The organism is Stenotrophomonas sp. 96582_Sma (assembly GCF_056480905.1).
On the sequence record NZ_CM151122.1, the window covers coordinates 1,351,372 to 1,405,458 of the forward strand.

The 54,087-nt window shown below is 65.9% G+C and carries 62 protein-coding genes and 1 pseudogene (2 of these 63 cut by a window edge); 51 read left to right on the forward strand and 12 right to left on the reverse strand.

Annotation, left to right across the window (positions count from 1 at the left end):
* The 5 genes from creD to ACZK2R_RS06255 all read left to right on the forward strand — a co-directional run.
* On the forward strand, positions 1–109 hold the final stretch of the coding sequence (gene creD / locus ACZK2R_RS06235; protein ID WP_110711667.1) for a cell envelope integrity protein CreD. It extends 1,211 nt beyond the left edge of the window; only the last 109 of its 1,320 coding nucleotides appear in the window; its start codon lies beyond the left edge, outside the window; the stop codon is at positions 107–109.
* A gap of 10 nt (positions 110–119) precedes the next feature.
* Positions 120–530 carry a hypothetical protein gene (locus ACZK2R_RS06240; RefSeq protein ID WP_125895780.1) on the forward strand — a complete coding sequence of 137 codons (411 nt, stop codon included), beginning with the start codon at positions 120–122 and terminating at the stop codon, positions 528–530.
* Positions 531–672: 142 nt separating this feature from the next.
* Positions 673–2,250, forward strand: coding sequence for a M20/M25/M40 family metallo-hydrolase (locus tag ACZK2R_RS06245; protein ID WP_121503870.1), 1,578 nt, complete (start codon positions 673–675; stop codon positions 2,248–2,250).
* A 153-nt stretch (positions 2,251–2,403) separates the two neighbouring features.
* The gene (gltX, locus tag ACZK2R_RS06250; RefSeq protein ID WP_180837973.1) at positions 2,404–3,807 is read left to right on the forward strand and encodes a glutamate--tRNA ligase; all 1,404 of its coding nucleotides are present in this window, start codon (positions 2,404–2,406) and stop codon (positions 3,805–3,807) included.
* A gap of 34 nt (positions 3,808–3,841) precedes the next feature.
* Positions 3,842–4,333 (forward strand): Fur family transcriptional regulator, encoded by a 492-nt coding sequence (locus ACZK2R_RS06255; RefSeq protein ID WP_004150412.1) that lies wholly within the window; start codon positions 3,842–3,844, stop codon positions 4,331–4,333.
* Between the two features lie 32 nt (positions 4,334–4,365).
* On the opposite strand, the gene ACZK2R_RS06260 is transcribed toward ACZK2R_RS06255, so the two are convergent.
* The 5 genes from ACZK2R_RS06260 to ACZK2R_RS06280 all read right to left on the reverse strand — a co-directional run bounded on the left by ACZK2R_RS06260 (position 4,366) and on the right by ACZK2R_RS06280 (position 10,945).
* A complete protein-coding gene (locus ACZK2R_RS06260) occupies positions 4,366–5,019 on the reverse strand; it encodes a hypothetical protein (protein WP_180837974.1) in 654 nt (217 codons plus the stop codon).
* A 75-nt stretch (positions 5,020–5,094) separates the two neighbouring features.
* A complete protein-coding gene (locus tag ACZK2R_RS06265; RefSeq protein WP_180837975.1) occupies positions 5,095–6,255 on the reverse strand; it encodes an HlyD family secretion protein in 1,161 nt (386 codons plus the stop codon).
* Positions 6,256–6,265: 10 nt separating this feature from the next.
* Positions 6,266–7,939 carry an MFS transporter gene (locus tag ACZK2R_RS06270; RefSeq protein WP_180837976.1) on the reverse strand — a complete coding sequence of 558 codons (1,674 nt, stop codon included), beginning with the start codon at positions 7,937–7,939 and terminating at the stop codon, positions 6,266–6,268.
* Positions 7,939–8,505: a TetR/AcrR family transcriptional regulator gene (locus ACZK2R_RS06275; protein ID WP_010483118.1), complete on the reverse strand. Its 567-nt coding sequence runs from the start codon at positions 8,503–8,505 to the stop codon at positions 7,939–7,941. The genes ACZK2R_RS06270 and ACZK2R_RS06275 overlap by 1 nt, the downstream gene beginning before the upstream one ends.
* Before the next feature lie 229 nt (positions 8,506–8,734).
* On the reverse strand, positions 8,735–10,945 hold the full coding sequence (locus ACZK2R_RS06280; protein WP_180837977.1) for a TonB-dependent receptor: 2,211 nt from the start codon (positions 10,943–10,945) through the stop codon (positions 8,735–8,737).
* Positions 10,946–11,081: 136 nt separating this feature from the next.
* On the opposite strand from ACZK2R_RS06280, the gene ACZK2R_RS06285 reads away from it, so the two are divergent.
* Entirely contained in the window at positions 11,082–11,495 is a 414-nt protein-coding gene (locus ACZK2R_RS06285; RefSeq protein ID WP_008264835.1) for a MerC domain-containing protein, read from the forward strand.
* A 110-nt stretch (positions 11,496–11,605) separates the two neighbouring features.
* Positions 11,606–11,785: a 30S ribosomal protein THX gene (locus tag ACZK2R_RS06290; protein ID WP_004150462.1), complete on the forward strand. Its 180-nt coding sequence runs from the start codon at positions 11,606–11,608 to the stop codon at positions 11,783–11,785.
* Between the two features lie 98 nt (positions 11,786–11,883).
* Here the strand turns inward: ACZK2R_RS06290 and ACZK2R_RS06295 are convergent, their stop codons facing one another.
* From ACZK2R_RS06295 to ACZK2R_RS06305, 3 genes are all read right to left on the reverse strand, one after another.
* Entirely contained in the window at positions 11,884–13,134 is a 1,251-nt protein-coding gene (locus ACZK2R_RS06295) for an alkaline phosphatase family protein (RefSeq protein ID WP_180837978.1), read from the reverse strand.
* A 422-nt stretch (positions 13,135–13,556) separates the two neighbouring features.
* Positions 13,557–14,048, reverse strand: coding sequence for a methylated-DNA--[protein]-cysteine S-methyltransferase (locus tag ACZK2R_RS06300; protein WP_180837979.1), 492 nt, complete (start codon positions 14,046–14,048; stop codon positions 13,557–13,559).
* Positions 14,045–15,523 (reverse strand): AlkA N-terminal domain-containing protein, encoded by a 1,479-nt coding sequence (locus ACZK2R_RS06305; RefSeq protein WP_125895998.1) that lies wholly within the window; start codon positions 15,521–15,523, stop codon positions 14,045–14,047. Before ACZK2R_RS06305 ends, ACZK2R_RS06300 begins: the two co-directional genes overlap by 4 nt.
* 431 nt (positions 15,524–15,954) lie before the next feature.
* Between ACZK2R_RS06305 and ACZK2R_RS06310 the strand changes: the two genes are divergently transcribed.
* From ACZK2R_RS06310 to ubiM, 4 genes are all read left to right on the forward strand, one after another.
* The gene (locus ACZK2R_RS06310) at positions 15,955–17,118 is read left to right on the forward strand and encodes a COG3904 family protein (RefSeq protein WP_032128359.1); all 1,164 of its coding nucleotides are present in this window, start codon (positions 15,955–15,957) and stop codon (positions 17,116–17,118) included.
* 58 nt (positions 17,119–17,176) lie between these two features.
* Positions 17,177–17,722, forward strand: a complete 546-nt coding sequence (locus ACZK2R_RS06315) for a DUF4019 domain-containing protein (protein WP_032128358.1) — start codon at positions 17,177–17,179, stop codon at positions 17,720–17,722.
* A gap of 11 nt (positions 17,723–17,733) precedes the next feature.
* Complete coding sequence (locus tag ACZK2R_RS06320; protein ID WP_032128357.1) at positions 17,734–18,123, forward strand: MAPEG family protein; 390 nt, start codon at positions 17,734–17,736, stop codon at positions 18,121–18,123.
* 80 nt (positions 18,124–18,203) lie between these two features.
* Positions 18,204–19,382 carry a 5-demethoxyubiquinol-8 5-hydroxylase UbiM gene (ubiM, locus tag ACZK2R_RS06325; RefSeq protein WP_125893800.1) on the forward strand — a complete coding sequence of 393 codons (1,179 nt, stop codon included), beginning with the start codon at positions 18,204–18,206 and terminating at the stop codon, positions 19,380–19,382.
* Positions 19,383–19,407: 25 nt separating this feature from the next.
* On the opposite strand, the gene ACZK2R_RS06330 is transcribed toward ubiM, so the two are convergent.
* Positions 19,408–19,629 carry an RNA-binding S4 domain-containing protein gene (locus ACZK2R_RS06330; RefSeq protein ID WP_010486399.1) on the reverse strand — a complete coding sequence of 74 codons (222 nt, stop codon included), beginning with the start codon at positions 19,627–19,629 and terminating at the stop codon, positions 19,408–19,410.
* 266 nt (positions 19,630–19,895) lie between these two features.
* Here ACZK2R_RS06330 and ACZK2R_RS06335 point away from each other — a divergent pair, with 266 nt between their 5' ends.
* Entirely contained in the window at positions 19,896–21,842 is a 1,947-nt protein-coding gene (locus ACZK2R_RS06335) for a DEAD/DEAH box helicase (RefSeq protein WP_032128355.1), read from the forward strand.
* 227 nt (positions 21,843–22,069) lie between these two features.
* A pseudogene (locus ACZK2R_RS06340) lies at positions 22,070–23,845 on the forward strand (diguanylate cyclase domain-containing protein); the annotation flags it as partial.
* 218 nt (positions 23,846–24,063) lie between these two features.
* On the opposite strand, the gene ACZK2R_RS06345 reads toward ACZK2R_RS06340, so the two are convergent.
* The gene (locus ACZK2R_RS06345; RefSeq protein ID WP_159054949.1) at positions 24,064–24,288 is read right to left on the reverse strand and encodes a hypothetical protein; all 225 of its coding nucleotides are present in this window, start codon (positions 24,286–24,288) and stop codon (positions 24,064–24,066) included.
* Between the two features lie 73 nt (positions 24,289–24,361).
* Positions 24,362–24,898 (reverse strand): helix-turn-helix domain-containing protein, encoded by a 537-nt coding sequence (locus ACZK2R_RS06350; protein WP_478487879.1) that lies wholly within the window; start codon positions 24,896–24,898, stop codon positions 24,362–24,364.
* 160 nt (positions 24,899–25,058) lie between these two features.
* Here ACZK2R_RS06350 and ACZK2R_RS06355 point away from each other — a divergent pair, with 160 nt between their 5' ends.
* The 17 genes from ACZK2R_RS06355 to ACZK2R_RS06435 all read left to right on the forward strand — a co-directional run bounded on the left by ACZK2R_RS06355 (position 25,059) and on the right by ACZK2R_RS06435 (position 34,711).
* A complete protein-coding gene (locus ACZK2R_RS06355; protein ID WP_180837778.1) occupies positions 25,059–25,409 on the forward strand; it encodes a helix-turn-helix domain-containing protein in 351 nt (116 codons plus the stop codon).
* A 65-nt stretch (positions 25,410–25,474) separates the two neighbouring features.
* Positions 25,475–25,918, forward strand: coding sequence for a hypothetical protein (locus tag ACZK2R_RS06360; protein WP_049436648.1), 444 nt, complete (start codon positions 25,475–25,477; stop codon positions 25,916–25,918).
* A gap of 14 nt (positions 25,919–25,932) precedes the next feature.
* Positions 25,933–27,909, forward strand: coding sequence for a transposase domain-containing protein (locus tag ACZK2R_RS06365; protein ID WP_478487881.1), 1,977 nt, complete (start codon positions 25,933–25,935; stop codon positions 27,907–27,909).
* Positions 27,909–29,135, forward strand: coding sequence for an AAA family ATPase (locus ACZK2R_RS06370; RefSeq protein WP_100049994.1), 1,227 nt, complete (start codon positions 27,909–27,911; stop codon positions 29,133–29,135). Before ACZK2R_RS06365 ends, ACZK2R_RS06370 begins: the two co-directional genes overlap by 1 nt.
* Positions 29,132–29,365, forward strand: coding sequence for a hypothetical protein (locus tag ACZK2R_RS06375; protein ID WP_049436651.1), 234 nt, complete (start codon positions 29,132–29,134; stop codon positions 29,363–29,365). Before ACZK2R_RS06370 ends, ACZK2R_RS06375 begins: the two co-directional genes overlap by 4 nt.
* A complete protein-coding gene (locus ACZK2R_RS06380; RefSeq protein WP_049436652.1) occupies positions 29,362–29,652 on the forward strand; it encodes a hypothetical protein in 291 nt (96 codons plus the stop codon). The genes ACZK2R_RS06375 and ACZK2R_RS06380 overlap by 4 nt, the downstream gene beginning before the upstream one ends.
* Before the next feature lie 10 nt (positions 29,653–29,662).
* Entirely contained in the window at positions 29,663–30,115 is a 453-nt protein-coding gene (locus tag ACZK2R_RS06385; protein WP_180837781.1) for a hypothetical protein, read from the forward strand.
* Complete coding sequence (locus tag ACZK2R_RS06390; RefSeq protein ID WP_478488027.1) at positions 30,115–30,756, forward strand: DUF3164 family protein; 642 nt, start codon at positions 30,115–30,117, stop codon at positions 30,754–30,756. The genes ACZK2R_RS06385 and ACZK2R_RS06390 overlap by 1 nt, the downstream gene beginning before the upstream one ends.
* Entirely contained in the window at positions 30,753–31,046 is a 294-nt protein-coding gene (locus tag ACZK2R_RS06395) for a hypothetical protein (RefSeq protein WP_180837782.1), read from the forward strand. The genes ACZK2R_RS06390 and ACZK2R_RS06395 overlap by 4 nt, the downstream gene beginning before the upstream one ends.
* The gene (locus tag ACZK2R_RS06400; protein WP_478487883.1) at positions 31,033–31,485 is read left to right on the forward strand and encodes a hypothetical protein; all 453 of its coding nucleotides are present in this window, start codon (positions 31,033–31,035) and stop codon (positions 31,483–31,485) included. Before ACZK2R_RS06395 ends, ACZK2R_RS06400 begins: the two co-directional genes overlap by 14 nt.
* Entirely contained in the window at positions 31,482–31,898 is a 417-nt protein-coding gene (locus ACZK2R_RS06405; protein ID WP_197572984.1) for a gp16 family protein, read from the forward strand. Before ACZK2R_RS06400 ends, ACZK2R_RS06405 begins: the two co-directional genes overlap by 4 nt.
* A complete protein-coding gene (locus tag ACZK2R_RS06410) occupies positions 31,895–32,161 on the forward strand; it encodes a hypothetical protein (protein WP_478487884.1) in 267 nt (88 codons plus the stop codon). Before ACZK2R_RS06405 ends, ACZK2R_RS06410 begins: the two co-directional genes overlap by 4 nt.
* Entirely contained in the window at positions 32,158–32,748 is a 591-nt protein-coding gene (locus tag ACZK2R_RS06415) for a hypothetical protein (protein WP_128987852.1), read from the forward strand. The genes ACZK2R_RS06410 and ACZK2R_RS06415 overlap by 4 nt, the downstream gene beginning before the upstream one ends.
* On the forward strand, positions 32,748–33,164 hold the full coding sequence (locus ACZK2R_RS06420) for a Mor transcription activator family protein (protein WP_312392116.1): 417 nt from the start codon (positions 32,748–32,750) through the stop codon (positions 33,162–33,164). Before ACZK2R_RS06415 ends, ACZK2R_RS06420 begins: the two co-directional genes overlap by 1 nt.
* Before the next feature lie 11 nt (positions 33,165–33,175).
* Complete coding sequence (locus tag ACZK2R_RS06425) at positions 33,176–33,538, forward strand: hypothetical protein (protein ID WP_478487885.1); 363 nt, start codon at positions 33,176–33,178, stop codon at positions 33,536–33,538.
* Positions 33,539–33,704: 166 nt separating this feature from the next.
* The gene (locus ACZK2R_RS06430; protein ID WP_180837787.1) at positions 33,705–34,025 is read left to right on the forward strand and encodes a hypothetical protein; all 321 of its coding nucleotides are present in this window, start codon (positions 33,705–33,707) and stop codon (positions 34,023–34,025) included.
* Positions 34,022–34,711, forward strand: a complete 690-nt coding sequence (locus tag ACZK2R_RS06435) for a transglycosylase SLT domain-containing protein (protein WP_478487886.1) — start codon at positions 34,022–34,024, stop codon at positions 34,709–34,711. The genes ACZK2R_RS06430 and ACZK2R_RS06435 overlap by 4 nt, the downstream gene beginning before the upstream one ends.
* 113 nt (positions 34,712–34,824) lie before the next feature.
* Here ACZK2R_RS06435 and ACZK2R_RS06440 read toward each other — a convergent pair whose 3' ends face one another.
* Positions 34,825–35,157 (reverse strand): hypothetical protein, encoded by a 333-nt coding sequence (locus ACZK2R_RS06440; protein ID WP_478487888.1) that lies wholly within the window; start codon positions 35,155–35,157, stop codon positions 34,825–34,827.
* Between ACZK2R_RS06440 and ACZK2R_RS06445 the strand changes: the two genes are divergently transcribed.
* From ACZK2R_RS06445 to ACZK2R_RS06545, 21 genes are all read left to right on the forward strand, one after another.
* On the forward strand, positions 35,141–35,395 hold the full coding sequence (locus ACZK2R_RS06445) for a hypothetical protein (protein ID WP_478487889.1): 255 nt from the start codon (positions 35,141–35,143) through the stop codon (positions 35,393–35,395). The genes ACZK2R_RS06440 and ACZK2R_RS06445 overlap by 17 nt on opposite strands.
* Before the next feature lie 263 nt (positions 35,396–35,658).
* Positions 35,659–35,772, forward strand: coding sequence for a TraR/DksA C4-type zinc finger protein (locus ACZK2R_RS06450; RefSeq protein ID WP_425507543.1), 114 nt, complete (start codon positions 35,659–35,661; stop codon positions 35,770–35,772).
* Positions 35,769–36,047: a hypothetical protein gene (locus tag ACZK2R_RS06455; protein ID WP_219630898.1), complete on the forward strand. Its 279-nt coding sequence runs from the start codon at positions 35,769–35,771 to the stop codon at positions 36,045–36,047. Before ACZK2R_RS06450 ends, ACZK2R_RS06455 begins: the two co-directional genes overlap by 4 nt.
* Positions 36,047–36,352 (forward strand): VpaChn25_0724 family phage protein, encoded by a 306-nt coding sequence (locus ACZK2R_RS06460; RefSeq protein WP_049436663.1) that lies wholly within the window; start codon positions 36,047–36,049, stop codon positions 36,350–36,352. The genes ACZK2R_RS06455 and ACZK2R_RS06460 overlap by 1 nt, the downstream gene beginning before the upstream one ends.
* A gap of 5 nt (positions 36,353–36,357) precedes the next feature.
* Entirely contained in the window at positions 36,358–36,936 is a 579-nt protein-coding gene (locus tag ACZK2R_RS06465) for a phage protein Gp27 family protein (RefSeq protein WP_100552825.1), read from the forward strand.
* A complete protein-coding gene (locus ACZK2R_RS06470; protein WP_478487891.1) occupies positions 36,933–38,501 on the forward strand; it encodes a hypothetical protein in 1,569 nt (522 codons plus the stop codon). Before ACZK2R_RS06465 ends, ACZK2R_RS06470 begins: the two co-directional genes overlap by 4 nt.
* The gene (locus ACZK2R_RS06475; RefSeq protein WP_478487892.1) at positions 38,495–40,078 is read left to right on the forward strand and encodes a DUF935 domain-containing protein; all 1,584 of its coding nucleotides are present in this window, start codon (positions 38,495–38,497) and stop codon (positions 40,076–40,078) included. Before ACZK2R_RS06470 ends, ACZK2R_RS06475 begins: the two co-directional genes overlap by 7 nt.
* On the forward strand, positions 40,035–41,270 hold the full coding sequence (locus ACZK2R_RS06480) for a PBECR2 nuclease fold domain-containing protein (RefSeq protein ID WP_478488029.1): 1,236 nt from the start codon (positions 40,035–40,037) through the stop codon (positions 41,268–41,270). Before ACZK2R_RS06475 ends, ACZK2R_RS06480 begins: the two co-directional genes overlap by 44 nt.
* A gap of 138 nt (positions 41,271–41,408) precedes the next feature.
* Complete coding sequence (locus tag ACZK2R_RS06485; protein ID WP_478487893.1) at positions 41,409–41,960, forward strand: phage virion morphogenesis protein; 552 nt, start codon at positions 41,409–41,411, stop codon at positions 41,958–41,960.
* 258 nt (positions 41,961–42,218) lie between these two features.
* The gene (locus ACZK2R_RS06490) at positions 42,219–43,346 is read left to right on the forward strand and encodes a phage protease (RefSeq protein WP_478487895.1); all 1,128 of its coding nucleotides are present in this window, start codon (positions 42,219–42,221) and stop codon (positions 43,344–43,346) included.
* Positions 43,347–43,378: 32 nt separating this feature from the next.
* A complete protein-coding gene (locus ACZK2R_RS06495; protein WP_478487897.1) occupies positions 43,379–43,786 on the forward strand; it encodes a hypothetical protein in 408 nt (135 codons plus the stop codon).
* A gap of 37 nt (positions 43,787–43,823) precedes the next feature.
* Entirely contained in the window at positions 43,824–44,717 is an 894-nt protein-coding gene (locus ACZK2R_RS06500) for a Mu-like prophage major head subunit gpT family protein (protein WP_189719800.1), read from the forward strand.
* 68 nt (positions 44,718–44,785) lie between these two features.
* Positions 44,786–45,142, forward strand: coding sequence for a hypothetical protein (locus ACZK2R_RS06505; protein WP_478487898.1), 357 nt, complete (start codon positions 44,786–44,788; stop codon positions 45,140–45,142).
* Positions 45,142–45,648, forward strand: coding sequence for a DUF1320 domain-containing protein (locus tag ACZK2R_RS06510; RefSeq protein ID WP_180844229.1), 507 nt, complete (start codon positions 45,142–45,144; stop codon positions 45,646–45,648). Before ACZK2R_RS06505 ends, ACZK2R_RS06510 begins: the two co-directional genes overlap by 1 nt.
* Positions 45,645–46,097: a phage tail terminator protein gene (locus ACZK2R_RS06515; RefSeq protein ID WP_478487899.1), complete on the forward strand. Its 453-nt coding sequence runs from the start codon at positions 45,645–45,647 to the stop codon at positions 46,095–46,097. Before ACZK2R_RS06510 ends, ACZK2R_RS06515 begins: the two co-directional genes overlap by 4 nt.
* Positions 46,094–46,267 carry a hypothetical protein gene (locus tag ACZK2R_RS06520; RefSeq protein ID WP_478487901.1) on the forward strand — a complete coding sequence of 58 codons (174 nt, stop codon included), beginning with the start codon at positions 46,094–46,096 and terminating at the stop codon, positions 46,265–46,267. Before ACZK2R_RS06515 ends, ACZK2R_RS06520 begins: the two co-directional genes overlap by 4 nt.
* Positions 46,268–46,269: 2 nt before the next feature.
* Positions 46,270–47,250, forward strand: a complete 981-nt coding sequence (locus tag ACZK2R_RS06525) for a hypothetical protein (protein ID WP_478487902.1) — start codon at positions 46,270–46,272, stop codon at positions 47,248–47,250.
* Positions 47,251–47,406: 156 nt separating this feature from the next.
* The gene (locus tag ACZK2R_RS06530) at positions 47,407–47,766 is read left to right on the forward strand and encodes a hypothetical protein (RefSeq protein ID WP_180844233.1); all 360 of its coding nucleotides are present in this window, start codon (positions 47,407–47,409) and stop codon (positions 47,764–47,766) included.
* A gap of 185 nt (positions 47,767–47,951) precedes the next feature.
* Complete coding sequence (locus ACZK2R_RS06535; RefSeq protein WP_311069193.1) at positions 47,952–48,113, forward strand: hypothetical protein; 162 nt, start codon at positions 47,952–47,954, stop codon at positions 48,111–48,113.
* Entirely contained in the window at positions 48,110–53,083 is a 4,974-nt protein-coding gene (locus ACZK2R_RS06540) for a tape measure protein (protein WP_478487904.1), read from the forward strand. Before ACZK2R_RS06535 ends, ACZK2R_RS06540 begins: the two co-directional genes overlap by 4 nt.
* A protein-coding gene (locus ACZK2R_RS06545; RefSeq protein ID WP_478487905.1) for a hypothetical protein crosses the window boundary here: on the forward strand, positions 53,080–54,087 show its 5' end (the start). The gene runs 4,632 nt beyond the window's last position; 1,008 of the gene's 5,640 nt are visible here — the first part of the coding sequence; its start codon is at positions 53,080–53,082; its stop codon lies off the right edge, out of view. The genes ACZK2R_RS06540 and ACZK2R_RS06545 overlap by 4 nt, the downstream gene beginning before the upstream one ends.

Here is a 54,087-nt window from a genome sequence, read left to right on the forward strand (position 1 = left end):
GAACAACGCGCTGCTGATGGGTTCACTGCTGCTGTTCGTGATCCTGGCGCTGGCGATGTGGGTGACCCGCCGGGTGGACTGGTACGCGCTTGGCGCGGAACTGAAGTAAGGAGCACGCCATGAGCTGGCGCCAGGGATTGCGGCAACGGGCACGGCAGGGCATTCCGGCCCTGCTGGAAGTGGATGCGCTGCTGCAGGCACATGGCGTGCTGGCGGCCCTGCCGGGGGCACGGATCGCCCCCGGCCTGGTCCGCTTCCAGCTGGCGGCGGCGACCTGCGAGGGACTGCAGGGCCAGGGACTGGCCTGGCTGCAGGGCGCACGGCAGGGACGCGGTGCGCTGGCCGGCAGGGTGCCGCGCTACCGGCCATGGAAGGCCGGGGCGGAGGCGCTGGCCGAGATAGGTATCGGCGGCCTTCCGGATGGCTGGCCGGCACACGCGGCGGTGTACGGCTGCAGCAGCATCGACCGGCGGCACTGGTTGCTGCTGCTGCCGGAACGGGCGCAGTTGTGGCTGGGATGGAGTGGGTGATTCGGTTGTTCATCCACGCATGACCTGTATCTACTGTCGCTGTCCATGACCGATGGGACGGTATCGGCGCGCCCCTGCTGGCTAGACTCGATGGGTTGATGATCGAGCCGAAGGGCAGGGGTGCGATGTGTTGAAGTGGGGCATGCTTGCCGCAGCGCTGGCGATGGGTGGCAATGCAGGCGCGCAGCAGCGCGAGCCGGTGGACCTGGACATGGTCAGCCGCATCCGCCAGGAGGCCTTCCACCGTTCGCAGGTGATGGACACCTTCAGCTACCTCACCGAACGCATCGGCCCGCGACTGACCAACTCGCCGGCGATGGGCCGCGCCAATGCGTGGACCCGCGGCAAGTTCAACGAATGGAAGCTGGACAACGTCCACGACGAAGCCTTCGACGACTTCGGGCGCGGCTGGGAGTTCACCTCGGCCAGCGTGGAGATGCTGGGGGACCGCGTGCAGCCGCTGCATGCGCTGCCCAAGGCCTGGACCCCTGGTACCAAGGGACCGGTTGAAGGCGAGCTGGTGCAGGTCGAGATCAAGAAGCCCGAGGACATCGAGAAGTACCGCGGCAAGCTGCGCGGCAAGATCCTGCTGCTGGGCGAGGCGCGCGAGTACAAGCGCGGCACCGAGGCGGATTCGCACCGCCACGACGCCACCTCGCTGGAGGGCCTGCAGGAGTTCACCCTGCCCAAGGACAAGGACGCCACCGCCGAGCGTGCGAAGCGGGTCAAGGAATACCAGGAACGCCAGCAGCTGGCGACCAAGGTCAATGCGTTCTTCGTGGAAGAAGGCGCGCTGGCCTCGATCAGCATCAGCAGCTGGGACAACGGCATCATCCGCGTTGCCGGTGGCGGCTCGCGCAAGGCCGGTGAATCGGTGGGCATCCCCGAACTGGCGATGATCAGCGAACACTTCAATCCGCTGGTGCGCGCGCTGGAGGCCAAGCAGACCGTGCGCCTGCGCGTGGATGTGGCCGCGCGCTTCACCGACGAGGCCGACCAGCCGGGTTACAACACGCTGGCCGAGATCCGTGGCAGCAGCAGGCCCGATGAAGTGGTGATGATCGGCGCGCACCTGGATTCCTGGCACAGTGGTACCGGTGCGGCCGACAACGCGGCCGGCGTGGCGGTGATGATGGAAGCGATGCGCATCCTCAAGGCCACCGGCGCCAAGCCCAAGCGCACCATCCGGGTGGCGCTGTGGAGCGGCGAGGAGCAGGGCCTGATCGGCTCGCAGGCCTATGTGGCCAAGCACTTCGGCCGTTTCCCGGAACCCACCGACCCGGCGCAGAAGGCGCTGCCGGCCTCGCTGCGCGAGCCGACCGGCGCGCTGCAGAAGACCCGCGACTACGGCAAGTTCCAGGTCTACTTCAACATGGACAACGGCTCGGGCCGCTTCCGTGGCATCTATGCACAGGAAAACCTGGCGGCGATGCCGATCTTCGAAGCCTGGCTGGCCCCGTTCCATGACGTCGGCGCCACCACCGTGGCCACCCGCAACACCGGCAGCACCGACCACATCAGCTTCGACCGCATCGGCCTGCCGGGCTTCCAGTTCATCCAGGACCGGCTGGACTACTTCACCAACGTCCACCACAGCCACCTGGACACCTGGGACCACGCCGAACCGGAAGACCTGAAGCAGGCCGCAGCCATCGTCGCCTCGTTCGCCTACAACGCCGCAATGCGCGAGCAGTCCTTCCCACGCAAGGTAGAACCGTAAAAGGGGACGGAGGGGATTAAGTCGTTTCTCCCCTCCGTTTCCCGGTTGCAGGCCCAGCGGCTGGGCAATCGCGACTTAATCCCCTCCGTCCCCTTTTTCCGTCGGGGGCGGCGGGCTGGTAAAATCGGGGGATTCCCGTTCCTCGAGCCGTCCATGACCTGCCGCACCCGCTTCGCCCCCAGCCCCACCGGTTACCTGCACATCGGCGGTGCCCGCACCGCGCTGTACTGCTGGCTGGAGGCCCGCCACCGTGGCGGCGAGTTCGTGCTGCGCATCGAGGACACCGACCGTGAACGCAGCACCCAGGGCGCGATCGACGCGATCCTGGAGGCGATGGAGTGGCTGGGCCTGGACTATGACGAAGGCCCGATCTACCAGACCGACCGCGTCGCCCGTTACCTGGAAGTGGCCGAGCAGCTGGTGGCCGACGGCAAGGCGTACTACGCCTATGAGACCCGCGAAGAGCTGGACGCGATGCGCGAGGCCGCCATGGCCAAGCAGGAGAAGCCGCGCTACAACGGCGCTGCACGCGAACTGGGCCTGCCGCGCAAGGACGACCCGAACCGCGTCATCCGCTTCAAGAACCCGCTGGAAGGCACGGTGGTGTTCGACGACCTGATCAAGGGCCGCATCGAGATCGCCAACAGCGAGCTGGATGACATGGTCATCTTCCGCCCGGACGGCTACCCCACCTATAACTTCGCGGTGGTGGTGGACGACTGGGACATGGGCATCACCGAGGTCATCCGCGGCGACGACCACATCAACAACACCCCGCGCCAGATCAACCTGTACGAAAGCATCGGCGCGCCGGTGCCGAAGTTCGGCCACATGCCGATGATCCTCGACGAGCAGGGCGCCAAGCTGTCCAAGCGCACCGGCGCGGCCGACGTGATGCAGTACAAGGACGCCGGCTACCTGCCGGACGCGCTGCTGAGCTACCTGGCCCGCCTGGGCTGGTCGCACGGTGACCAGGAGCTGTTCAGCCGCCAGGAGCTGATCGACCTGTTCGACGTGAAGGACTGCAATTCCAAGGCCTCGCGTCTGGACATGGCCAAGCTGGGCTGGGTCAACCAGCACTTCCTGAAGACCGAGGACGTGGCCGCGATCGTGCCGCACCTGGTCTACCAGCTGCAGAAGCTGGGCCTGGACGTGGCCGCCGGCCCCGCCCCGGAGGATGTGGTGATCGCCCTGCGTGAACGCGTGCAGACCCTGAAGGAAATGGCCGAGAAGGCGGTGGTCTGGTACCAGCCGCTGACCGAGTACGACGAAGCGGCGGTGGCCAAGCACTTCAAGGCCGGTGCCGAAGTGGCGCTGGGCAAGGCCCGCGAGCTGCTGGCCGCCTTGCCGGAATGGACCGCCGAGTCGGTGGGCGTCGCCCTGCACGACGCGGCCGCAGCGTTGGAAATCGGCATGGGCAAGGTGGCCCAGCCGCTGCGCGTGGCCATCACCGGCACCCAAGTCAGTCCTGACATTTCCCATACCGTTTACCTGGCCGGCCGCGAGCAGGCCTTGAAACGCATTGATGTGGCCATCACCAAGGTAGCAACGGCCTGAGGCATCCTTGCCAGGCCCGAACCGGAGAACACGCATGCCCGCCAAGACCGCCACTGCCTGTACCGCCCCGCACCACCACGTCCACGACGCATCGGATTTCGTGGCGGTGGTCGAGCGTGTCTCGCGCGAACGCGGGCTGCGCCTGACCCCGATCCGCGCCAATGTGCTGAAGCTGATCGCCGAGGCCGGCAAGCCGGTCAAGGCCTACGAGCTGCTGGAATGGGTGCGCAACGGCAAGGGCGTGGGCGCTGACGCCCCGCCCACCGTCTACCGCGCGCTCGACTTCCTGATGGCCAATGGCTTCGTGCACAAGCTGGAATCGGTCAATGCCTTCGTGGCCTGCCACCATCCCAGCAGTGCCGCGCACTCGGTGCCGTTCCTGATCTGCAACAGCTGCCACAGTGCTGTGGAGCTGGAAGACCGCGAGATCGTCACCCAGCTGGAGAAGCGCGCCAAGGAGCTGGGCTTCCAGCCGCAGGCGCAGACCCTGGAAGTGCACGGCCTCTGCGCGCGCTGCGCGGGCTGAGTCGCGGCGCGTACCCGGACTGAGCTGCACGCTCAGTCCCGGGCGGCGTGCTCTTTCAGACGCTTCAGGACGCTGCGCTGTGCGTCGACCAGCACAGGGTCGTCCACCCGCAACTGCTCGACCCAGGCGAGCGCTGGTACCGGGTCGGCACGGCGCACGAAATACAGTGCCTGCGCCAGGAAATGCACATTGGGCACCCTGGCGTCCCAGATGAGCTTGGCGATACGCAGCATCGACGCCTGCATGCCGGGTGTAACCTCAACGCCGGTCTTCCCCGAAAGCGCAGTATTGAGGCAGTAAAGCGCCTGGCAGGGCAGATCACGCGATGTGCCCGCACGCGACCAGTCAGCGCGTTCGGCAAAGTCCAGCAGGACGGCAATGGCTGCGGGGCCACCCACATCGGCCAGTGTGCCGAGCGCGAACACTGCCAGCTGGGGGTCCCCCAGCATATCGCGCAGGCCTTCCACGCCCTGGCGTCCCCAGGCGGTGCAGGCCTTGGCCCAGCCGCCGAACGGTACGACCCGGCTACCATCGCCCAGCAGGCCATCATCCGGCCAACCGTGCAGTATCCGCAGCCGCTCAATCTCCTCGCCACCTTCGGCGCCGTGCTCCTGTACGAAGGCGATCAGATCTTCCGCTTCCAGCGTGTCCTTGGCCGCCCGCCTGGCCAGTGTCGTGAATTTCATCGTCTTCCAGCGATCCTGATCCAGATCCGCAACGGTAGCGGATCAATGGGGTGAAGGCAGCCAGCAGCCTGCACCCTAGTCCATCGGCTTGGACCGGGTATCCACCCGCACGATCACCGACATGCCGGGCCGCAGCTGCGCGGCCAGCGTCTGACCTTCATTGATCGATATCCGCACCGGCAGCCGCTGCACCACCTTGGTGAAGTTGCCGCTGGCGTTGTCCGGGCGCAGCACGCTGAACTCCGAACCTGTGGCGGGTGCGATCTCCTGCACGCGGCCGCGCAGCACCTGGCCCCGGAACGCGTCCACCGAGAACGTGGCCGGCTGACCGATCGCCATGCCCCAGGTCTGGCCTTCCTTGTAGTTGGCCACCACCCATAGCGTGTCAGGCACCAGGAACAGCAGCTGCGAACCGGCGGCGACGTACTGGCCCACGCGCACGCTGGCTTCGCTGATCTGGCCGTCGCGCGGTGCGTGGATCACCGTGTTGGCCAGGTCGATGCGCGCCAGTTCCAGTTGTGCCTGTGCACTTTCCACCTGGGCCTCCAGGCTCTTGCGCGCCACCTGGGTCGACACCAGCGTTTCCTCGGCGATGCGGATCTGCGCCTGCGACTGCTGCACGCTGGCCTGTGCCGAGGCCTGGGTGGTGCGGAACTTGTCGCGGTCGTTGACCGACACCAGTTGCTGCGCAGCCAGTTCCTCGTAGCGTTTCAATTCATTGCGCGAACGCTGCAGCTCAGCCTGGCCGGCCGACAGCGTGGCGTGCGCCGAAGCGATCTGCGCACGGTTCTGCGCCTGCGACTGGTCCGAGTTGGCCAGTGCCGCGCGTGCGCTGTCCAGCGTCGCCTGTGCCTGGGCCACACGCTGCGCGTAGATGCGGTCATCGATGCGCAGCAGTGGCTCGCCCTCCTTCACGTGCTGGAAATCCTTCACCAGCACTTCGGTCACGTAGCCGTTCACCTGTGGCGCCATCACTGTGATCTGCCCGCGCACATAGGCGTTGTCGGTCACCATCACGCTGCTGGTGAACGGCCACAGGTGCCAGGCGCGCAGGATCAGCGCAATGCCCAGCAAGGCCACCACCACCATCACCACCACGCTGCGCGCGCTGGGCTTGAGGTACTTCGGCGCGGCAGCCGGTGTCGCGGGCGTGGGCGCAGGCGCCGCATCGGTCGGCGGCGGTGGAGTGACGTTGTCGGCGTCGATGTCGTCGGGGCGGGGCGGGACGGGAGGCATGGAGGAGGACTCAGCGGGGCGCGGCCGGCGTGACCGCAGCGGGGGAAGTGGGGTGGCGCTTGCGCCATTGCTTGAGCACGGCGGTGCGCAGCGACAGCAGCAGCAACCAGCCCAGGAAGCCGATCGCCAGCCAACCGCTCAGCGTGAACACATCATTGAAGCCACGCACGTTGGCTTCGCGGCGCGTGGTCTGCGCCAGCTGCGCGCTGCCCTGCGCGCTGCGCAGCACCGGGTCGGTGATCTGTGCGCTGTACAGCTGCTGCTGGAGGCGCAGGCGTTGTGCCACCACCGGGTCGGCCGGGTCGAGCTGGCTGGTCAATGCACTGGAGTACAGCTGCTCGCGGTGCAGCTGGAAGGTACCCAGCACCGCCGAACCGGCCAGGCCGCCCAGCGTCTGTGTGATCGACAGCGTCACCAGGAAGGTGATCATGTGGTCCACGCCCTGTTTCAGCGCGGCGGAAATGCCGAGCATGATCAACGGGCCCATGAACATGCCGGCACCGACCGAGGCCAGGAACTGGCTGACATAGAAGTCGTGCGGCCGGTCCAGGCTGGTGCGGTGCTGATCGAAGAAGGCGGCAGCGCCGAGCAGCAGGATCGCCATCAGCAGCTGCGCGATCAGCCGCTTCGGGCCGAACGTCAGCGAGGCACCGGCGATGCCGGTGACCACGCCCGCGAGGATCACTACGAACAGCGGGCGCATCTGGTCCGGGCCCATGCCCAGCGTGCGCATCAGGTTGACCACGCCATAGGACTGTTCGGTGGTCAGGAAGCGGATCAGGAACGCGCCGACGATGAAGTGCAGCACCGGCAGCTTCGACAGCCAGCGGATCTGCAGCAGCGGATTGCGCCGGTAGTGTTCGATGATGAAGGCGGTGGTGGACAGCACGATCGAGGCGACCAGCGCCCAGCCCAGCCATGGCGTGTTGAGCCACCAGCGCGTGTAGCCCTGCGCCAACACGATCACCAGCAGCGCGACGGCCGGTGCGAGCAGGGCGAAGGTGAGGAAGTCCAGCGGCTCGAAGGCTTTCACCTGGATGCCGGGCGGCAGCTTCAGCACCACCACCGCCGCGAACGCGCACAGGGCCAGCCCGGCTTCAAACGAGTAGAGCTGATGCCACTGGCCGGTATCGACCAGGCCCGGCGAGACGATCCAGGCGATCGGCACCGCCAGCTGCGAGAGGCCCACGCCAACCACCAGCAGATTGCCGGTGAACCGTCGTGGCAGCGCCTGCAGCATGTACAGCGTGCCCAGTGTCGAACAGGCGGCGCCAGCGAAGCCGCTGGCGGCACGGGTCAGCATCGTGGTCTCGAAGCTGCCAACGAACAGGTGCAGCACCGCCAGTGCTGCGTACAGGCCCAGGCCGATCTCGGCGAACAGGCGGATGCCGTACTGCTGGCGGAACTTGAAGGCCAGCAGGTTGGCCGTGACGTTGACCATTGCATAGGCCGCCACCAGCCAGCTGCCCTGGGTCGGCGTCAGTGCCAGCTGGCCCTGCAGGAAGGGCAGGTTGGCGGTGACCAGTGCATTGCCAAGGCCACCGGTGATCGCCACCAGCAGCGACACCAGTGCATAGGCCACGCGTCGATACGGTGGGTGCCAGGGCATCGACGCCGAACCGGGCATGGTCGGCTTCTCGTGCTCCTCCCAATCCGGAACCGGCTTCAGATACGGCTGGACCATCAGCGGGCCTCGCTGGTTGCTCCCTGGAGACCACCGCGCAGCAGCTGCAGGGCGCGCCCGGCCAGGTGGGCGCGCTCGTCGCGGGTCTTGCCGCGCAGGGCTGCGCCCAGCATGCCCGAGATCAGTGAAATATCCGTCTTCTCCAGGTCAGCCCGGCACAGGCCGGCGGCCTTGGCACGGGCGATCGGTGCTTCCAGCAGATCGCGCACGGTCTCGCGCGCGGTGCGCATGGCCGGCACGTCCGAATCGACTGCACGCCAGTAATCGGCCAGTGCCGGCGAATCGATGATGCGCTGGGCCATACCCTCGAACACTTCGAACAGGGCATCGTCGCGGTCGCCGAGCTGCTCGACCTGGCGCCGGATACGGTCGACCGTACGTTGCAGCAGCGCCTGGATCAGCGCGGTGCGGTCGGGGAAGTTGCGGTACAGGGTGGCGCGGCCCACCTGGGCGCGTTCGACCACCAGGTCCAGCGGGGCGGTGACACCGTGTTGGCCGAACACATGATCGGCGGCGTCGAGGATGAGGGCACGGCGGGCAGCAGCATCGGCACGTTGGGCAGTCATGGAATTATTTTCGGACAAAAGTGTCCGATTGGCGAGACTTTGAGTGACGGGATTGTCCGCTTGTTGTGGTACGCACATCTTTGTGACGAATGCGTGATGGATGCTGCACAAAGAGATGGGGGCCAGAAGGCCCCCATCGGATCTGCTTGCATTGGATCCACGCCATGCGTGGGCTGAGGCTGGGGTCAGAACCCATTCCTCTGGAATGGGATCCGACTCCACTACGCGATCAGAAGAACGCGCGGATGCCGAATGCGACACCACGGCCCGGCAGCGGCGAGTAATCACGCAGCAGCGAGGTATGCGGACGCACTTCGCGGTTGGTCAGGTTGCTGCCATCCAGGAACACCTCGTAGCTGTTGCTCGCGTTGCGATCCCAGCGGTAGGCCAGATGCGCGTCGACCAGGGTGTAGCCGTCGCTCGGCGCTTCGTTCTGGGCGACATCCTTCTGGCGGCTGTAGCGGACCGCACCGACCGAGGCGCGCCAGCCGTCCTTCGACCAGCGCAGGTCGGCGCCGACGCGGGCCGGGGCGATGCGCGGCAGGTAGCCGGTGTTGGCCAGCTCCACGCTGTAGTTGTGGTTGTGGTCGCCATGCGGCACGGCGATGTCGAGGTTGCGGCTGCCGCTGCCATCCAGCTTGGCCTTCACGTAGTCGCCGAACAGGCGCAGATCCCAGTCACCGGCGCCGCCTTCGAACAGGTGCACCAGCGCTTCGGCTTCGGCACCGCGGAACACCGCATCCTGCTGCGTCCAGGCGCGGACCGGCAGACCCTCGGTAACGCCGGTGTCGGCCAGGTAGATGAAGTCCTTGAACCTGGTCTGGTAGACCGACGCGGAGAAGTCCAGGCGTTCGCTGTGGGTGTGGATACCCAGTTCCACGCGCTGGCCGCGCTCGGTCTTCAGGTTGGCGTCGCCGATTTCCAGCGAGCGGGTGGCGATGTGCGCGCCGGCGGCATACAGCTCTTCGTTGGTCGGTGCACGCTCGGAGCTGTCCACGCCGATGCGAAGGTCAACGGCATCGTTGAGCTTCCAGATGCCGGCCGCAGACAGGTTGGTGGCGCCGAAGGTGCGGCGGCGATAGTCGCCGGTCGGGTCCAGCTTGACCTGGTCGTGGCGGCCGCCCAGTTCCAGCTTGAACGGGCCGAACTGCTTTTCCTGCAGTACGAACAGGCCGATGTTCTTCGTGCCGGTATCCGGAACGAACGCCTCTTCGCCCTTGGCACCGAAATCACTGTTGCCGAACTGCAGGCCGAAGGCGCCGTCCCAGCCGCCGATCTGCTGCTGCACGGCTTCCAGGCGCGCCTCGATGCCACGGTTGGTGAAGCGGGTGGACGGCGTGCCGGCTTCCAGCTCCACGTGTTCGTAGTCGGTGTAGGCCACGCGCGCATTGATGTTCTTCAGGAACGAGACCGGGTTGTAGATGCCGGCCTTGGTCTCGAAGCGGTTCTGCACCATGTCGATGCGCACGTCATGCTCGTCGCCGCCTTCCTCTTCATCGCCATGGTCGTGGTCGTGGCCGTGGTCATGGCCATGATCATCGCCATCGGCATGCACGTGCGCGCCATTGGGAATGCCGTAGTTGGTGCGATAGGTGCTGGCCGATACGCCGAAGTAGCCGTCGTCGCCCAGCCAGGTCGCGCCGACGCCGCCGGCGCGGGTGCGGATCGAGCTGTTGTCGAGGCGGCCGCGGCGCGGTTCTTCGCCTTCTTCGCCCGCGTGGTCATGGTCGTGATCGTGATGGTCTTCAAGGCTGTCGATCACTGCATAGCCGGGAATGCGGTAGTCGTCGCCATTGCGCACCAGGCCGTCCACATGCAGCACGACATTGCCGCTGACGCCATCGAGGCGGAACATGCCGCTGCGCTCGTTGTTCACCGAATTGCCGCGCAGCTCGGCGCGGCCGCTGAGCGGGCGCTCCGGCAGCTCGCGGGCGATGCGGCCATCCACCACATTGACCGCGCCACCGATGGCGCCACTGCCGAACAGCAGCGTGGCCGGGCCCTTCAGCACTTCGATCTGGTCGGCCAGGAACGGCTCGATGCTGGTGGCATGGTCGGCACTGACCGTGGACGCATCCATGTTGCCCATGCCGTTGGACAGCACGGCCACGCGCGGGCCTTCCTGGCCGCGGATGATCGGGCGGCCGACGCCAGGGCCGAAGAACGTGCTCTGCACGCCCGGCAGCTTGGCCACGGTATCGCCGAGGGTGCCGGCCTTCTGCTCGTCCAGGCGTTCGCCGGCCAGTACCTCCACCGGGCGCGCCAGCGATTCGGCATCGCCCTGCAGTGGCGACGCGGTGACCTGCACCGACGACAGTTCAGTCAGGTGGCGGTCACGATGAGCGCTGTCATCGCCGGCGGCAAAGGCAACCGAAGGCAGCAGGGCGGCGAGGGCCAGAGCGAGGGAATGCGGCTTCAACCGCGGGGTGTGGGCGGGCATGGAGCGGGTCCTTTGTTACAGTGTATCAATCGCTGGGCGCACGTATCCCGTCAGCGGGACAGGGGGAGGGAAACCGTGCGGGTCGGGAGCAGATGTTATATTATTCCATAACGATTCGCCGACCCTGCTGGAAGTCATGTCCCTGTCCTCACGCCTGCGCCACCTGCTAGACCGTTTCGGCGCCACCGGTTCGATGCTGTGCGCGGTGCACTGCGCGGTGATCCCCGTGCTGCTGGCCGCGGCGCCGTCGCTGGGCCTGTCGTTCTGGCTGAGCGATGGGGTGGAACAGGCGCTGGTGGTGTTCGTGACCCTGCTCGGATTGTTCAGCCTGGTCTGGGGCTACCGCCGGCACGGCGCGCTGCGTGCGCTGGGCTTCCTGATCCCCGGCCTGGTCGCGTTGTGGGCTGGCGTGCTGTACGACCCGCTGCACCACAATGCGGTGCCGCACGCGGTGGTGATGACCATTGGTGGACTGCTGGTGGGGGTCGCCCATCTGGTCAACCTGCGCCTCAACCACGGTCACGTGCACGACGCCAGCTGCGCGCACTAGGCGCTCCGTGATAGGATTTTCGATCGTGCGCGGGGGCGCCCAGCAAGGCGGCCCCGCCGAACCCGTGTCAGTACGGGGTAACCAGATTTCACATTTGAGGAGTTGAAGACATGGGTAAGGGTGACCGCAAGACCGCCAAGGGCAAGCGCTACAACGCCAGCTACGGCAACGCCCGTTCGCACACCGCGAGCAAGGTCGCCGTAGGCGCCGCCGCTCCGGTTGCCAAGAAGACCGTGGCCAAGGCTCCGGCGAAGAAGGCTGTGGCGAAGAAGGCCGTCGCCAAGGCCTGATCCGGCCCAGACCGGTTCAACGAAAAACGCGGCGCCTGGCGCCGCGTTTTTTTATGCCTGTCCGGCGAGCCGAGCGTGGGCTCGGCTCTACAACCGGATCAGCGCAGGGTTTTCTTCAGCGTTTCCGGATTGCCGTCGTTCGGTGCAGCCGGCACCTGCAGCAGGTGCGCCAGCAGCGGGTAGACGTCGACATTGTCGAAGCCATCGATCACCAGGCCCTGGCGGAACGACGGGCCGCTGGCCACGAATACCGCGCGCATGGAGGGCAGGGCATTGTCGTAGCCATGCGAGCCACGATCCTGATGGTCTCGCTTGGCGATCTTCTCCTGGTGCAGGGCATCCCAGCCTTCATCCATCATGCAGACAATGGCGGGAATGCGCGGGTGGGTGCCGTAGTGCAGGCGCGGCGGCAGGTTCTCTTTCTTCCAGCACTCGTAGTGCGCGTGACGACCGAGCAGGGCGCGCTCGGCTGCGGCTTCGTGACCGGCCAACGGCGCAAAACCCACCGACTGGCCCTGGCTGACGTTGCGAGCGATGGCCGGGGCGGCCATTGATTCGGTGGAGATCACCTGGCCGACCGGGACGCTGGCCATGCCATGGTCGGAGACCACGATCACGTTGGTGGTCGCGGCCAGGCCGCGCTGCTGCAGTCCATCGAGCACCTGGCCGACGATCTGGTCGGCGCGCACGATGGCGTCGGCGTACTGCTTCGATTCGGGGCCGTAGTTGTGGCCGGCCTTGTCCACGTGCTCCATGTACAGCGTGGTCAGTTGCGGTGCGTCGGCATCGGTCTGTGCAAGCCAGTCCAGCACGGTGCCCGCGCGTTGTTCCAGCGGTTCCTTGCCGTCGTACACGCGCCATTGGCTTGGGCGCACACCACGGATTTCCGATTCACTGCCCGGCCACGAGGTGGTGGCCGAACGCACCCCGGCGTTCTCGGCGCCGACCCAGATCGGTTCGCCGCCCCACCAGCCGCTGGTGGTGACCGCCTCACGGTTGCTCAGCTCGAACCGGCCTAGGGCTTCATCGTCCATGCTGTTGTTGACGATGCCGTGGTGGTCCGGGCGCAGGCCGGTGACGATGGTGTAGTGGTTGGGGAAGGTCAGCGACGGATAGGACGGGGTCATCCAGCGTGCACGCACGCCGCCGTCGATCAGGCGCTGCAGGTTCGGGGTCAGGCCGCGGTCCAGCGCATCGGCGCGCAGGCCGTCGATCGAGATCAGCAGCAGCTTCGGCGGCGCAGCCGCAGCGACAGCGATGGGAGCGGAGGCGGAAGGGGCGGGCGCGGTGGTGCAGGCGGCCAATGGCAGCAGCAGCGCCAGCGCGCAGGTCAGGCGTACGGAAGTCATCCGCCCATGATAAGCCGGTGCAATGACCACCCCAAGACACGTTGCGCCGAAGGGCGCAGCGTGTCCGCGCATTTTTCCTTATCCCCGCGCCTGTCGGCGCGCCCCCTTCAACAAGAAGGGGGTTTTTCTCCAGACATATTCCTGATGCTTCCATCCATGCATGGCGTGGATCTACCGTGTCGACCAAGGTCGACACCTACCAGCAGCCGCGTAGTGCGCCGTCCCGACAGGTCGCAGGAACCTGTCGAAGGCGGGGTGGGTCCGGTTGCAGGGGCGTGAGCGCCATGGATGGCGCGACCGAGCTTACAGGGACGTACTTGCAGCGTCCCCTGCAACCGGACCCACCCCGCCTCCGCGCAGGAAGCCCGCTGTTGCTGTTGCTCTAGCCTCTGCGGGTGCCGGGCGCAGCCCGGCCAGCCCTCTCAGGCGAACAGCGGGGCCTGGCGTTGTTCCAGTCGCAGCAGCGCGGCCTTGGTTTCCAGTCCGCCACCGAAGCCGGTCAGCGCCCCGTTGCTGCCGATCACGCGATGGCAGGGCAGGATGATCGGCAACGGGTTGCGGCCGTTGGCAGCGCCGACCGCGCGGGTCGCGCTGGGCTGGCCCAGATGCTGGGCCAGCTGCAGGTAGCTCCAGGTCTCGCCGAACGGAATCAATGCCAGCGCCTGCCACACGCGCAGCTGGAACGGCGTGCCGCGTGGCGCAAGCTCCAGGTCAAAGCTGCTGCGTTCGCCGTGCAGGAACTGCAGCAGCTGCTCGCGTGCTTCCGGCAGCGCATCCGGCGCGTAGTGCCAGTCGTCGCGGCCGCGTGCCGGGTGGCGGTTTTCCGGGAACAGCACGTGGGACAGGCCACGCTCGTCACCGGCGATGGTCAGCACGCCGATCGGGCTGTCGAAACGGTCGAACAACAAGGTCATGTCGGTTCTCCAACGAATGTGCCGGACAGGTGCCAAAGATGCAGCACGGCATAGGCACGCCAGGGGCGCCACGGTTGCGAGCGCGCTTCGGTCGCGCGTTCGCTCAGGCGCTGGCCCTGCGCATGGCCGAGCACCTGCTGCAGTACCAGGTCGCCGGCGGGGAAGGCATCGGGCTGGCCGAGCCCGCGCAAGGCGATGTACTGCGCGGTCCACGGACCGATGCCGGGCAGTGCCACGCAGCGGGAAACGAACTCTTCCAGCGCCTGGCCCGGGCCGAAGTCGAGCGCGCCACTGGCACAGGCGGCGGCAAGCGCACGCACGGTGGCGGCGCGGCTGCGCGGCAGGCCGATCGATTCCAGCGGCGCTTCGGCCAGCAGCTCGGGGGCCGGGAACTGGCGATCGAACTCCGGCGGCATGCCTGGCAGGTGTGCGCCATAGGCATCCACCAGCCGCCGCGCGAAGGTGGTGGCCGCGGCCACGCTGACCTGCTGTCCGAGCACGGCGCGTACGCCCACCTCGAAGCCATCCCAGCCGCCGGGGACGCGCAGCCCGGGGCGCTCGGCGATGCCACGCGCCAGCAAGGGTTCCTCATCCAGTGCGGCGTGGACCTGCTGCAGGTCGGCATCCAGATCGAATACGCGACGCACACGGCGGACGATGTCGGGGATCAGGCGCGGATCGACCGCGCCCAGCTGCAGGCGCAGTTCCGGGCGCTTCGGGTCGGCGGTGACGCTCAGCAGGGTGGGGCGCTCCGGCGTGCCGAGCACGCGCTGGTAGCTGTCTTCGCCGATCAGCTCGATGCCGGGCAGGCTGCGCTTGCGCAGGAAGGCCAGCATGCGTGGGAAATCCAGTGGTGGCCGGTATGCCAGACGCAGTACCAGGCAGCCATCGTCGGCGGCCAGCGGCTGGTGCTGGCGACGCAGTGCCGTCGGTGCCATGCCACAGCCCTGCAGGAAGGCGGTATTGAAACGGCGCAGGCTGTTGTAGCCGGCGGCCAGCGCGACGTCGGTCACCGGCAGCGTGGTCTCGGTCAGCAGCTGCTTGGCCAGCAGCAGCCGATAGGTGGCGTGGATCTGCCCTGGCGTTGCGCCCAGATGTTCGACGAACAGGCGCTGCAGCTGGCGCGCGCTGAGTCCGATCTTCTCTGCGAGGTCGGCTACCGGCTGTTCCTGCAGGAAGCCACCATGGATCAGGGCCAAGGCGCGCTGTACGGTCTGCCCGGCCAATGCCTGCTGCGCCTGCGGTGCCAGCTCGGGGCGGCACCGCAGGCACGGGCGGTAACCGGCTGCCGCAGCCGCGGCCGCGGTCGGGTAGTAAGTGATGTTGCGCGGCTTCGGCGGCGGTGCCGGGCACATGGGGCGGCAATAGATGCCGGTGCTGCGCACGGCGGTGAAGAACACGCCGTCGAAGCGTGCGTCGCGGGCCAGGCGGGCGCGGTCGCAGGCGGCGGTGTCGAGGGCGAGGGCGGTGTCCATGGCGCCAGTCTAGGCGTGTGCGGGCGGGGATACTCGCCGGATTCGGACATGGATGCTGGAGGGGGGGCTGGCAGGGCTTGCAGCCCTGCACCCGCAACGTCAACGTCAACGTCTCAATCAAAAGCTGGCAGTCCGTGGGATGGCGGGGCGGTGTGGGCTGTCAGGACACGCCGTAAACCCGTCCATGGGGGCTCGATGGCGCCATCCATGGCGCCAACGGTCCTGTCAGCCCACACCGCCCCACCTCTGACAGTTGGTCGCTGCAGTTGGTGGGTGCCGACCGTTGGTCGGCACGCTTTTGCTGTTGGTAGGTGTCGACCTTGGTCGACACGCTTTTTCCCAAGGGTCAGAAGGGGTTCAGTGCCACGCGCTGAATGCGCGGCCTGGACGGGTAGACTGTGGTTCTTGCTCCCATGAATCCCGGTTGCCCGATGTCCGCCAAATTCCGCTGGTTGCCCCTGTTGTGCCTGGCCCTGGCGGGCTGCAGTCAGTTGGAGAATCCGGGCAATGTGACGGCTGCCGACAAGGCGGCGCGGGCGCCGGCCAGCGATGGCGAGAACATGGTGTCGATCAATGCGGCTGACGCACCGCCACCGCCGGCGCCGCCGCGCAGCCGGGCGGATCGGCCGTGGCCGCAGGCGCAGTTGGAGAATGGCCGCGCCTGGGTCAGCTGCAGTACCGAGTACGCCGGTGAGGCGGGCGATGGCGTCGAGCTGGAGGGCCTGCAGCGCGAGCAGATTGCCCAGGCCCTGGCGCCGTGTGCCGAGCGTGGTCTGATGCGGGTGCGTTACGCCGGCAAGATCAATCCGGGCTTCGCCGAAATGATGTGGCGACTTGCCGTGGTCGCCGATGAACAGAAGATCCACAAGCGCATCCTCGATCTGGACTCCAGCGGCGGCCAGGTGGAATCGGCGATCGTCGCCGGTGACAGCATCGGTGAATCGGGCTGGACCATCTGGGTGCGCGAGGGCTCGATCTGCCACAGCGCGTGCGTGTTCGTGCTGGCCGCCGGTGACAACCGCCTGCTGTCGGGCAAGGTCGGCATCCACCGCATGATGCGCATCAGTTCCAAGGCCACTTCGCGCGCTGAGCTCAACCGCGAGCTGCACGAGGTCTACGACAACGTAAAGGACTACCTGCAGCGCAACGGCGTGGCGGTGGGCGTGGCCGATCTGATGATGACGGTGCCCAACCGCAGCCTGCGCCTGCTGACGCCGGACGAACTACGCCAGTACGGTCTGGATGGCACCAACGCGGTGCAGGACGATCTGGAACGGATCAAGCAGATGCGCGCCTGCGGCGATGACTTCGTGCAGCGCAAGGATGCGTTCCTGATCGCCTTCGACCAGCAGTGCAAGCGCGAAGGCGCCGACATGGAATCGATCAACAGCTGCGGCCAGGCACTGAAGCAGCGCTTCGGTTTCCCGGATGCGGTGTGCCCGGAAGAAAGCCCGCTGTCGGAAATCGATGTGGCAACGTTGCCGCCGGCACCGTCGGAGCCGCCGCCGGTGGCCGAACAGGCGCCAGCAGACACCGGCACGCCTGCCGCGCAGGCCGATGCCGCAGCGGTGGAAGGCAGCGCCCACGCGCGCTGACGAACAGCTCACCGCGCTGGCGTAGACTGCGGTTCTTTCCCGAGAACCGGCGGTGTCCATGAAGCGCGTGCTCCTGCTGCTGTCCCTGCTGCCCCTGACCGCATTGGCGCAGGCACCCGCGCCGGCCACGCCTGCACCGGCACCCGCGCGCCCCGCACCGGCATCGCCGGCGGCTGCGAAACCGGCCACGGCCGGCGCTCCGGCGTTGACTGCCGCGCAGCAGGCGCAGGTGCAGAAGCAGGATGCGGAAATGGGCGCGGCCGCAGTGAAGGCGGCGCAGCTGGTCGATGCCAACCGCGCAGGCGAGTTGTGGGATGGCGCTTCGGCCGTCGCGCGCCGTGCAGTACCGAAGGCCGCCTTCGTCAGCCAGTTGACTGCCGAGCGCACGCGCCTGGGCGCGCTGGCCGGGCGTGGCCAGCCGACCATCACCCGGGTCAAGTACAGCGCCGGTGCCGCGGTGCCGGAGGGGCTGTACATCAACGTCAGCTTCCCGACCCGTTTCGCCAACAGCGCGCAGCCGGTACGCGAGCTCGTCTCGTTCCGTTTCGACGAGGACCAGGTGTGGCGCCTGGCCGGTTACAGCCTGCGTGCGTCGGCACCCTGAGGAGATGATCGATGGCAACTGAACTGACGATGCTGGCCTGGTCGGTGCTGCTGGGCTTTGTCTACATCTTCGCTACCTCCACCGTGGTCACCCGCGAGCGCGGGATGAAGTGGAATGCCTCGGCGCGTGATGGCGAAGCCAGGCCACTCAGCCCGCTGGCCGGGCGCCTGCAGCGTGCGCAGGCCAACTTCCTGGAGACGTTCCCGTTCTTCGCTGCCGCCGCCATCGCAGTGGTCGTGGCCGGGCGCGGCAACGACACCACGGCGCTGGCGGCGCAGGCCTACTTCTGGGCGCGCGTGGTCTACCTGCCGCTGTATGCCGCGGGCGTGCCCTACGTGCGCAGCCTGGTCTGGGCAGTGTCGCTGCTGTCGATCCTGGCGCTGGTGTTCGCGTTGTTGTGATCCCGGCCTGATCCAGATCAAGGCCGGTCAGGTGCGCGGCGCTATGCTGGCGCGGACTGAATCAACGGCAGGAGGCGCGCATGCGCAGGATGGACGTGGTGGTGGTCGGCGCCGGACCGGCGGGGCTGTGTTTCGCGCGTGCGCTGGCCGGTAGCGGCCTGCAGGTCGGGCTGGTCGAAGTTCAACCGCGCCAGGCCCTTGCCGAGGCCGCCTTCGATGGCCGTGAGATCGCGCTGACCCATGCCTCGCGGCAGAGCATGGAGCAGCTGGGGCTGTGGCAGCGCCTGCCGCAGGCCGAAGTCGCTGAACTGCGCGATGCCAAGGTGATGAATGGCGGTTCGCCGTTCGCGCTGACCTTCGCCAGCAGCCAGGTGGACGGTCAGCCGCTGGGTTGGCTGGTGCCCAACCATCTGATCCGCCGCGCTGCATGGGATGCCGTGCAGGGGCAGGACGGCCTGGAGCTGTTCGACGGGCGCAAGGTGCTGGGCGTGCAGGCCGATGCGCAGGGCCACGTGGTCAAACTCGATGACGGCAGCCAACTTCATGCGCGCCTGCTGGTCGCCGCTGACAGCCGCTTCTCCGCAACCCGCCGCATGCTCGGCATCGGCGCGCAGATGCGCGACTTCGGCAAGTCGATGCTGGTGTGCCGCATGCAGGTTGAGCGTGATCATCACCACACTGCCTGGGAATGGTTCGGCTACGGCCGCACGATGGCGTTGCTGCCGCTCAACGAGGGTCAGGCATCGGCGGTGATCACGCTGCCACCGCGGCAGATTGAAGAACTGCTGGCGATGGATGAGGTGGCCTTCGGTGAGGCCATCGGTGCCTGCTTCGAACACCGCCTGGGCCGGATGCAGCCGGTGGCCACGCCGCAGGCGTATCCGCTGGTTGGGGTGTACGCGCATCGCTTCATCGGCGAGCGTTCGGCGCTGATCGGCGATGCCGCGGTGGGAATGCATCCGGTCACCGCACATGGCTTCAATCTGGGCCTGGCCAGTGCGCAGCGGCTGGCGCAGGGCATCGTCGAACAGCAGCGCCGTGGTGCCGACATTGCCGCTGCCGGCATGCTGGCCAGCTACCAGCGTGGTCACCGGCTGGCGTCGCGGCCGCTGTACGAGGCCACCAATGCCATCGCCAGCCTGTATACCGACGATCGCCGCCCGGCGCGGCTGCTGCGCGCGGCGGGCCTGCGTCTGGCACAAGGCGTGGCACCGTTCAGGCAGCTGATCGCCTCGCACCTGACCCAGCGCGTGGCCTGAACCGGTTCAGATCAGCCCGTTCAGATCAGCCGGCGGCCAGCACCCGGATCTGGCTGTCGGCGAACTCGACCACCTGGCCTGCGCGGATCTTGCAGGCCTTGCGCAGTTCGACTTCGCCGTCGACCCGCACCTGGCCGTCACCGATGACCATCTTGGCCTCGCCGCCACTGGTGACCAGGTCGGCCAGCTTGAGCAGCTGCTTGAGTTCGACGTAGTCACCGTCGAGGTCGAATTCGAGAATCTGCATGGAGCGGGGTTCCTGGGGAAGGGCGCAGCCAGCGGCCGGGCCGGTGAAGAGGGCGCGTATTGTGCGCCAGCTTGGGGCATGACGGTACGCGCACGGCAAGCTGTACGCCTTGTTCAGGATCAATGCGGTATGATTCCGCTCTGAGCGAGTGAAATCTCCTCCAACCGAGCAGCGCCAGGGCACGCGATAAGAAGGGCGCCCAAAGCGCGGACCATCACCTTTTTTATCGCACTGCCAGGAAGACGGCAGTGTCTTCGGAGTTCCCCATGTCCCAAGATTCCCAAGCGCCGCTGCAGTTCGCGCAGCTCGGCCTGTCCGAGCCCGTGATGCAGGCGGTCACCGCCATCGGCTACGAAACCCCGTCGCCGATCCAGGCCGCCACCATCCCGGCGATGCTGGAAGGCCGCGACGTGCTGGGCCAGGCCCAGACCGGCACCGGCAAGACCGCAGCGTTCGCGCTGCCGGTTCTGTCCAACATCGATCTGCAGCAGATCAAGCCGCAGGCCCTGATCCTGGCGCCGACCCGCGAACTGGCCATCCAGGTTGCCGAGGCGTTCCAGTCCTATTCGTCGAAGATCCCGGGCTTCCGCGTGCTGCCGGTGTACGGCGGCCAGCCGTACGGCCAGCAGCTGTCGGCCCTGCGCCGCGGCGTGCACATCGTGGTCGGTACCCCCGGCCGCGTGATCGACCACCTGGACCGCAGCACCCTGGACCTGTCAGAGCTGAAGACGCTGGTGCTGGACGAAGCCGATGAAATGCTGCGCATGGGCTTCATCGACGACGTCGAAGCCGTGCTGAAGAAGCTGCCGGAGCAGCGCCAGGTGGCCCTGTTCTCGGCCACCATGCCGCCGCAGATCCGCCGCATCGCGCAGACCTACCTGCAGGACCCGGTGGAAGTGACCATCGCGGCCAAGACCACCACCTCGGCCAACATCCGCCAGCGTTACTGGTGGGTGAGCGGCATGCACAAGCTGGACGCGCTGACCCGCATCCTGGAAGTCGAGCCGTTCGACGCGATGATCATCTTCGCGCGCACCAAGGCCGGCACCGAAGAACTGGCCAGCAAGCTGCAGGCCCGTGGCCTGGCCGCTGCCGCCATCAACGGTGACATGCAGCAGGCCCAGCGTGAGCGCACCATCGCCATGCTGAAGGAAGGCAAGCTGGACATCCTGGTCGCCACCGACGTGGCTGCCCGCGGCCTGGACGTGGAGCGCATCAGCCACGTGCTGAACTACGACATCCCGTACGACACCGAAAGCTACGTGCACCGCATCGGCCGTACCGGTCGTGCCGGCCGCAGCGGCGAGGCGATCCTGTTCGCCACCCCGCGCGAGAAGGGCATGCTGCGCCAGATCGAGCGCGCCACCCGCCAGCCGATCGAAGAGATGCAGCTGCCGAGCGTTGAAGCGGTCAACGACACCCGCATCAACAAGTTCACCTCGCGCATCAGCGAAACCCTCGGCGCCGGTGGCCTGGACTTCTACCGCCAGCTGCTGGAGCGTTTCGAGAACGAGCAGAACGTGCCGGCCATTGAAGTGGCTGCCGCGCTGGCCAAGATGCTGCAGGGTGACACCCCGTTCCTGCTGCAGCCGCCGGTACGTGCCCCGCGTGAAGAGCGCGCACCGCGCGAACGCTTCGACCGTGGTGACCGCCCGGAACGTGGCGATCGCTTCGACCGCAACGAGCGTGGTCCGCGCTTCGAGCGTGGCCCGCGCCGCGACGACGCCGAAGGTGGCTTCGAGCAGCGTCCGCGCCGTGAGGTTCCGCCACGTGGTGCGCCGGAGCAGGGCATGGAGACCTACCGCATTTCGGTCGGCCACCAGCACGGCGTGAAGCCGGCCAACATCGTTGGCGCCATTGCCAACGAAGCTGGCCTGGAAAGCCGCTTCATCGGCCGCATCGACATCCACGACGACTTCTCGCTGCTGGACCTGCCGGCACAGATGCCGCCGGACGTGCTGTCGCACCTGCAGAAGGTGTGGGTGTCCGGCCAGCAGCTGCAGATGCGTGCGCTGGCTCCGGGTGAAGACACCAACCCGGCCCCGCGTCCGTTCAAGCCGCGCTTCGACAAGCGTGGTCCGGGCGGCCCGGGTGGCCCGCGTCGCGGTGGCCCGGGCGGTCCGGGTGGCCACGGTGGCGACCGCGGCGGTGACCGCGACAGCCGCCCGCCGCGTCGTGACGGCTTCAAGCCGCGCGGCCCGCGCAGCTTCTAAGCCGCACCTGCGGTCCTGAACAACGCCAGCCTCCGGGTTGGCGTTGTCCGTTATGGGCCTGGAAAAGGGGACGGAGGGGATTAAGTCGTTTATGCCCGGCAGTGCGCTTATGCCGAAAACGACTTAATCCCCTCCGTCCCCTTTTCGCATGGCAAACACATTGCCGGTCATAGGCTGGGTCGGTTCCAAGGGAGGTTGTCACCGCAGCACATTCGGGGGGATCCGGGATGGGTAGAAGTGGCACGGACCAGCAGAGCCGGCGGGTGCCGATGACCCGTGGCCTGGGATTGCGCTTTGCGTTGTTGACGGGCATGGCGATCGGGTTGGTCGCGCTGTCCGCGTTGATCCAGGAACTGCAGGCGGCCTCGACGGCCTGGATTGCCGGCCAGGGCTACTGGTCGCGGGGGCAGCAGGATGCGACCGCTGCGCTGAGCCGCTACCTGGCGCGTGGCGATGCGCAGGACCTGGATGACGCGCGCCAGGCCCTGCGGATTCCGTTGGGGGATCTGCAGGCCCGGCTGGCGCTGGAACAGGCGGTACCGGACGAGGAGAAGGCCCGGCAGGGTTTCCTGCAGGGCGGCAACGCGCGCGCCGATATTCCACGCCTGGTGTTCTCGTTCCGCTACGCCCGTGACCTGGGAGCATTCCGCGAAGCCACTGCACTGTGGCGGCAGACCGATGGTGATCTGGAGGCTGTGCAGGCCCTGGTCGCCGAGCTGCAACGGAGGCATGCGGCAGGTGAACTGCCCGTGGCCGACCGCAATCGCTACCTGCAGCAGCTGCGGGATCTCGACCGCCGCCTGCAGGTGCAGGCCCAGGCGTTCTCGCAGGCGCTGCTGAGGATGGCCACCATGGTCCGGATCGCCACGCTGATGGTTGGCGGCCTGTCGGTGCTGGTGATCAGCCTGATGGCAGTGGCGCTGGCGCGTCGCGTCGGCAAGGATCTGACCGAGCACGAGAGCCGCTTCCGCGCGGCCTTCTACCAGGCCAATGTCGGCATGCTGAAGCTCGACACCGATGGCCGCGTGGTCGAGGCCAACCAGGCGATGGCGGATATCCTCGACTACCGGCGCGATGTGCTGCTGCAGATGCTGCTGGGTGACCTGCTGATGGAGGGGGAACTGGTCCTCGACGGTGTCGGCCGCATCGACTGGGACCGGCAGCTGCGGCCGAGCGAGCTGCGTTTCCGGCGGCGCGATGGTAGCCTCGTCTGGGGACGCTGGAGCGGTACCGCGGTTCGCAGCTCGGGCGGTGGATTGTCGGTGTTCGCGATCATCGAGGATGTCAGCCAGAACCATGCACTGGCGCGCGAGATCGAGCATCACGCCAGCCACGATCCGCTGACCGGCCTGATCAACCGCCGCGAGATCGAACGCCTGCTGGAACGCGCGCTGCTGCAGGTCCGGACGGACGGTGGTACGCATGCGCTGTGCTACATCAACCTGGACCACTTCAAGCTGGTCAACGACAGCTTCGGTCATGCCGCCGGCGACCAGATGCTGCGCGGTTTCGCCGACTATCTGGTGGCGGCGGTGCGTGATGGCGATTGGGTCGGCCGCCTGGGGGCCGATGAGTTCGCGGTGTTTCTCGCCCACGCCGGCCAGGATGAAGCCAAGCGGGTACTGCAGCGGGTGATCCGCAACCTGGGCCAGGCCACGTTCCCGATCAGCGAGGGCAGCCCGCAGTTGAGCTGCAGCATCGGCGTGGTCGAGGTCAGTGCCGAGGCGCCGGACGCGAACTGGTTGATGAGCGCCGCCGACAGCGCCTGCTATGCGGCCAAGCAGGCCGGTCGCAACCGTGTGCACTGCTTCAACGAGAACCGCATGGCGCTGGAGGAGCGGCGGCAGGAGGCCGAGCGTCTGCAGGGTGTCAGCCTGGCCATGGCGGAGAATCGCATGCTGCTGTACGCGCAGCGCATCGCCCGCGTGGGCGATCCGTCCTACCTGCATTACGAGGTGCTGGTGCGCATGCGTGGTACCGATGGCAGCCTGCATCTGCCCGGTTGTTGGGGGACTTAGAGATTGAGAACGGGGAAAAAACGGGATGAAACGGGATGAAATGGGACGAAAGCCCCGCGCGGCAAGCGTTTCACCCGTCGAGTGACATCTATTGATAGATAGAGCTCGGTTTGCGAAACGAGCCCCATCTGACCCGATTGGACATCAGAAATGCAAAACGGCCGCCATCGCTGGCGGCCGTTTGATTTGTGTTTAAAGGGGCTTCAACGGGCTGGCGGTCCATCGGGCGGATCGCAGATGTTCTGCAGGCAATCCTCCAGGCCCTTGAGCCTGACCAGCACCTGATCGAGCTGCTCCTGGCTCAGATACTTGAGGGAAGGAACGCCGAGGCGGAACAGATCCCGTTCCACTTCCCGCTGCCAACCATAGCGGGCGGCGAGATCCTGGATCTCATAGCGCGCGCGAGCGCGACGCAGATGCACTGGCATTGCCAGCACGGGGTCCGAAAGCCTTGTCTCCCAATGATTCCGAGGGATCGCGTCCCGCAGAATCGCCCTCAATCTACCTACCAGTTGCCGCTGTTCCTGCATCCTTTGCCCCTGTAACGATCATCCCGACTGTCTGCCGGGCAAACGGCCTTACGTCCGCTTCCGGCAGTCCCTTTTCCAGCAGCTGAGCCAGCAGAACAAGCGCCTCGCCATACTGGGCCGGGGCCAGTACAGCATCCGCGTCATCAAGCGCCTCCTGGAGCAGTTGCGCGGCGATCTTCACAGACGACTGGCTCACTACCTGAGACTGCCGCAAGTCATTGTTTTGACGCGGAATCGTGCCGGAATCCAGGCGTTCATCGCCCAAGCCTGTCAGGAGCCAATTGGCGTTCCAGCCGCCCCGGACAAGCGCGCCCAGCCCATCCGCCCCGATCTCTCTGACGCCCCGCTCCCATCGGCTGTACGTGGTCTTTGACACCCCCAGTGCACATGCCATATCCGCCTGGGTCATCTGCGCCCGAACGGAAACGAGTCGCGCGCCAATTTGCGCCCATTCGGACTTCGCACTTTCGTCGGGTGAAGCGCGAAAGGCTTCGGACGTGTCATTCATAGTTTCGCACTTCCCGTAAGTGTCTGTTTGTAAAGCTAAAAATCATTACGTTTTCCGGATGGGCGCAAAAAGGGAAGTGCGAAGTCCGATTGGACGTTGACACGCGTCCGTTTGGACGTATGATCTGCGCCGTAGACATCACTCAACGGACAGATACGAAGTGTCAGCAACGACTACCCCGAGAAAAGCCAGTCCCGCCAAGGACTGGCATCCCGCCGATGTCGTAGCGGCGCTGCATCGCAAGGAAATCTCCCTGCGGCAGCTCGCACTACTGAACGGCTACACCAACGCTAACAGCCTTAATACAGCACTCCGCCGGCCGTACCCGCAGGCGGAGGCGCTGATCGCCGAGGCCCTTGGAAAGAAGCCCCAGGCCATCTGGCCCACCCGATACGACGCCGACGGTAAACCGAACCGTGGCTCAGGAGGCCGCAAACCGCTGCTGCCCCCCGATGCAAAGCCTAGCAGCCTGCGGACAGGCCGCAATCCACAAATTGGCGCCCCGCAATGAACAGCGCCTCTATCTACCGCTTCCCCCCGGCGCACAGGCGCCCCCACCGAGCAGGAGACGCAAGGATGAATCGTCAGCCCAGCCAGCCCTATGACTTCTTCTTGACCCCACGCCCCTCGGCGCCGGTCAACGGCACCATGGATTACCGCAAATCCGTCAGCATGCTGGTCGGCCAGATGCTGGAGGCCGCGCACGCTGCTGGCCTGGACCGGCACGAAGTGGCCGCACGCGCCAGTCGCCTGACTGGCCAGAACGTATCCAAGGCGATGCTCGACGGCTACACCGCGCCCAGCCGCGAGACGTTCAACATTCCGCTATGGGTTGCGCCCGTGCTGGAAGTGATCTGCGGCGGGACGCTGCTCGCTGAGTGGCAGGCCCAGGTTATCGGTGGCCAGCTGCTGCTGGGCGCCGAAACCTTGGACGTTGAAATCGGCCGCGCCCACCGTGAGCGTGTCGTCGCAAGCCAGCGCCTGCGCCAGCTGCACCGCCTGAGCGTGAGGGCATCCTAATGGCGGACGGCAACATGTCCCCCCGTTCGATGCTGGACCTGGCCACCTTGGCCAGCAGCCTGGGCAAGACCAAGCGAGCCGTCGAGATCCGCGCAAAGCGCGAAGGCTGGGCGTTTGAGGAAAAGGCCACTCGCGGTGGTCGTCGCCGACTGTATGCCGTTGATGCGCTACCGCCAGACGTACAGGCCGCAGCAGTCATTGCCGGCCAGGTCAGCGAGACGCCGCAGCGGGCCGTGGCGGTTCGCCAGGCCAGCGTCGATTCCATCGCGTCCGCATGGAAGCGCTACGAGGCTGTCCCGCAGCACTTGAAGGACGAGGCTGCACGCCGCCTGCGCGCCCTGCAGGCCGTTGAGGCGCTGCAGGCTGCCGGCCATCCGCTGATGGCAGCGCGTCAGATCGTCGCCAGCCAGATGCAGCGCGACCAGGTCGGCGGCGTGAGTGTGGCCAGCCTGGGCCGCTGGGCCGCGCTGGTGGCCAAAGCCGAGAAGCAGCACCGCCTGGCGCTGTTGGTGCCGGCATACGCTGCGACCAAGGCCAAGGCCGAGATTCACGCCGAGGCCTGGGATCTGTTCAAGGCCGACTATCTGCGGGTAGAGGCTCCGAGTGCGCAAAGCTGCTATGACCGGCTGCAGCGCATCGCCGCCACCAAGGATTGGCCCGCACTTCCGTGCGCCAAGACGTTCACCCGCCGTGTTGAGGCAGAACTGCCGCGCGCCGTCCTGGTGATGGCCCGCGAAGGCCAGGAGCGATTCAATCAGACGTTCCCGGCCCAGGAGCGCGACCGCAGCGTGTTCCACGCCCTGGAGGCAGTGAACAGCGACGGCCACAAGTTCGACGTGTTCGCACGTTGGCCGGACGGCACGGTTGCACGCCCGATCATGGTGGGCGTCCAGGATCTCTACAGCGGCAAGCTGCTGGGCTACCGCATAGCCGAAACCGAGTCGTCGGACCTTGCGCGCTTCGCGTTCCGTGACGTGATCGAGCGCTATGGCATTCCCGGCAAGGTCTGGCTGGACAACGGTCGCGGCTTCGCGTCCAAGATGCTGACCGGCGGCACCGCGAATCGCTTCCGATTCAAGGTGAAAGAGGACGATCCGACCGGCCTCCTGACCGCAATGGGCTGCGAGATCCACTGGGCGACGCCGTATCACGGCCAGGCCAAGCCCATCGAGCGCGCCTGGCGTGACCTGTGCGACCGGGTTGCCAAGCACCCGGCATTCGCTGGTGCCTATACGGGTAACAAGCCCGACGCAAAGCCCGAGAACTACGGCAGCAAGGCCATTCCGCTGGATGAGTTCGTGCGTGTCCTGAATGAGGAAATCGCGGCCCACAACGCTCGCGAGGGCCGGCGCACTCGCACCGCTGCAGGCCGGAGCTTTGATTCCGCGTTTGAGTCCAGCTATGCGCAGTCCACGATCCGCAAGGCATCGCCTGAGCAGTTGCGGGAAATGCTCCTGTCCACGGACGTGGTCACCTGTGACCGCCGTGATAGCAGCGTTCGCCTGTCCGGCAATCGGTACTGGAGTGACGCCATCGCCCCGTTTGCAGGTCAGAAGGTGATGCTTCGCTTTGATCCCGAGCATCTGCACCAGGCTGTGCATGCGTACACCTTGGCCAACGTCTACATCGGCCAGCTGGACTGCATCGCCGCCGTTGGCTTCGCCGATACGGGCGCCGCCCGCGAACACGCCAGGGCAAAGAAGCAGTACCGCCAGGCAACACGTAAGCAGCTGGACGCGGAACGCCGGATGGAAGCGGCCAGCGTGGCCAACCAGCTGCCGTCGCCGATGCCCGAATCGCTGCCGCCTGCAGGCGTGATCGCGCCACTGTTCGGTCGTCGGCAGCCGCCGCGCGTACAGGAAGCCGAGCCCGCCGAACGGCTGCGCACCGGCACCGACGACAACGAAAGCGCGTTCGTGTCGCTGATGGATCGCATGCAGGCCCAGCAGCGCCGGAACAGCCTGTGGACCACGCCCGACGGGGAGGCCTGATGCAAAGCAACCCCGCCACCGGCTACCAGCGTCGGCAGGCCTACCTCCAGCGCATTCGCAATGAAGGTTCGCACCCACTTCGCCACCAGGCACAAGCCCGTTTCAGATCCGGCGTAGACACCCGGACCAACCCGAAAGCGACAGCAGCAGGCGGTGGCATCGCCCGCCGCAGATCGAAGCTCGCCGCCCTCAAACGTCCGCCCCTTCCACCCGTTGCCCCGTTGCACCCGCACCAATCCAAGGAACCCAACACGATGAATCTGGCCGTCACCCCGATCACCCCCGAAGAACTGTCACCGGAGCAGCTCGCCGATCTGCGCGACCGTCTGCGTATCACCCTGGAAGAAGACAAGAACCTGAGCCAGGCCCGCTTGGCAAAGGAATCGGACATCAGCAGCGCCACGCTGTCGCAGTTCTTGGGCGGCACCTACGCGGGCAACCAGCAGAACGTGGCTCGCAAGCTGGCCGGTTGGCTCAATGTCCGCGATGAGCGCATCAGCAACGGCAAGCTGCCCGAAGGCCCCGAGTTCGTCACCACGCCGACCAGCGAGAAGCTGCGCGCCGTGCTGCAGTACGCCCACATGGCTGGCGACATCGCAGTGATCGCTGGCGGTGCAGGTCTGGGCAAGACCGTCACGAATAAGCGCTATGCAGCCGTGAGCCCGAACGTCTGGCACGTCGAGTTGACCCCGGCAACAGGTGGCGTCCTTACCTGCCTGCAGGAAATTGCCGCAGTCATGGGCCTGCGCGACCTGGTCAACTCCGCCGCCTACATCCAGCGGGCCATTTTCCAGAAGGTGCGCAACACCAGCGGCCTGCTGATCTTGGATGAAGCACAGCATCTGACCGTGCAGGCGCTGGACATGGTCCGCGCCATCAACGATCAGACCAGCATCGGCCTTGTGCTGTGTGGCAATGATCGTGTCATCACGCAGATGACGGGCGGCAATCGCGCCCCGTTCCTTGATCGCCTGTATAGCCGGGTGGGCAAGCGACTGGTCATTCACAAGGTGGTCAAGGGTGACGCCGACGCGATCATTGACGCCTGGAACATCGCCGACGCTGGTTGCCGCGATCAGATCCGGCAGATCGCCGACCTTCCGGGCGCACTCCGCGTCCTGAACAAGGTGCTGCGCCTTGCCTCGATCTACTCCCAGGCCAAGAACGAGCGGATCTGCTGCGAGTCCATCCGCTACGCGGCCAAAGAACTGGGCGTGCTGGTGTGACCACGTCCATCTCCCATCTCACGGCCGACCTGGTGTCGGCTGTGGGCGGCATCGCCAGGCTGGCATCACCGGATGCACTGCCGGCGCGCTGCCTGATTGTCCAGCGCTGCTATGCGCTGGCCACCCCATTCGATTCGCTGACCATCGGCCAGTTGCTGCAGTGGAGCAATGAAGCCATCGCAAGCGCCGCTCAAACGGCACCAATCGACAACCAGGAGCGTCTCCCGTGACCACCACCGACAAGAACCGCACCGCCATCCAGCACCAGCTGACCGCCGCGCTGGAGGCCATCAATGCCCTGGCCGACAAGGGACTCACGGCTCGTTCCGTCTCGATCACTGGCGCTCGGCCCGTGATCGTGATCGACCGCCCGCGTGGCGATTCGCTGGTGGGCGCCCAGCACATCCGCGAGCGCAAGGGCCAGCTGGTGACCCGCACGAAGATGGCGACCCCATTCCACGGTTGCCAGGTGGAATGGGACGTGTGCCAGTCCACGCCCACCAGTGGGCTGCACTGAGCAATACGCCATGAAGAAGCATGTTCCGTTCCCCAAGTCGCTGCAGCAGCTGCTGCAGCGAATCCTGGAGGCAATCGACCAGGCAGGTGGCTGCATGACGCGCGTCCAGCTGGCCACCACCCTGCACGATGCGCGCCCGCTGGACATCGACGACACCCTGGAGGAGCTGATCGACCGCAACCAGGTCGAACGCCAAGGCAATGATCCGCAGATGCTCTGGCTGGTCCGTGGCTCCACGGGCACCGAGTTTGCTGCCGTGCCGGAGCCCACGCTGGCCGGTTGCGAGCGGTCACTGCACAACGCCCGAGCGCTCGCCGTGGATCGACGCCTGGAAGCCATTGCCCAGGATGTTCTGGACACGGCACTGGATGCCCGCGCTGCCGGCCTGCCAGCGCCCTTGGTGCGACTGCTGATGCAGTGCGATGGCGCCCTCAGCGAAGCCCGTAACCACCTCACCCCGTGATGAACAAGGAAATCCCACCCATGCAAGCTAACGCGATTCCCGAAGGCTACCGACAAGACGCCAAAGGGCACCTGGTCCCAGAACAGCACATCAAGGAGATCGACAAGCTGCGCGATGAGCTGGTGCAGGAGCTCGCTGAACGCGCCCAGGATCTGCACAAGCGCATGGCAGACTTCAAGCGCCATGCCTTCAACAGCATCGCCGCGTTCGTGTCCCTGAGCGCAGAGCAGTACCGCGTCCACATCGGCGGCAAGAAGGGCAACGTCACGCTGGTGGCCTACGATGGCCGATACAAGGTGATCCGCCAGTTCCAGGAGACGATCAAGTTTGACGAACGTCTGCTCGCTGCCAAGGCACTCATCGACCAGTGCCTGGCAGAGTGGACCGAAGGTGCACGCACCGAGATCCGCACCATCATCAACGATGCGTTCCGGGTCGATCAGCAGGGCAACATCCGCACCGGACAGGTGCTGCAGCTGCGACGTCTGGAGATTGACGATCCGCGCTGGCAGGAAGCCATGCGCGCCATCGGCGAAGCCGTCCAGGTCATGGGCAGCAAGTCCTACGTCCGCGTGTACCAGCGGGACAAGGATGGCGCCTATCAGCCCATCACCCTGGACCTGTCGGCGGTGGCACTGTGACCGCGCGCGTTCCTGCCGACCTCGCCGAGCTGGCACTGGCCGTGGCCGATGCGACCGTGCGCGCCGACATCGAGCTGTTTGCCCGCCAGCAGGACATCGAAGGCTTGATGTTCTATGACTTGAGCTGTGCCGATGACCCGCGTTCGCCGGAAGCCATGGGCTACATCCAGCGGGCAGCCGCCTACATCGAGGCACGCGGCGACGTGTTTCCCTGGCGCCTGGTGCGGCACATCAGCGCCCCGACCCTCGTTTGCTTCCGCGATAAGGAGCCTCGCGATGTCGGCGCATAAGAAATCACCACTGAGCACAGAACAGTGGGCGCAAGTCGAGAAGGCACTTGCGACGCCCTACGGCGGTGACGTGGAGCTGATCGCTGATGAACACCGGCTGGTGATCCAGGTACGGCAGATCAAGACGCTGCGATACGCGGTTGTCGTGTTCGTTGATGGGAAGATAAAGCAGGAGTACATGCAGGAAAGCAGCCCCATCGGCGCCAAGTTCTACCGCCCCTCTAGAATCTGCATCTATAGCAGGGCTCAGCAAGCGCGGATGGTCAAGAGCCTGGGCAAGCGTCGCACTGCCACTATGGTCAAGCAGGGAACGGGAACAATCTACGATCCAGGCTGGCCTTCGGCAGCTGCCCTGCGCCGTCACCTCAGCCGCACCTGCACAAGCATCGAGCTGATCCGCGCTGGATGGTCCGCACGGGTGCCGGAGGGTCACCTATGAAGCCTGCAACCGACCCGCTGCGCCGCGCACAGATCGCCAAGATCAAGGTTGCGCAGAAGGAGCTCGGCATGGATGAGGCGGGCTATCGCGCGCTCTTGCAGCGCGTGACAGGCAAGCAGTCATCCACGCAGATGTCGCCGAGCGAGCGCGATGCGGTGCTGGCTGAGCTGACCCGCCTTGGCTGGAAGGCCAAGCCGGGCAAGCCTCACCCGGACCGCCCGAAAAACACGGACCAGGTGCCGATGCTGCGAAAGGTGGAGGCGCTGCTGGCCAGCGCCAAACGTCCCTGGAGCTACGCGCACGCAATGTCAGTGCGCATGTTTCAGGTGGACCGCCTGGAGTTTCTCAAGCATGACCAACTGCACAGCCTGATTGCTGCGCTACAGATCGACTGCAACCGGAGGGAAGGATGAGCAACACCGTAAGCGACGCCGAGCGGGAACAGGAGCGGGAGAAGGCCACCGGCGAAGCCCTGCGCGTAACCTTCGAGCGTATCAAGGCGCTCCCGCCGACGCAGGTGATTCAGTATCTGACCAGCGTTGCGCTGGTCGGAATCGAACTGCTGCGCGCCAATGGACGAGAGGATGCGTATGTAAGGGAGTTTCTGGAGGGAGCCCTGGCCGCCCTGGATGCCCCGCCCATCTTCACGTTGAAGGATCTGCGGACGCACCAATGAGAGCCACATGTCCCGATTGTGGCTGCCAGGGCCACATCAATGCGTTTCTCCTGGAGGAGGAAGGCAAGCGCCTGGCGGTTACCGTGGCGGCAATGCCGCCCGAGCTTGGCCGAGCGGTGCTGGCCTATCTGGGCCTGTTCAAACCGGCCAAACAGGGCCTGCGAATGGGGCGCGCGGTGAAGCTCGCCCAGGAAGTGGCCGACCTGGTCGCCTCTGGCACGGTCTGCAAGGACGAACGCGGCGGCATCCGCCGCCCGGCGCAGGTTCGTCACTGGGTGGCAGGCATCGATCAAATGCTGGTGGCACGACCGAACCTGACCCTCCCGCTGGAGTCGCACGGCTACCTGCGTGCGGTCGTGTTCGGCTTGGCCGACCAGGCCGATGCAGCCGCTGAGCGTGAACGAGAAGAACACGCCCGCGCAGGCCGGCACCTGGGCACCACGGCACGCGTCAATCCTGGTGCTGGCGAATCCAGGCTGGATCAGCGCTTGGCCTGGATCAGCCAGATGGTATCGCTGGGCCAGATGTCCGACGACGATGCCGAGCGCGAGCGCGCAGAGGCGCGCGAGAAGTACGGAGAACACTGATGATCGAGCAACGCGATTGGGTCGGAACACCGGACGCCGATGCAGCCGCCGAGCTGATCGCGGCCGCACCGCTGGATCTGACCGAAAAGCAATGGGAGGGCACCCTGGTCGCGTTGGTCGCGGTCATGGAAGCTGCGTTCCGTCGCGCCGGTCTGGATGAAGAACAGGCCACCAGGCTGGCCCTTGCCGGCATGCTGGCGCAAGCCGAGTATGCTGGCGGCCGTCAGATTTACATCCCGCAGGGGATGCGCCTTCGTAATGCCCTGCGGGACGCCGAAATCTACCGCAAGGCCAAGCGCGGTAACATTGCGCAGCTGGTGACCGAGTATGGCCTTACAGAGGTTCGGGTCTACGAGATCATTCGTCAGCAACGCCAGCTGCACCTTGCCAGAGTGCAGCGGAATTTTGACTTCTAAGGAGCGGCAGCGTGATTAAGTGGATGGGTGCGGCGGCATTGGGCCTTGTCTTGGCTTCCGGCACGGCGTGTGGCAGCAAGGACAAGGCGCTGGTAGCTGAAGCTCAGGACGCGGTGAAGCAGCTACTGAAAGATCCAGGATCTGCGGAGTTTCGCAAAGTCTCTGTTGTTCAGCTGCGCACGCCGGCCGGCCCAGCTCCCATCGTCTGCGGTGAATTCAATGCAAAGAATGGATTCGGCGGGTTTGCTGGATTCGAGCCCTTCGCCTGGCACCCGGACGGAACGCTGCTGACGAAGGCTGCGTTCCCCGGTACAGATGAGGTTACGCTTGACGGCGCAATTCAAGAGCTTTGTACGGGCAACCTGGTCAAGTAGCAGTTTCCCGGCTCTCACCCCTGACAAACGCCCCGCCTTGCGGGGCGTTTTCATTGAAGCACTTTAGTCCCTGTCCACTTTCGCGCGCGCGGAAGCTGTGTGCACCGGGGGACGGTCAACGTGCGCAGCACGGACGCACCCCGCTTACCCAAACAGCGGAGTGCACATGGAACCCAACAATCGCCGTACCCGAGCCATCGCCTACCTCGGCTCGCTCTTCGACCGCATCGGCTACATCTGGCTGTGGCTGGCGCTGAGCCTGTTCCTGCTGGCCAGCGTGGCCATCCTCAATCCCATCCTGGTGGCCTCCTACGCCTGGGCAGCGGCCAAGCTGACGATGGCAGCAGTAATCGGTCACGGCGTTGACCTCACCCTGTTCCGTGGCGCCGATCCCAGGTATCTCGATGGCATCGAGAAATCCATGGCGCAAACGCGGAGAGCGACGCTGATCGCCGCGACCATGATCGCGGCAGGGTTGATCGGATGACCCGGCACGGCCGCCCCGATCCTGGCCTGCGCCTGGCCATCGCGGTCTGCCTGGTGCTTGTGGCCCTCGCAACGTGGGCCATCTGCGGCAAGGCAGAAGCTGCACCCGCCCGCGCAATCGTCAAGGTTGCCCCCGCATCCGCCTTGTATCGGCATCGCGTGGAACAGGCAGCGTCCCGCGCATGGGGCGTCAATGCGAGCTCCGCGCGCCTGGCCGCACAGCTGCACCAGGAGTCCGCGTTTCGGGCTGATGCGCGCTCACCTGTGGGTGCCCAGGGAATCGCCCAGTTCATGCCGTCCACGGCGCGCTGGATCGCCACGATCTATCCGACCGACCTGGCTGGATTCGATCCTTGGAACCCGCAGCAGGCCATCCTGGCTGCCGCCCTGTATGACCGTTGGCTATTCGACCGGGTCGCCGAGTACAGCCAGGGGCGTATGAGCAGCTGCAGCCGGTGGGCCTTTACTTTCCGCGCCTACAACGGCGGTGAAAAGGCGCTCAACCGCGAGCGGGCGCTGGCGTACACCAGCGGTGCGGATGCAAACGACTGGCGGGCTGTCGAGCCGTTCCGCGCCCGAGCAGAGTGGGCGCACAGAGAGAACACCGGCTATCCGAAACGCATCCTGCTGACACTGGAGCCGGCATATCTCGCAGCCGGTTGGACGGGGGTGGCCACATGCCCCTGATCGCAGACCCGACCCGCCCCTATCGCTTCCTCTCGTTGCTGTTGGTGCTGTGCCTGACCGTTGCCGCGTTGCTCGGCATCGGGTTTGCGACGGGGCATCGCTGGGCAGCCGGATCAGCGGCCATCGAGCAGCGCGAGGGCCTGGAGCTGCAGCTGCGCCAACTGCAGCAGTCGGCCAAGACGCTGCAGACCCAATCGGCCCAGGCAACCGCCAATTACTACCGCGCAACCCAGCGCCTCAACCACATTGCCGAGCTCCAGGAGCTGGACCGTGAGAACCAACGTCAATTCAACCTGCAGCAGCAAGAGGCGCTCGCTTCGCTCCTGCGTAATCGCCCTGATCTGCGCACTGGTCGCGCCGGGGCTGATGTCCTGCAGCACTGGAACCGCAGTAACGCAGGCGCCGCTCCCCCAGCCGCCCGCCCCGCCGATGCCGGCAGCGCTCAAGGCCGAGTGCCCGGAGCTGCCAGCAGCCAAGGACGATCTCTGGGAAACCCTGCTGGGGAATCACGACCAAGTCGCGGCGCTGTACCACGACTGCCGCAACCAGCAGCGAAGGCTGACGCAGGCAGTGTCGGACTGGGAGGCGACCGCCTGGGGCTGGTACTGCACAGCGGTCACCCAGCTGCAGTTGCCCGTGGAGGCCTGTGCCCGTGAAGGCGGAACCCACGATCAAGGTCGCTGACCTGACCCGCTTGCGGAACGAGTACGAGCAGATGGCTCGCGATGCCGAAAGCGGCAGCAGGCAGCCAGGCAACGCAGGGCTCATCAACCGAGGGCGCGTGGCCACGCTTCGTGCCGTGGCGGTGGACCTGACTGAAATCATCCAAGGCAAGAGGCACCCGAGTGGCAGACGACGCTGACCAGGCCGACGTAGTAACCGAACGCGCCTGGGATCGTTTCAGGCTCAGCCGCCCGCAGTTCACCCCTCAACCAACGCCCAAGCCGATGCGCGATACCGAATGCGAGGAGTGCGGCGCCATCGTCCCAGTCGGTCGCCTGCAGGCAGTGCCAGGCACTCGCCATTGCACCGCCTGCGCAGGCGCAGGATTCCGCCCATGATCGCCGCCGCCGCATGGGATGCGTCAATCGTGGTTGGGCTGTTGGTGCTGGTTGCTGGACTGGTCGCGCTCAACCTCCTGGTCGGTGTGGTGCTGTGGTGGCGCCACTCCGGCCTGGCTGATCGAGTCACGAAACTAGAGGTTCAGCACGCACACCACCTGACCCACAAGGAAACCGGCGAACTGTTTGACCGAATTGCCCGATTGGAGGGCATGGCAGCCGCCACCAATCGCATGCTCGAAACCGTCCAAGAACACCTCATGGAGAAAGACTGATGTCCCACAAGACCTTTGCGGAGCGCCACCGCGAGGACCGCCGCCTGGTGTTGCTGCGGCTGCTCTCGGAACAGAACGGCTACCGCGCCAACAGTTCGGTCCTGCATGCCGGCCTCAACGTCCTGGCCGTGGCCGCCAGCCGCGATGACGTGCTGACCGACCTGACCTGGCTGAGCGAGCAATCGCTGGTGCGCGTTGATGAGCCCGTGCCGGGCGTGATGGTTGCTGAGCTGAGCGCTCGCGGTCACGACGTTTCGCGTGGCATGGCCAGTGTGCCCGGTGTCAGCCGCCCCAGCCCCCGGTAACGACGATGAGCACCACACCACGCCGTCGCGGCAAGTCCAGCATTCAGCGCCTGCCCGCAGAACAACGCACGTTCATCGAGAAGCTGTTGCGCGAAGATCGCCTCACGCTGGCCGAGATGATCGAGGCACTGCAACAGCAGTTCCCAGGACAGCCTGCGGCCGACATCTCGCGCTCCGCCCTGCATCGCTATGGTGCGGGGTTTGCTGAGCTGACGGCTCGCATGCGGGAGATTGAGGCAGTGTCCCAGGCTGTGGTGGGCGAGCTGGGCGAAGGTGTGGGCGAGAAGGCTGGCGCGCTCCTCGGCCAAGCCATCACCACCCTGGCCACCAATGCGGCGCTGCGGGCTCACGAAAAGGAGGACGTGAGCATTGATGAGATCCGCAAACTGGCCCGCGCTGCCAAGGACGCGATGGACACCCAGCGCGTGAGCGTCAATGTGCGGCGCGCCATCATGCAGGAAGCGCGCGATGCCATGGTGCGCGAGCAGGCCGCCAAGCTGGAGAAGGTGGTCAAGAGCGGCGGGCTGTCCGCCGCTGCCGCCGCCGACATTCGCTCTCAGATCCTGGGAATCCGCACCGAATGAGTGAGAACGCCCGCCAGCTTGTTCCGAACACTGCCGCCGCCGACGTGCCTGCGGCACTGATGCCGTATCAGCAGCGCTGGATCGCCGATCCCGCCAACCTCAAGGTTATGGAAAAGGGACGCCGTACCGGCATCACCTGGGCGGAGGCTGCCGACGACGTTCTGATTGCCGCCAGCGCAAAGGGTGCGGGCGGTCAGAACGTGTACTACCTCGGCACCGACAAGGAAATGACCGAGGAATACATCCAGGCCTGCGCCATGTGGGCCAAGGCGTTCAACTATGCGGCCGGACTGGTGGAGGAAGGCTTTTGGGATGAGGAGGAAGATGACAAGCACATCAAGACCTTCACCATTCGCTTTCCGGAGAGTGGATTCAAGATCACTGCACTGGCCAGCCGGCCGCGCAAGTTGCGTGGTCGCCAGGGCGTGCTGGTGGGCGACGAAGCCGCATTCGTCGATGATCTGCAGGAGCTGCTCAAGGCAGCTGTTGCGTTCCTGGTGTGGGGCGGAAAAGTTCGCCTCATCTCCACCCATGATGGCCATGACAACGCATTCAATGAGCTGATCGAGGAGATCCGCGCGGGTGGTCGTCGCGGATCGATCCACCGCGTGCCTTTCCGTGAGGCCGTCGAAGAAGGCCTTTACCGCCGTGTCTGTATGCGCCTGGGCAAAGCCTGGTCACAGGAAGCCGAGGAAGAGTTTATCGCCGAGGTGTATGGCACCTATGGCGATGCCGCCGCCGAGGAACTGGACTGCATCCCGTCGCAGGGCAGTGGCGCATGGCTCAGTGCAGCGCTGATTGAAGCGCGTATGACCGATGCCCCGGTGCTGCGCTACACCTGCCCAATCGGTTTTGAACAGGAAAGCGATCACGTCCGATGGGAGGCAGTGCAGACGTGGCTGGATGACGAAGTTGGACCACATCTGGACAAGCTGGACCCTGAGCTACAGAGCGTCTATGGCCAGGACTTCGGCCGGACGGGCGATCTCACTGTGATGGTGCCTGCGCAGATCACCCAGACGCTGGCGCGCAAAGTTCCGTTCATTCTGGAACTGCGCAACATGCCGCATCGCCAACAGGAGCAAGTGGCAAAGTTCGTCATTCACCGTTTGCCCAGGTTCGTCAAAGCTGCAGTGGATGCTCGCGGCAATGGTAGCGCCGTCTCTGAGTTCCTCGCCCAGGAATTCGGCTATAGCCGGGTGGCGCTGGTGATGGCCACCGAGGGCTGGTATCGCGAGCACATGCCACCAGTCAAGAAGGCATTTGAGGACAACACCATTTCGCTGCCGCGCGACAAGGACACGATGGCAGACCTTCGCGTGGTGCGAGTCATCAAGGGTGTGGCCAGGGTGCCCGAGCGGACCACTGGGCGCGATGGTGGCCAGCGCCATGGCGACTCGGCTATCGCAGTTGCCCTCATGTACTACGCCAGCCGCCATCCAGGCGCAGAGATGGACTGGACCCCTGTGCCGCGCTCAGTGCGCGGCTTTGATTCCGTGGCCAACCACGGGCACGAGCGTCCAGAGGACGACGAATTCAATCTGCCGGAACCGCAAGCATGGTGACCCAAACCCGCATTCTTGGCCCCGATGGCCAACCCTTTACCGTGGCCGATCTGGCACAGCCGCAGACCGCGCACGCGAATTCGCTGCAGCGCGAGTTTCAGGGACATCCCTCGCGCGGCCTCACGCCCAGCCGTCTGGCCTCGATTCTCCTGGCGGCAGAACAGGGCGATTTGATCCGCCAATACGAGCTGTTTGAAGACATCGAGGAGCGCGACGCCCACGTTTTCTCGGAGATGTCCAAGCGCCGCCGTGCCGTCTCCGGATTGCCGTTCAAGATCAGCGCACCGCCCAACCCCAGTGCAGCCGAGAAGAACGCCGCCGAGCAGCTGCAGGCGATGGTGCTGGCTATCGATGACTTCGATGGAGTCGTGTTCGATACCACCGACGCCATCGGTAAGGGTTTCGCCAATCTGGAAATCGAATGGGACCGCAGTTCCCAGGAGTGGCTGCCGAAGTCCATCACCCATCGACCGCAGTCCTGGTTTCAGCTGCACCGCGGCTATCGCCAGGAGATCCGTCTACGCAACGGAACCGGCGAGGGCGAACCGTTGCGCCAGTTCGGCTGGATCACCCACACCCACAAGGCCAAGAGCGGCTACCTGGAGCGCGCTGCGCTGTTCCGCGTGCTGGTGTGGCCGTACCTGTTCAAGAACTATGCCGTCGGCGACCTGGCCGAGTTCCTGGAGGTCTACGGCATCCCGATGCGGATCGGCAAGTACCCGCCAGGAGCGTCCGACCGCGAGAAAATGTCACTGCTGCGCGCGTTGATGGAAATCGGCCACAACGCGGCCGGCATCATCCCCGAGGGGATGAGCATGGAGTTCCCCGCTGTTGCTGAGGGTGATCCCCAGGCCTTTGAGCTGATGATGAACTGGTGCGAGCGCAGCCAGAGCAAGGCCATCCTGGGCGGCACGCTGACCAGCCAGGCCGATGGTAAGACCAGCACCAATGCGCTGGGAACGGTGCACAACGAAGTGCGCAAGGAAATCAAGGATGCCGATGCTGGCCAGCTGGCCAGCACGCTGTCGCGTGACCTGATCTACCCGCTGGCAGTGCTCAACGGGCTGGTGCGACCGGGGGACTACCGTCGCTGCCCGCGCCTGGTGTTCGACCTGGCCGAGATCAAGGACATCGGCACTTACGCCACGGCACTGCCCCCGCTGGTCGCCATGGGTATGAAGATCCCATGCGCCTGGGCGCATACCGAGCTGGGCATCCCCGAAGCCGGCGAAGATGAGCCGATGCTGGGGCAAGCTCCCGCAGTAACGGATCAGGTGGCGTTGAGCAGTGTGCGGACTACGGCAGCGGCCGCCCAGCCCGTCTCGGTGTCGTCGCGCGACCGCGAGGACCAGTTGGCGCGGCTGGTGGCCACCGAGCTCGACCCTGTGGTGGCCGAGTGGGTAGGCGCGATCCGCGAGCTGGTGGACGGCGCCCAGGATCTGGAGCAGATCCGCGATGGCCTGCTGGCTCTCCTGCCCAACCTGAGCGTGGCGCAGTTCGGCCAGGCCATGCAGCACGCACTGGCTATTGCGGGTGCAGCGGGCATGCTCGACGCCCTGGACGAAAGCCGTGGCTGAGATCCGGGGCAACTTCGGGAGCATGCCCGAGGCGGAGCGCTACTTTCGCGGGAAGGTGAACCTTCCGACGCGGCGGTGGGATGACCTGATGCACGGGCAGCACGCTCGGGCGTTTGTAGTTGCCGGCGCCACGCGCGATGCGCTGTTGACCGATCTGCGCGAAGCGGTGGATGCGGCCATCGCCCAGGGCGAGACGCTGGAAGATTTCCGCGCTCGCTTCCAGGACATTGTCCAGCGCAACGGATGGCATGGCTGGACCGGCGAAGGCAGCCCCGGCGGTCAGGCCTGGCGCACCGCGACCATCTACCACACCAACCTGCGAACGGCGTACCAGGCTGGCCGCTGGGAGACGCTCAAGAATTTCCCGTTCCTGCGTTACAAGCACAACACCGTGCGCAACCCGCGCGAGCAGCACAAGGCGTGGGATGGCGTCATCCTGCCGTCCGACCATCCCTGGTGGGACACGCACTACACGCCGAATGGCTGGGGCTGTCACTGCACGGTGTTTGGCGTATCGGCCGCGAAGATGAAGGCCATGGGCTGGAAGGTCAGCGAGCCGCCAGCGCCCATCCAGGGCGACCCGCCACCGGAGTGGGCCTATCACGTCGGCCACGCTGCCAGCGGCCGCCACATCGCCGACAGCATGCTTGCCAAGGATGCAGCGGCAAAGTGGTCGGAGGTGCCAGGGCGAAGCGCCGAGGACTACGGGCGTCCCGCTCAGGTTCCACTGGACGCTGCGATTGCGCGGCCGCTGCCCACGGGTATTCGTGATCCTCAACAGGTGCGCCAGGCCTGGCAGGAACTGTACGGCCGCACTGCCACCCTTACCGATCCATCCGGGGCCGAGGTGCTGCTTACCGACCAGGTGATTGAGCACTGGCTGGAGAAGCCGTCACGCCTGGATGGTCGGGAGAAGTATCTGCCGCTGCTGGCCGAGACGATCCAGAGCCCGTTTGAGGTGTGGGCCAACTTCGCCCGCAACGAGGCTGGCCAGCTCGGCCTGCGCCGCTACTACGTCAAGCGGATCGAAGTTACCGAGTCCGAAGGCGGCGCGCAGAAGCGCTACGCCCTGACAGTGATTGCCGAGGTGTTGCCAGGCGGGGTGTGGGGATCGTTCGACTTCTTCCGTGGCAGCAAGGCTCAGCCGCGTTCGCGACAGGGGTTGCTGGTATGGGGACGGCCGGAGGAATGAGCCTTTGCCTACAGACGCGCCAGTCCGCTCTGCGGCGCTTCCTGCAGGGCCTCGGGGGCTGGCCCACCCTGTGGAAGGATTGCGGCGGAGCCGCTACGCCGGGGGCGGCTTGGCCCCGGCCCGTTTGCGGAGAATACCATGGCCAATGAACCCCTGATTCTCACTATCGATGCGCGGCAGGCCGAACAGTGGTTTGCCCGTCTCCTGGAGCGCAGCGTCAACCTGTCGGGCCTGATGGCCCAGGTTGGCGAGGATCTGACTGAGAGCACACAGGCCCGATTCGATACCGGCATTGGGCCGGACGGCGTTGCCTGGCAGCCGCTGGCCGATGGATCGGGCCGGACCCCGCTCAACGATACCCGCCGCACCCGTGACGGCATCCACCCGTTGTCGGGCCCTGACTGGGTGGAGATCCGCGCCGATTCCAAGCAGGCGCGCTGGCACCAGGAAGGCACCAAGCCATACGAGATCCGAGCAAAGAACGGAAAGGCGCTTTACTGGCCCGGCATGCAGACGCGCTCAGGAAAGGATGGCAAGGACGGACCCGCGTTCGTGGCCAAGGTGAATCATCCTGGATTGCCGGCCCGTCCCTTCATGGGCTTGAGCGCCGAGGATGAGCAGAGCATCGAACGCCTGGCCGTCGCGTGGCTGGAACTGGACGCGGACCCCGCTGGATTGACCCCCGCCTAAAACGGCCTGTACGGCCCGTGGAGGCCCCCTGGGCGCGGCCACCGTCCATGGCTCACCCCCAACGGGCAGCGGCGGTCGATTTAAACGCCTTTCAAACGCCATTGAAGGCGGCTGTTCAAGTGACCACCCCGGCGAGGGACAAAAATCACCCGGTCCGGTGTAGAGTCCCTGCCGACATCCCGCCCATCGGGCCACGCCCGGAAATCAGTGAAGGGCTTTAGTCCCGCCGCCTGATCGAGGGCGGCGAATCTGGCGGGGATGAATCAGCCCGCCCGCCGCCTCCATACCGCCGTTGCCCTGGCTGCCTGCAGCTTCCAGCTGCAGGCCGACGCCGTAGGCGATGACCGCATCATCTCCATCCAACTGACCCCTGCCGGTCACTTCAAGCCCAGCGACGGGCGAAAGATGGATGTCCCCGCCTGGTACATCGACGCCTCGGTGGCGGCTCGCGTGATCGAGCGCTTCAACGCTCGCGTCAACCCGGCAGTGGTCGATTACGAACACCAGACCCTGCACAAAGAAACCAACGGGCAGCCCGCGCCGGCCGCTGCCTGGATGCGTGCGCTGCAATGGCGCGAGGGATCTGGCCTCTGGGCCACCACCGAGCTGACTCCCCAGGCTGCGGAGCAGATCCGAACCGGCGCCTATCGCTATGTCTCTCCGGTGTTCCTCTACGACAAGACCACCGGCGAGGTGCTGGCCATGCAGATGGCCGCCTTCACCAATGACCCCGCCATCGACGGCATGCAGGCCATGGAGCTGCGCGCAGCGGCTTGCTTTGCCCACGACATCGATCCTGACAAGGAAACCTCCATGAACCCGTTGCTCAAAGCCTTCCTGGCTGCCCTGGGCCTGCCCGAAACCACCTCCGAAGCGGACGCCATCGCCGCCTGCAGTTCCCTGACCACCAGCCTGGGCGTGCTGCGCCGACTGCAGGCCGAGCTGGGCGCCGAGGGCGAGCCGGCCGTTGCGGCCTGCAGTGCCCTCAAGACCCAGGCCACCGCCACCCCGGACCCGGCCAAGTTCGTCCCCATCGCCGCCCTGGAAGAAGTGCGCGCCCAGGTCGCCGCTCTGTCTGCCGAGCGCACCGCTGACAAGGTCAGCGCGCTGGTTGAGGGTGGCCTGGCTGATGGGCGTTTGCTGCCGGGCATGAAGGACTGGGCCACCGACCTGGGCAAGCAGAACCTGGCCGCGCTGTCGTCCTACCTGGACAAGGCCGCTCCGATCGCAGCCCTGGGCGGTACGCAGACCGGAGGCCAGAAGCCGGCCGGCGCGACCAACGAGCATGGCCTGGACGCGGCTGAAATGGCCGTCTGCAGCGCTACCGGCGTCACCCCCGAAGCCTTCGCGAAATCCAAGAAGGACACCGCCCAGGCCACGGCCTGAGCACTACACCTCACCTCTCACCGGAGTCCGCTATGAGCGCAGCCACCCAGGCTCGCAACACCCCGCGCCGGGACGCACATCGTGTCGGCCATCCCTCCAACCCCGGCATCGCGCTCCATGCGGGCACGCTGATTGCGCTGCTGGCCACCAACGGCAACGCAGTGCCGGCAGGCACTGCCGGCTCCGGTGACGCAGTCGGCGTTGCACTCCGCTCCGTCACCGGCACTGCCGAAGGCGAGACCGTCGAATGCGAGCGCGGCACCGGCTTCCGTTTCGACAACAGTGCTGGCGCTGATGCCATCGCCCGCGCCGACATCGGCGCAACTGCCTACATCGTCGATGACCAGACCGTGGCCAAGACTGACAACAGCGGCGCCCGTAAGCGCGCTGGTGTCGTCCTGGACGTGGATGCGGCCGGCGTGTGGATCGTGGTCGGCTGAGCCGGCCCATCCGTTCCCCTATCACCAGGACAATCCCATGATCGTCAATCGCGGCAATCTTTCCACGCTGTACGTCGCCTTCAACGCAGCATTCAACGCTGGCCTCGGCCAGGCACCCTCCCAGTTCCAGCGCATTGCCACGGTGGTGCCGTCCACCACCAAGTCCAACGAGTACGGCTGGCTGGGCAAGCTGCCCAACGTGCGCGAATGGATCGGCGAACGCGTGGTGCATGGCCTGCAGAACCATGGCTACACCATCAAGAACAAGCCGTATGAGCTGACTGTCGGCGTGGACAAGGATGACATCGAGGATGACAACCTCGGCATCTACAGCCCGCTCATGCAGAGCATGGGCGAGTCGGTCGGCGCACAGCCGGACCAGCTGACGTTCGAGCTGCTGAAGAACGGCATCTCCACCGCCTGTTACGACGGCCAGAATTTCTTCGACACCGATCACCCGGTGCTGGACAAGGACGGCAAGGAAACGGTCCAGAGCAACGTGGACTCGGGCGGCAATGGTGCCTACTGGTATCTGCTGTGCACCAAGCGCGCACTCAAGCCGATCATCTTCCAGAACCGCAAGCCGCCGCAGTTCGTTTCCATGGACACGGATACCGATGAGGGCGTGTTCAACAAGAAGGAATTCCGCTACGGCGCCGATTGCCGCCGCAACGTCGGTTTCGGTTTCTGGCAGATGGCCTACGCCTGCAACAAGCCGCTGACCGAGGAGAACCTGCAGGCAGCCTATACCGCCTTCACCTCGCGCACGGGCGACCACGGCCGTCCGCTGGGCCTGGTGCCGGATCTGCTGGTGTGCGTGCCGAACGACAAGTTCAAGGCCGCCAAGATCCTCACCGCCAACCAGATCGCCGGCACTGACAACGTGATGAAGGGCGTTGTTGAGGCGATGGACAGCGCCTGGTTGCTCTGAGCCTCGACCACTGACCGGCACCGCAGGGGTGCCGGTCGTAACTTCCCCGAATACAGAAGGAGCGGCCCATGGCCGAACAGATCCTGGTAAAGGCCCGCCTGGAGCGTGGCCGCTGGCGTGCCGGCATGCACTTCACCCGGCAGGGCCGGACAGTGCATGTGGATGACCTGGACAAGAAACAGCTTGACGCGATCAACAGCGACCCCGAGCTGATCGTGACGGAGCTGCCAGCGTCGGGCGACCCCAACGAGCTGGCTCTGGCCCGCGAACGCAAGGCAACCAAGTCCGGCAATGCCAAGCGCAAGTGGGAAGACGCCGAGACTCGTGCCCGCACTGCCTCTGGCCTGGCCGAGGAAGCCTGGGCGAACCAGTCGGCAGCTGATCGCGTGGGCTTGATCGAGGCAGCGCTGGAGGCCGGCGCGTAATGGCCTACGTCACCCTCACGCAACTGGCCGAGCTCCCAGGGGCGCTGGAACTGTCCCAGGTGGCGGGTGGGCGCGATGAGCGCCCGGTTGCCTCCGAGCTGATGGATGCCACGTTGCGTGGGGGGGATCGCAGCGCCTTCCCGCCAAGCGAGGTGGCCAAGGCGGATGCGGCCCTGGAGCGCATCAAGGAGGCCACCCGTCAGGCAGATGCGATCATCGACGGCTACCTGGCACGGCGCTACAGATTGCCGCTGGCCAAGGCCGTGCCGCTGCTGGCCGTTTGGTCGCGCAGCATCACGCGCTACCTGCTGCACCCTGATCGCCAGACGGACGAGCGCACCGATCCCATCGTGCGTGACTACCGTGACGCGATTCGACTGCTGCAGGAAACGGCACAGGAAAAGTTCCACCTGGGCATCGAAGATCCGACCACGTCCACCGGCTCTGCAGGGGAATTCATCTTCCATGCCGGCAACAAAGTGTTCGGCCGCGAGGGCCGGCCGTGACTGTCGGGCCGTTCCCGGTCACGCCCGTCCTGGAGCGGTTGCGGGAACACGTCCAGGCATTGCTCCAGGTCGGCGATGCGGCCGACCTGGACACGGCCCTGGAACAGCAGCCAGCCAAGGATTGTGCCGCCTACGTAACGTCAGCCGAGATTGGCGGACGGCCCCGGTACACGGGCGATCAGCACATCCAGAACGTGGATGTCACGTTGCGCGTGGTCCTGATGGTGCGCAACTTCAGCGGCCAGGCCAGTGGCAGCGGCGCGCGCCGCCAGATGGATGAGCAAGTCATTCCAGGCGTCCGCAAAGCGCTGATCGGCTGGACCCCAGTCGATGCGTTCGATGCGCTCAGCTTCCAGGCTGGTCGTGATGAGAAGTACCGCGCCGGCTGGCTGGTCAACCAGCAGGTATTCGTCACCAACTACCGCACACAACACACACCACTCCCATGACTACCAAGCACACCCCCACCAGCGGCGGTGCCTGGCGCGTGATCGATGGCCAGCTCGTGGATGAGTCCGTACTGCCCGCCGAACTCGCTCCAGCACCCGAGCCGCCGCCACCGCCGGCATCGAGCCAGAACCGCTCGCGTCGCTCCTCTGCAACCTCACCCGAGAACTGACCATGGCCCAGCCCAACCTGGAATCCTTCAAGCGTCGCGGCCTGGCCCTGGCGCTGCGTGCATCGGCCTCGGTGCCGATTGTCCCCACCGCCGCCGCCGACGGCGTGCTGCTGTTCAACGGCAGCAGCGGCACCGAGTTCGACAAGATCGAACGCCCGGTGGATCGACCGTTCCTGACCGGTCAGCCCTTCGCAGTCGGTGCCAAGCGCGCCTTCATTGAGGGCGAGTTTGAGCTGTTCCCGCCGAGCAAGCCGGGTGCAGCGGCTGACTCCGATGCCGTCTGTGCGCCGCTGTTGCTGCCCGCTGGCATGACCGCCGTCAAGGATGCCGTTGCGAAAACCACGCGCTACAACCCGATCAGCGCGAACATCCCGATCTCTGATGCCAAGTTCTGGCATGCCGGCACGGTCAAGCAGATCGGCGCCGCACGTCACAACCTCACCAACCTGGCACTGGCCGTTGGCGAGCGCTTCAAGGGCAACATCCGCATCCAGGGCGACTACGACACCATCGCCGAGGACGCTCTGCCCAACATCACCACCACCGCCGTGGTGCCCACCGTCGCGCGCGCGGACAACACCCGCACCACGGTCACGGTTGATGGCGGGGCGGGCCTGATCGTGTGGGCCAAGTCCCTCTCGGTGGACGTGGGCAACACGATCACGTCGAAGGAGTACACCAGCCACAAGGAAAGCGGCATCAGCGACCGCGCCCCGACCTGGACGCTGCGCCTGGCCAAGACGGCCCTGGCTGACTTCAATCCGTGGGCAGTGCGCGACTCGGCCGGCGTCCTGGAGGTTGCGCTGCGCCTGACCGAAAAGAGCAAGCTCTACAGCGAGCTGGGCATTCGCGGCCAGATCGAGAACATCAACGAAGTCGAGATTGATGGCGACTACGGCTGGGAGCTCACTGGCCCCTGCGTTGCCAGCGACGCTGGCGGCGATGAGCTGTATATCGAATTCGGCGACAGCACGCCGCCGTAATTCGCAGGCACTGCGCTACACTCCCAACGGCCCCGCCACTGTGCGGGGCCTTTCTTTTTCAGTGAAGCGCTTTAGTCCCGAACGGCGGCTGTGCCTGGGCAAAGTGGACCTGTCCCCGATCAAGGGGCTGTTTAACCACTTCCCAAGGACTTTCCCATGCTCCGTCTCGCCCGAACCAACACCGTGCACCTGCCGGTGGAACTGCGCATCCCCACCGACCAGCCCAACGTTTTCGTCACCGGCACCATCCAGTGCCAGGTCAAAATCCTGGTGCGCGAAGAAATCAAAGCCATCCAGGACAACCCCGTTGAGGATGAGGAGTACCTGCGCAAGATCCTGGTCAGCGTCGCTGGCCTGGGTGATGCAGACGGCAAGCCCATCGAGGGCGAAGCCGCGATCAAGGAAGTTTTCGATGGCCCGTTCTACGCCTTCCTGCAGCCGGCCATCATCGGCGCCTACTTCGACCAGTTCGGCCGGGCGCACGTAAAAAACTCGAAGCCGTCGCGCGGGCGCTGATTGGGAAGGGTCCACGCACTGACGGCGCTGACAGGAACCATGAACCTGACGGCGCCGTCAGCGCGGCGGACTTTCTGCGCGACGGGGGCGGCGGCGAGGAGCCGCCGAGCGTTATCCCGGTCCTGGATGAGAACTGGGAAGTCGTCCAACTGTTCGTGCGCTGTAAGGCCCGCTGGATCACCGGCATGCACGCCCCGGTTTACGACGGCATTGAAGCCCGCGAGATCCAAGCCGCTGCCTGCCTCCAGGGCATTGCCCCGCACCTATTGCCAGATCTGATGCCATCGCTGGACGTGCTGATTGGCACCACGGCCATGGCCCATCGCGAAGCCTCGGATAGCCCGTGAACCCAACCGTCACCCTCCGCCTCGATGCCGACAACAGCCGCCTGGTGCCAGCCGTTCGGGCATCGGATGCGGAGCTCAAACGACTGGGGGCCACGGCGGGCACAACCGGCGACCAGGCACGGCGTGGTGCTGCCGGCATTTCCAGCATCGGCACGGCGGCGGATTCCACTGCTCGCCGTGTCTCTGCGGTGTCGAGCGCACTGGCATCGGCGCGGGCGACGGTGGCCACCTACATTGGTGCGCAGACGGCCGGCGCCCTCATTTCCGTTGCGGACAACTACGCCAACATTTCAGCGCGCCTCAAGCTGGCAACGGATGGACACAAGGCCTATGCCACCGCATCGGCCCAGGTGTTCAACATCTCCCAGCGCACCGCCACCGCGCTCGACAGTACCGCCACCCTCTACGCGCGTCTGTCCCAGTCCACCGCCGAGTATGGGATCACCCAGCAACGGCAGCTGGCGCTCACCGAGTCCATCAACAAGACGTTCGCCATCTCAGGCGCCAGTAACGTCGCCACCGCCAACACCATCGTCCAGCTCAGCCAGGCCCTGGCTGGGGGAGTGCTGCGCGCAGAGGAATTCAACTCTGTCGTGGAAAATTCGCCGCGTCTGGCCAAGGCGCTGGCCGACGGTATGGGCCTGTCGATGGGCGAGCTGCGCAAGCACGTCAACGACGGCAAGGTGACCGTCGATCAGATGGTGGCCGCGCTTGAGAACCAGTCCTCCGTCATCGCCGCCGAGTTTGAGCAGATCCCGCTCACGGTCGGGCGCGCCATGGAGCTGCTGCGCAACAGCGTCACGAAGTTTGTCGGCGAGTCCTCCCAGGAGCTGGGCGCCAGCGGTGGGATCGCCCAGGGCATCGCGTTCCTGGCCAACAACATGCAGCACCTGGACCAGATCGCCGGTGTCCTGGCCGTCGCCCTGGGAAGCCGCCTGGTCGTCAGCCTGGCCAAGGCTACCGCCGAGAAGATCACGGCCGCCGCCGCATCGCGAGCGCTGGCCCGCGAGGAGCTGGCTGCAGCCCGAATTGCCGAGCAGCAGGCGGCAGGCCGTCTATCGGCCGCTCGCGCCGGCATGAGCGTGGCAGGTGGCGTAGCCGCGGCTGAGCAGGCTCTGGCCACCGCCCAGCTGCGCACCGCCGCTGCTGCCCAGGCCGCGTCCGTTGCGCTTACCGCAAAGGCTGCCGCCATGCGAGGCCTCAACGTGGCGATGGGCGCGTTTGGCGGCCCTGCAGGCCTTGCGATCACCGCACTGTCGCTATTCGTGGCCTGGGCGATGAACAGCAGCCAGAAGGCGCAGGAGCTGTCGAAGGCGGTCACTGCTGGGTTCCAGCCGGCTATGCGGGTGCTGCAGGAGTTCAATCAGGAGACTGCGAACACATCATTCGCGGAGCTCGCAAACACCGTTGAAACCATTGATACGGCGCGGCAAGAGCTCAAGAATTTTGGCGATGAATATGAACGTCTGGCGGCGAAGCGCCGCGCGTTTCAGGCGCGCGACCGCGCCCTGCCTTTCGGACTCGACAAGGAACTGGAAAGCGCCTCGGCGGCCATGGAGTCGGCGCGCCTTCGCCTGGACAACCTGACCAAGGGGTATGACAGGGCCATCTCGGTTTCGGCTGGCGTTGTGCTGCGCACCGCCAACGTCACCGATGCCACGGACGCCCAACGCCGCTCCCTGGAGGAGTTGCTCAAGCGCCAGGCCAACCAGGGTCAGACATTGGAGCAAACCCGGCCACTGCTGGAGCAGTGGGCCAAGGGCCAGGTCGGCGTCGAAAGCGCCAACCGCATCGCTGCCGCCAGCTTCGATGCCGTGGCGTCCGCAGCGCGCAGCTCTGGCGCCGCGATCAAGGCTGCTCTCCAGTCGGTCAACGAAGGCCTGGATAAGCAGATCCAGAGCGTCCAGCTGGACCTGATCGAGAAGACCCAGGGCAAGGCAGCCCGCATGCGCGCGCAGTTCATCACGGAAAGCGCGCAGAAGGGTCTGGACCCGACCAGCGCCGACTATCAACTGGCGCGGGCCAAGAACGAGCAGCTTATCCAGCTCACCCTGACGCTGGACAAGCAGAATGCGGCCACCCGTGATCTGACGCGAACCCAGACCGAGGCCAAGCGCTCCGGCGAGCAGGCTGCGCGCCTGGCAGAGCAACAGGCCGACTCCCAGGCCAAGTACACCCGCCAGGCCGCGTTGGCCGCTGCCGAGCTCTCCGGGCCGATGGCCGCTGCCCAGGAGCAGCACAAGCAACGCATTGCCGAGCTCGACCGCGAGCTGGCCAAGCACCTCATTACCCAGGAGGCCTACGCCAGCCTGGTGAAGTCGTCAGCGGCCGAGTTGGCCAAGAATGCCGCCGAGGTCACCAAGCAGCAGCAGGCGCCCACGGCATTGCTCGATACGCTGAGCGGCGAGGTGCAACTGCTGGGCATGGTAGGGATCGAGCGCGAGCGCCGCGCCCGCCAGCTGCGCAACGAGCAGGACATGCTCCAGGCGATCAACGAGGCCAACAAGGCCGGCGCCGGCATCAACGCAGAGGCGACCGCAGGCCTGATGGCCCAGGCACGGGCGTGGGCCAATGCGTCTATTCGTATCGAGCAGCAGACCGCCGACCTGGAGGAATGGGCCAACGTCGGCACGCGCGGTGTCGCCGATGTGGCCGATATGCTGGCCGATATGTTCAGCGGCGGCCTGGACAAGTCTGAGAGCTTCTTCAGCCGCCTCAAGGACATCTTCAAGCGTGGTTGGCGCGACATCGTGCGCACCATGCTTGAGCAGAACCTGGTGCGCCCGTTCCAGGATGCGCTCACTAATGCCATGAATGGCGCGCTGGCCGGTGTGTCGCGCGGCCAGGCCGATGGCAACTGGTTGTCGAAGATCGCTGGCATGTTCGGTGGCGGCAACCAGGGCGGCGCGGGTTCCGGCTGGATGAGCAGCCTGGCCAACATGATCGGTGGCGGCCGCAACCTCACTGGCACCAACGCCATGCTGGCCGGGGGCGGTTGGCGTGCCGGCGTCGCGGCGCCAGGCAAGATGATGGGCTTTGGCAACAACGTCGGCGGTTTCATTGGCACCGGGGCTGCTGGCGGCGGCGCGGCGTCCGCATCGATGGCCGTGCCGATCATCGGCTGGGTGGTCGCGGCCATGATGAAGAATGCCGAGCTGTTCGATCAGGGCTGGGACATCGCCAATGGCGAAAGCTGGGCTGGCAAGATCGCCACCCTGGGCGCCGTGGGCCACGTCGATAAGATGGCGCGCAAGCTCGGACTCAACGCCAAGGCAGCCTCCATTCTGTCTGGCTCCTCGATCCACGCTGCCCTGTTCGGCCGCAAGAAGCCGCAGATCCAGGCGCAGGGCCTTACCGGCTCGTATGGCTTCGACGGGTTCGCTGGCCAGTCCTACGCCGACATCAAGGCCAAGGGCGGCTTGTTCCGCAGCGACAAGAAGTGGACCGAGTATGGCCAGGTCGATACCACGATCACGGACGCTTTCAGCCAGGCCACTGGGCGGGCGCGTGCAGGCGTCATCAGCTTGGCCGAGCAGCTGGGCGTGGACATCAACAGCCAGCTGTCCTCCGTCCGCGTAGACCTCGGCAAGGTTCAGCTCGATGCGGACCCGGACAAGGCCCAGGCGCAGCTGGAGCAGCTGATTACCGGCGCGGCCAAGAACCTGACCGGGCGTGGCGTGTCGATCCTCGGATTCGGCGACTTCCTCAACAAGGGGTTTGAAGCCGGCGACGTGATGAACAGCCTGGCGGCGTCCATCGAGCTGATGACTGGCAACGCCCAGGAACTGGGCCGCGCGCTCAATGCCCAGGAAATCGACCTGGTCAAGCGCACGACAACCATGTTCCAGCGGATGGCCAAGGCGGCCGGCACCACCATGGAGGAACAGGTCAAGGCGATCACTACTGCCGCTTCCTCCTACGGCAGCGTGGTGGGCAACGCGCAGCAGGAGATCGCAACGGATGGTTTCAGTGGCTTCGCCAAGTCGCTCCTGGCTGTACGCCAGGAGGAGCAGGAGCGCATCCGCACGCTGCAGCAGCAGGCCAAGGCCCTGGGCGGCCTGGCAGCCCGCGAGCAGGATCTGGCCACCGTCCGCCAGGCCGCCCAGCTCAAGGCCGACGCGCTGGCCAGGTCGCTGGAGTCGGAGCTGGTAGGCCTGGCGCTCAACCGCGTCAATGATGAAATCGAACGTCTGGGCGGTTCCATCGACGGGACCAGCAGCAAGCTGCAGGACTTCATCAACTCGCTCAAGCTGAGCAGCACCCTGTCACCGGACACCGACACGCAGAAGCGCTCCACGGCATCGGATCTGATGCAAAGCGCGGCCAGCGCCGGCAACCTGGAGAGCTTCACCCAGTACGCCCAGCAGTTCCTGGAAGTCAGCCGCAAACTCAATGCCAGCGGCCAGGGCTATCAGGTGGACTATGCCCAGGTGCTGGAGCTGGCCAAGCGCTTTGGTGGTGATGGAACCGCCGCATCGCTGCAGCAGCTGTACGCGCAAAAGGCTGCCCTGGAACAGCAGCAGGAAGCCGCCGCCCGCCTGGAGCGCGCTCAGCGCATCGCCCAGGGCGTGGCCGATCTGGCTGGCGCCCGTGGCGGCGATCCGTTGGAGATCCTGCGCAACGTCACTGGGATCAGCGCTGAGGCGCTGGCCAAGGATCTGGGCCTGACGACGGACGAGCTGGCCAAGTACCTGCAGAACCAGCAGACCGACATCACCGACCTGGCAGAAATCCTGTTCGATCTGCCCAAGCGTATCGCCCAGGAAATGGTCACGGTGCTGACCGACAGCCGCGTTCCGGTCCCGGCGTCGGCAGCGCCGGGCGGTGGCGGCACGCCTGCAGCACCAGCAGCGCCGGTTGCGCCTGGGCGTGGCTACACCGATCCGTCCTATGAGGTGCTGCTGCAGGTCCGCGACGGCATCCAGTCCCTGGCTCGCCAGGGTGAACACAACGCTTTGATGGCGCTATGAACCGGAAAGTATTGCTCGTTGAAATCGGTGGCCAGGGCCTGCCTGCAGTCACGCCTGTGACCCGGCAGCCCTCCAACTGGGTGGCGTCGGCCAAGCCGGCTGTTGTGGTTCCTCCAGCCGAAGGCGTGGAGACCAAGCCGGCAGCAGATAGCGTGACCATTACCTGGAACGCTTCGCCGCTGGCTGGCGCTGTCTACGTCCTCTGGCGCGCAGCCGATGCGGGCGGTAAGCCGGGTGAATGGAAGTACGTCACCAAAACCTCAGACACGCGCTACACCTACACCGAGGCCAGTGGCGTTGTGAGCTGGTGGAAGGTCACTGTCCAGGTCAACGGCGTGTCGTCTGCAGACTCCACGCCCAAGGCTCAGGCCCCTATGGTCCCGCCGACCACGGCGGACCTGGTCCAGCTGCAGGGCAAGGTGGACCAGGGCCTGCGCGACCTGGCACTGGCAGACGCTGCCGAGGCACAGCAGCGAATGGCGGACTTCCAGGCTGCACAGGCGCAGATCCTGGTAGAGAGTCAGAAGAGTGCGGCCGCCGTGGGCGAAGTGGCCAAGCGTGCCGAGGATCTGGCCACCAACCTGGCCAATGAGGAGCGTGCCCGAATCCAGAGCGTGCTCAACGAAAAGACCGAGCGCACCGCAGACATCAGTGCCGTCAACACGAAAGTCCAGAACGGCCTGGATTCGATGGCGCGCTCTTTGGCCGAGGTCGCCGCAGGTAGCGGCACCCAGTTCGACTCTGCCGGCATCTGGCACTTCAACGCAGGGCTGGAAGGCTGGACGGGCGTGTATGGAACCCCGACTATCGCCGACGGCATGCTGCGGCCGATCAACACCGCCAACAACTCCGGCATCCAGTCCCCGGCGCCGCTCAACATCGACGGTGCCGCCTATCGCTTCATCAAGCTGCGCATGCGCAAGGTAGGCAATCCCGCCTGGATGGGGTTGATTCGCTGGATCACCGCCGCCGACCAGGAGTGGAACGAAGCGAAGTCGCTTTCC

Excerpts from the sequence above, each read along its gene's own strand:
- ACZK2R_RS06240 (WP_125895780.1), top strand. The coding sequence starts at position 120 with ATGAGCTGGCGCCAGGGATTGCGGCAACGGGCACGGCAGGGCATTCCG.
- ACZK2R_RS06245 (WP_121503870.1), top strand. The coding sequence starts at position 673 with ATGCTTGCCGCAGCGCTGGCGATGGGTGGCAATGCAGGCGCGCAGCAG.
- gltX (WP_180837973.1), top strand. The coding sequence starts at position 2,404 with ATGACCTGCCGCACCCGCTTCGCCCCCAGCCCCACCGGTTACCTGCAC.
- ACZK2R_RS06255 (WP_004150412.1), top strand. The coding sequence starts at position 3,842 with ATGCCCGCCAAGACCGCCACTGCCTGTACCGCCCCGCACCACCACGTC.
- ACZK2R_RS06260 (WP_180837974.1), bottom strand. The coding sequence starts at position 5,019 with ATGAAATTCACGACACTGGCCAGGCGGGCGGCCAAGGACACGCTGGAA.
- ACZK2R_RS06265 (WP_180837975.1), bottom strand. The coding sequence starts at position 6,255 with ATGCCTCCCGTCCCGCCCCGCCCCGACGACATCGACGCCGACAACGTC.
- ACZK2R_RS06270 (WP_180837976.1), bottom strand. The coding sequence starts at position 7,939 with ATGGTCCAGCCGTATCTGAAGCCGGTTCCGGATTGGGAGGAGCACGAG.
- ACZK2R_RS06275 (WP_010483118.1), bottom strand. The coding sequence starts at position 8,505 with ATGACTGCCCAACGTGCCGATGCTGCTGCCCGCCGTGCCCTCATCCTC.
- ACZK2R_RS06280 (WP_180837977.1), bottom strand. The coding sequence starts at position 10,945 with ATGCCCGCCCACACCCCGCGGTTGAAGCCGCATTCCCTCGCTCTGGCC.
- ACZK2R_RS06285 (WP_008264835.1), top strand. The coding sequence starts at position 11,082 with ATGTCCCTGTCCTCACGCCTGCGCCACCTGCTAGACCGTTTCGGCGCC.
- ACZK2R_RS06290 (WP_004150462.1), top strand. The coding sequence starts at position 11,606 with ATGGGTAAGGGTGACCGCAAGACCGCCAAGGGCAAGCGCTACAACGCC.
- ACZK2R_RS06295 (WP_180837978.1), bottom strand. The coding sequence starts at position 13,134 with ATGACTTCCGTACGCCTGACCTGCGCGCTGGCGCTGCTGCTGCCATTG.
- ACZK2R_RS06300 (WP_180837979.1), bottom strand. The coding sequence starts at position 14,048 with ATGACCTTGTTGTTCGACCGTTTCGACAGCCCGATCGGCGTGCTGACC.
- ACZK2R_RS06305 (WP_125895998.1), bottom strand. The coding sequence starts at position 15,523 with ATGGACACCGCCCTCGCCCTCGACACCGCCGCCTGCGACCGCGCCCGC.
- ACZK2R_RS06310 (WP_032128359.1), top strand. The coding sequence starts at position 15,955 with ATGTCCGCCAAATTCCGCTGGTTGCCCCTGTTGTGCCTGGCCCTGGCG.
- ACZK2R_RS06315 (WP_032128358.1), top strand. The coding sequence starts at position 17,177 with ATGAAGCGCGTGCTCCTGCTGCTGTCCCTGCTGCCCCTGACCGCATTG.
- ACZK2R_RS06320 (WP_032128357.1), top strand. The coding sequence starts at position 17,734 with ATGGCAACTGAACTGACGATGCTGGCCTGGTCGGTGCTGCTGGGCTTT.
- ubiM (WP_125893800.1), top strand. The coding sequence starts at position 18,204 with ATGCGCAGGATGGACGTGGTGGTGGTCGGCGCCGGACCGGCGGGGCTG.
- ACZK2R_RS06330 (WP_010486399.1), bottom strand. The coding sequence starts at position 19,629 with ATGCAGATTCTCGAATTCGACCTCGACGGTGACTACGTCGAACTCAAG.
- ACZK2R_RS06335 (WP_032128355.1), top strand. The coding sequence starts at position 19,896 with ATGTCCCAAGATTCCCAAGCGCCGCTGCAGTTCGCGCAGCTCGGCCTG.
- ACZK2R_RS06345 (WP_159054949.1), bottom strand. The coding sequence starts at position 24,288 with ATGCCAGTGCATCTGCGTCGCGCTCGCGCGCGCTATGAGATCCAGGAT.
- ACZK2R_RS06350 (WP_478487879.1), bottom strand. The coding sequence starts at position 24,898 with ATGAATGACACGTCCGAAGCCTTTCGCGCTTCACCCGACGAAAGTGCG.
- ACZK2R_RS06360 (WP_049436648.1), top strand. The coding sequence starts at position 25,475 with ATGAATCGTCAGCCCAGCCAGCCCTATGACTTCTTCTTGACCCCACGC.
- ACZK2R_RS06365 (WP_478487881.1), top strand. The coding sequence starts at position 25,933 with ATGTCCCCCCGTTCGATGCTGGACCTGGCCACCTTGGCCAGCAGCCTG.
- ACZK2R_RS06370 (WP_100049994.1), top strand. The coding sequence starts at position 27,909 with ATGCAAAGCAACCCCGCCACCGGCTACCAGCGTCGGCAGGCCTACCTC.
- ACZK2R_RS06385 (WP_180837781.1), top strand. The coding sequence starts at position 29,663 with ATGAAGAAGCATGTTCCGTTCCCCAAGTCGCTGCAGCAGCTGCTGCAG.
- ACZK2R_RS06390 (WP_478488027.1), top strand. The coding sequence starts at position 30,115 with ATGAACAAGGAAATCCCACCCATGCAAGCTAACGCGATTCCCGAAGGC.
- ACZK2R_RS06400 (WP_478487883.1), top strand. The coding sequence starts at position 31,033 with ATGTCGGCGCATAAGAAATCACCACTGAGCACAGAACAGTGGGCGCAA.
- ACZK2R_RS06405 (WP_197572984.1), top strand. The coding sequence starts at position 31,482 with ATGAAGCCTGCAACCGACCCGCTGCGCCGCGCACAGATCGCCAAGATC.
- ACZK2R_RS06410 (WP_478487884.1), top strand. The coding sequence starts at position 31,895 with ATGAGCAACACCGTAAGCGACGCCGAGCGGGAACAGGAGCGGGAGAAG.
- ACZK2R_RS06415 (WP_128987852.1), top strand. The coding sequence starts at position 32,158 with ATGAGAGCCACATGTCCCGATTGTGGCTGCCAGGGCCACATCAATGCG.
- ACZK2R_RS06420 (WP_312392116.1), top strand. The coding sequence starts at position 32,748 with ATGATCGAGCAACGCGATTGGGTCGGAACACCGGACGCCGATGCAGCC.
- ACZK2R_RS06430 (WP_180837787.1), top strand. The coding sequence starts at position 33,705 with ATGGAACCCAACAATCGCCGTACCCGAGCCATCGCCTACCTCGGCTCG.
- ACZK2R_RS06435 (WP_478487886.1), top strand. The coding sequence starts at position 34,022 with ATGACCCGGCACGGCCGCCCCGATCCTGGCCTGCGCCTGGCCATCGCG.
- ACZK2R_RS06445 (WP_478487889.1), top strand. The coding sequence starts at position 35,141 with ATGCCGGCAGCGCTCAAGGCCGAGTGCCCGGAGCTGCCAGCAGCCAAG.
- ACZK2R_RS06450 (WP_425507543.1), top strand. The coding sequence starts at position 35,659 with ATGCGCGATACCGAATGCGAGGAGTGCGGCGCCATCGTCCCAGTCGGT.
- ACZK2R_RS06455 (WP_219630898.1), top strand. The coding sequence starts at position 35,769 with ATGATCGCCGCCGCCGCATGGGATGCGTCAATCGTGGTTGGGCTGTTG.
- ACZK2R_RS06460 (WP_049436663.1), top strand. The coding sequence starts at position 36,047 with ATGTCCCACAAGACCTTTGCGGAGCGCCACCGCGAGGACCGCCGCCTG.
- ACZK2R_RS06465 (WP_100552825.1), top strand. The coding sequence starts at position 36,358 with ATGAGCACCACACCACGCCGTCGCGGCAAGTCCAGCATTCAGCGCCTG.
- ACZK2R_RS06470 (WP_478487891.1), top strand. The coding sequence starts at position 36,933 with ATGAGTGAGAACGCCCGCCAGCTTGTTCCGAACACTGCCGCCGCCGAC.
- ACZK2R_RS06475 (WP_478487892.1), top strand. The coding sequence starts at position 38,495 with ATGGTGACCCAAACCCGCATTCTTGGCCCCGATGGCCAACCCTTTACC.
- ACZK2R_RS06485 (WP_478487893.1), top strand. The coding sequence starts at position 41,409 with ATGGCCAATGAACCCCTGATTCTCACTATCGATGCGCGGCAGGCCGAA.
- ACZK2R_RS06490 (WP_478487895.1), top strand. The coding sequence starts at position 42,219 with ATGAATCAGCCCGCCCGCCGCCTCCATACCGCCGTTGCCCTGGCTGCC.
- ACZK2R_RS06495 (WP_478487897.1), top strand. The coding sequence starts at position 43,379 with ATGAGCGCAGCCACCCAGGCTCGCAACACCCCGCGCCGGGACGCACAT.
- ACZK2R_RS06500 (WP_189719800.1), top strand. The coding sequence starts at position 43,824 with ATGATCGTCAATCGCGGCAATCTTTCCACGCTGTACGTCGCCTTCAAC.
- ACZK2R_RS06505 (WP_478487898.1), top strand. The coding sequence starts at position 44,786 with ATGGCCGAACAGATCCTGGTAAAGGCCCGCCTGGAGCGTGGCCGCTGG.
- ACZK2R_RS06510 (WP_180844229.1), top strand. The coding sequence starts at position 45,142 with ATGGCCTACGTCACCCTCACGCAACTGGCCGAGCTCCCAGGGGCGCTG.
- ACZK2R_RS06520 (WP_478487901.1), top strand. The coding sequence starts at position 46,094 with ATGACTACCAAGCACACCCCCACCAGCGGCGGTGCCTGGCGCGTGATC.
- ACZK2R_RS06525 (WP_478487902.1), top strand. The coding sequence starts at position 46,270 with ATGGCCCAGCCCAACCTGGAATCCTTCAAGCGTCGCGGCCTGGCCCTG.
- ACZK2R_RS06530 (WP_180844233.1), top strand. The coding sequence starts at position 47,407 with ATGCTCCGTCTCGCCCGAACCAACACCGTGCACCTGCCGGTGGAACTG.
- ACZK2R_RS06535 (WP_311069193.1), top strand. The coding sequence starts at position 47,952 with ATGCACGCCCCGGTTTACGACGGCATTGAAGCCCGCGAGATCCAAGCC.